Consider the following 57,671-nt stretch of genomic DNA (forward strand, 5'->3'; position numbering starts at 1 on the left):
TTTAGGTTCCTTTGCTTCACACAGACGTTTCCCTAGCTCTAGTGCTGCTTTCATCTCAATCGCTTTGACTTGTCCAATTCCTTTTATTTGTTGCAACTCCTCAATATTAGCTCGCTTAAGCTCATACAACGATGAAAAAGATTGTAATACATCTTGCGCCAATGCCATGACATCTTTTTCCTTATAACCCGTTCTTAATAAAATCGCCAATAATTCTTGTGTCGATAAATGCTGCTCGCCAGTTGCTAATAATCGTTCTCGTGGCCGATCAGCTTCAAACGTTGTAGCGCTTTGCTTTTTTTGTATCAAAAAAAACACCTCCTATATCTATATACGAAAAGGAGGTGTTTCAACTTGTATTTATTTTTTAAACGCTGCTAATATTTCTGCTAATGTCTCCGTTACTGCTACTGTTTTTGCTTTCATCTCATCATCTGGCGACATCAAGTCTGGAACCATCACAACAGGCACACCTGCCGCATGGGCTGCTCGTACGCCACTAAATGAATCCTCCAACATTAAACATTCTTCTGGTTTTAATCCTAAAGCCTCAACAGCTTTCAAAACTATCTCTGGATCTGGCTTAGGATGTGTCACATCTTCAGCTGAAAAAACGGCTTTAAAATAGTGTGTTAAATTAGCTTCTCTTAATAAAATATCAATAAAACGTCGTAGATTACTTGAAGCAACGACACAAGGTATGTCTTGTCGCTTTAGCTCCTCTAACAATTCTCTAACAGAAGGTTTTAACGGTGTCGTACCATCTGAAAAGCGCTCATGAACGACTTGATGTCCTTCCTTAACAAAAGCGGTCAACTTTTCTTCCGTCATATGCGGATAATCACGTAAATACTTTTGAAAAGAAAGCGCATCGGATAAGCCAACGTGTTCCAACATATACGCTTCATCTAAATCATGCATGCCATACTTAGGTGCTAACGCGACATTGACCTCTATATAGACTTTTTCTGTATCAAATAACAAACCATCCATATCAAAAATGACACCTTTTACTTTTTCCAATTATATGCCTCCTCTAGAATAAATTCTCTAACTTGGGAAATAAAATAGAGTGAACCTGTTACTAATAAATAATCGTCCTCGCTTGACGTATAAGACGAAATGAACGTTTGCCAACTAGAGACCCATTGTTCTTCACGTAAGCCAGCTTCTACGTAACCGACTTTTTTAACCGCACGTGGATAGTCAAATGTTGTCACTTTTAGCGTGACGTTTGGAATCGTTTGAAATAATGCCATCATATGTTGGATATCTTTTGTCGCAATAGCCGCAAAAAGAATCGTGACGTGTTTATCTTGCCATTGTTGCGTCAATACTTCTTTCAAACGCATGACTGCTGGCTCATTATGAGCCCCATCTAAATAGATTGGGGGGTGGTCGATGATTTTCTCCAAGCGTCCCGGCCATCGTACAGCTCGAAGACTCGCTTGCATTTTTTCCATAGAAAACGAGTGAGCTAACTGTGGCATCACTAATTGACACGTCATTATCGCCACAGCTGCGTTTTCAAGCTGATGATTCCCTTCTAATGCCACTTCAAAGTCAAAAGACTCGTTTTTAGAGTGAAATTTTCCGCCATTGTCAGTAGCTTTCTGAAATACTGAAACATTAAAATCCTGTCCAAATTCAAAAACTTGACTGTGTTGCTTCATCGCCACTGAACGAATTACTCGTGTCGCATCTATTGGGAGATTACCTAACACAACCGGTGTTTCGGATTTTATAATCCCGGCTTTTTGATACGCGATTTTTTCTATGCTATCTCCTAAGATATCCATATGATCTAAACCAATAGTCGTAATCACTGACACTAAGGGATGAATCACATTAGTACAATCGAGTAAACCACCTAAGCCAACCTCAACCAGTGCTACATCGACTTGTTGCTCATAAAAATAGAGAAACATCATCGCCGTAATAATCTCGAACTCTGTCATATGCATGACGGATGCCTCTTGGTCCATCTCTTCGACAATTGGGCGGATACGGTGTACTAAGTCCGTCAAATCATCATCTGCGATAGGGACGCCATTTAAGCTAATACGCTCATTAAATGTGACTAAATACGGTGAGGTGAAACTTCCTACATGGAATCCTTCACGAATCAGATAGTCTCGGACCATGGATAAGGTCGAGCCTTTACCATTCGTCCCACCGATATGCACGGTTTTTATCTTTTTTTCAGGAGAGCCAAGTTTCTTTAACAATGTTTCAATTCGGATGAGGCCCGGACGCGAGCCAAAAGCAACACGTCCGTGAATCCAATCCAATGCTTCTTGATAATTCATTTTTCTCCCCCTTATATTAAGAAGGTTAGTTTAACTGAGAAAGTGAGGCAATGCGTTCTTTAACAGAGGCTTGTTTCGCTAAATAATCTTGCTCTTTTTCTCGTTCAGCTTGAACCACTTTTTCAGGTGCATTGGCTACAAAGCGTTTATTCGCTAACTTCCCTTGTACTAACTGCACTTCTTTTGTCCATTTCTCTAGTTCTTTTTCTAAACGCTTGATTTCTTCTTCAATATTGATTAAATCAGCAAGTGGTAAATAAATTTCGGCTCCTTTAATGACCGCACTCATAGCTGTTTCTGGTGCGACAATGTCAGTTGAAATTTCAAGTGTTTCCGGGTTACAAAAACGCTCAATATAAGACGTATTCGTTTCAAGAAAAGCTTGTGTCACATCATCTTTCGTTTTAATTAATAGCGTAATTGGTTTTGACATAGGGGTATTAACTTCTGCACGAATATTACGAACAGCGCGTATCAAGTCTTTTAATACTTCCATGCCTTCAGTTGCTTTTTCATCTAAGTAAGAAACGTCCGCTACTGGATAATCAGCGACGACAATTGACTCACCTTGATGAGGTATGCTGTCCCAAATTTCTTCTGTTACAAATGGCATGATTGGATGTAATAAGCGTAAAATATTATCTAAGACATGAACAAGAACGCTACGTGTCATAGCTTTTTGTTGCTCATCTTCGCCGTATAATACTTCTTTACTCATTTCGATATACCAATCACAAAAATCATCCCAGATAAAGTTATAGAGATGACGACCGGCCTCACCAAATTCAAATCGTTCAAATAAATCTGACACTTCTACAATCGTCGCATTTAAGCGTGCTAAAATCCATTTATCCGCAACCGTCTTATGTCCGTCTAATTGAATGTCTTCATATGTCATATCGTCAATATTCATCAGTACGAAACGACTAGCATTCCAAATCTTATTAATAAAATTCCATGCAGCATCCATTTTATCGTAACTAAAGCGCATGTCCTGTCCTGGCGTAGAGCCTGTCGATAAGAACCAACGTAACGCGTCCACTCCGTATTGGTCGATAACATCCATTGGATCGATACCATTGCCAAGAGATTTACTCATTTTACGTCCGTCTTCCGCTCGGATTAATCCGTGCATTAAAACATTTTCAAATGGACGCTCTCCTGTAAACTCTAAACTTTGGAAAATCATTCGACTCACCCAGAAGAAGATGATGTCATAACCTGTGACTAAAGTCGACGTTGGGAAATAACGCTGATAGTCCGCATTGTCTTCATCCGGCCAGCCTAATGTTGAAAACGGCCACAAGGCAGAGCTAAACCATGTATCTAAAACATCCTCATCACGACGCCAATTTTCGCTGTCGGCTGGAGCTTCTTCTCCAACATACATCTCACCTGTTTCACGATGATACCATGCAGGAATCTGGTGTCCCCACCATAGCTGACGTGAGATAACCCAGTCGTGAACATTTTCCATCCAACGCATGAATGTTTGATTAAAACGAGGTGGATAGAAGTTCACATCATCATCTGTCGCTTGATTGTCCATTGCTTTTTGGGCTAATGGCGCCATCTTAACGAACCACTGAGTCGACAGACGTGGTTCAACGACGACACCCGTACGTTCAGAATGTCCCACACTGTGAGTCATTTTTTCTATTTTGACTAAATAACCAGCTGACTCTAAATCTTTAATAATTTGTTTACGCGCATCAAAGCGGTCCATCCCTGCATACGCTGCGACAGTATCATTCATTGTACCATCATCATTCATCACGTTAACACGTGGTAAATCATGACGATTTCCTACCTCAAAGTCATTAGGGTCATGAGCTGGGGTAATTTTTACGACCCCTGTTCCAAATTCCATATCGACATATTCATCTGCAATAATCGGAATCTCTTTTTCTACGATGGGTAATATTACCGTCTTGCCGATAAGCGCTTGATAACGCTCATCATCTGGATGAACTGCAACCGCTGTATCTCCGAGCATTGTTTCAGGGCGTGTCGTCGCAATTTCTAATGTTTGACCACTGCCATCAGCTAACGGATAAGCCATGTGATAAAAAGCACCCTCTACATCTTTATGAATCACTTCGATGTCAGATAAAGCCGTTTTCGCTTTCGGATCCCAGTTGATAATATATTCTCCACGATAGATTAAGCCTTTTTTATATAATTGAACGAAAACGCGATTAACTGCTTGTGACAAGCCTTCATCTAGTGTAAAACGCTCGCGACTGTAATCCACAGAAATACCTAACTTTGCCCACTGTTCGCGAATGTGGTCGGCATATTCTTCTTTCCACTCCCACGTTTTTTCTAAGAACGCTTCACGACCTAAATCGTAACGACTCACTCCTTCGGTTGCAAGCTTTTCTTCTACCTTCGCTTGCGTTGCAATTCCAGCGTGATCCATACCTGGTAGCCATAAAGTATCATAGCCTTGCATACGTTTATGACGAATAATAATATCTTGTAGCGTTGTATCCCACGCGTGACCTAAATGTAATTTTCCAGTAACGTTTGGTGGAGGCAATACAATCGAATATGGTTTGGCATCGGGATTACCGCTTGGTTTAAAATAGCCACCTGCTAACCATTTTTCGTAGCGTCCTGTTTCTACTTCTTTTGGCATATACTTTGTCGATAAATTTTTGTCAGTCATTTTAGCCATCCTTTCTTTCATAAAAAAAAGCCCTAAACATACGGATGTATGTTTAGGGCGAATTCATCACGGTACCACCTAAATTTCAGTAAATGCATGTATTTACTGCTCATTCTGTATGTAACGAATACAACTCGTCGTGAGAAACTAATAGTCACACGAAACTCCCAAGCTACCTTCATAAGTCTCTTTTAAAAATCTTCCACCAATGATTTTCTCTCTATAAAAAGGGGGACTTACTACTCCTCTTGTTCATCGTCTTTCTATTAGTTTACAAGATAGTTTTGACAAAATCAACTACGAGTTAATCAATTCTTTTAGAGCTGTTAACGCTTCGTCATAATCTGGTTCTTGTTTGATTTCAGGAACAATTTGCACGTACGCAATTTTTCCATCTGTATCAATAATGAAAATCGAGCGAGCAAAAATACCCAATTTTTCAATAAGAATGCCGTATTCACGTCCAAAGAATAACTCAGGATCATGTAACATTTCCATATCGATGCCTTCACCTGCACACCAATTTTGTTGCTCTTCTCGTGAATTTTTTGAAATTGTCACAAGTTTTGCATCAGTTATTTTATTTGCTTCTTGATTAAAACGTTTCGTTTGTAACTGACAAACGCCTGTTTCGATATCTGGTACAACATTTAATAAAACGGGTTGTGTTAATAAGTTTGCTAATTGAACAGGTTCGTTGTTCAAATTATTTAAACTAAAATCTGGTGCTTTGTCGCCTACTTTTAAATCATTTCCAACTAATGTTACAGCTTCGCCACCTAAAGTTACTTTCATAAACTTATTCCCCTTTCTTGTGTTACTTTCTATTATAAAGGAATCGTCAAGAAATTAACATTAGAACGACTTGTTGTCTTATTCACCAAAGTTAAATTGTTTCGTTGAGGTGAAATTCTCATCGAAATAAATCAACGTTTGTAACTCAGTTGTTAAATCGATATATTGAACTTTAACATTATCAGGGACACGCAAACGATTAGGTGAGAAGGTTAAAATCGCGGTCACACCATTTTCAATCGCTAAATCTACGACATCCTGTGTATGCTTACTCGGAACGGTCGAGACTAAAGTTGTAACGCCTTCTTTTTTTAACGTTTCTGGCATCTCAGATAGGTCTTGTACGACAATATCACGAACCGTTTGGCCCACAATCTCTGGATTCGTATCAAACGCGCAAACAATGTTTAAATTATGATTACGTCTAAAGTTATAACGAGCTAACGCTTTACCAAGATTTCCTACTCCGACTAACGCTATCGGTTTTTCCACTTGCGTATTTAAGACATGCCCAAAAACTTCAATCAAATAGCTCACATCATAACCGTAACCACTCCGACCTAGTTCGCCAAAGTGAGAAAAATCACGACGTATGGTCGCAGATGGGATTTGAATCATTCGGCTAAATTCTTTAGATTTGATACGTTCAACATGAGATTCTTCTAATTTTTTTAAATAACGATAATATAACGGGATTCTTTTCGCTGTCGCGTTGGGAATTTTATACTCCTTCATTTTCATCATCCACCTCTTGTTAATCTTTTCACACTAAAGTGTATCATTCATTGTGAAAGAATACAACTAAAGTTTGTGATTTTACATACTTATTGTAAAAAAGACAAGAAAAAACCACTTAATCATTGCACATTCAATGACAAGTGGCTTGTTAAATTATAATAAATCTGTGAAGTCTTCTTCTTTTGCTTGTAAAAATTGGTCGCGACTATTAATTTCTTCAATCGTAATACCTGCTAAGGCACGTTCTATTAATCCTTCAACATCTAGTCGTTGCTCGTATTGTATACACTTTTCTAATTTAGGTTTTGTTTTCGGTTGAGGTGGCGCAAATATAGTACAACAATCTTCAAATGGTTGAATCGCTAAATCAAATGTGTCGATTTCTTCTGCCAGTTTGATGATTTCAGTCTTATCGGTTGAAATAAGAGGACGTAAAATAGGTGTGTTCGTTACATCGTTGATTGCGACCATGCTTTCCAACGTTTGAGAAGCAACCTGTCCTAATGATTCCCCATTAAAAATAGCCAATGCTTTACGCTGTACACGAATAGCATCTGTCAAACGCAACATGAAACGACGTGTAATCGTCATGAGATACCCAGGTGGAACCTCTTTTTTAATCGCTTCTTGAATTTCTGTGAAAGGGACTGTGATAAATTGAATACTCCCTACATACGGCGTTAACTTGACCGTTAAATCTTTTGCTTTGTTTAAAGCAGCTTCACTCGTATAAGGCGGACTATAAAAATGAACCATTTCTAATTCAACTCCGCGCTTCATAGCTAAGTAACCGGCTACTGGTGAATCAATCCCCCCTGAAAGCATTAACACCGACTTACCACTCGAACCAACAGGTAAGCCGCCTGCACCATGAAACATTTCTGAAGATAAAAAAGCCCCGTTATGACGTATATCTACTCGCACGTCGATATCTGGTTGTTTCATCTGAGCTTGAATACCAGGTATTGCTTCGATAACGGCATGACCAATTTCACGATTTAATTCCCGCGTATCAAGTGGAAATTCTCTGTCAGCTCGTTTCGTCGTGATTTTAAATGTCTGACCTTCTTCATAACGCTCTTTTACCATCTCAATCGCCGTTTGATAAATCACTGATAATTCTTTTTCTACTTGAATGGCTGGTGAAAAAGTCTGAATACCAAAGACTGGTTTCAAGGCTGCTATGATAGGCTGGCTTGGCTCTCCATTGAGTTTTAAATGCATACGGTCACGATGCGCTTGAACTTTCACATTAGGAAAAGCATGCAAGGTGTTTCTAACATTTCGTCCTAATTGATTAATAAATGCTTTACGATTACGGCCTTTTGTTGATAACTCACCGTATCGCACCATAATTTCTGTATATTCCATAATAAATCCTTTCCCTATTTAACTTTTAGAAGGCTTGTGTAAACTTTTTATAAAGATGATCAAAAACGATTAAAAATTGTTCGACCTCTGGCAAGGTAGACGTTTCTGAAAAACTCACGCGTACAGCTGTCGTTGCTTGTTTTTCAGGAACATGCATTGCTTTTAACGTCCCATGTGTACTTGCTTTTTTACTTGAACACGCACTGGTTGTAGAGATGTAGATATCTTTTTCTTCAAAAGCGTGAACGAGTACTTCTCCTCGAATGTTTTTTAAACCAAAACAGACAATATGTGGCGCGAACGCTTCTGTTGATTCTGAAAACAACGTCACATTGTCATATTCTGACAAAGAAGCAATCAGATAATCACGCAAACGTGTCATATGTATTTCTTTTAACGACACATCTGTCAGCTGTAAACGTAAAGCACGTGACATTGCAACAATCCCTGCTAAGTTTTCCGTCCCACTTCTTTTACCATGTTCTTGCCCACCACCGGTAACAAGAGAAGCAAGCTTACGACCTTTACGCCAATACAACAAGCCCACTCCCTTAGGACCATGAAACTTATGTGCCGATAAACTCGCAAAATCAACACGCTCCGTCAACCACGCGGTAAGCGGAACTTTCCCTATTGCTTGCACGGCATCCACATGAAAATGAATCGCTGGATAATCTTTTAACAGGTCACTAATTTCGGAAATAGGTTGAATCGTCCCAATTTCATTATTTACCGCCATACACGAAACAAGTATTGTGTCTTTGCGAATTAGTTTTTCAAGCTCTGAAACAATGACTTTACCTTGAGTATCCACAGGCGCATAACTTATTTCAAAACCCGCTTTAGCTAACTGTTCACATGAGCGATAAACAGAAGCATGCTCTACACTTGAAACAATAATGTGCTTACCAAAAGCCGCCTTTTCTAACGCAGTTCCTTTTAATACCCAATTATTACTTTCGGTTCCACCACTAGTAAAATAAATTTCTTCTGGTGCTACTTCTAATAATTCAGCCGTTTGTTTGCGAGACTGTTCTAGCAAACGTGTGCTTTGACTCCCCAATCGATGTAAGCTAGAAGGGTTACCTATCATCCGCTCTGTTGTCTGAATATATGTTTGCAAAACACTCGGTAATACCGGGGTTGTCGCACTATTATCAAAATAAATCATTCTATCGTCTCCTTGTAAAATTCTTTCCTATTATAGACCTTCTCTTTCATGAGCGCAACTTTCACACAAGCAAAAAAGCTAAAACAGACGGGCTGCTTTAGCTTTCCTGATTAATACATCATTTCTTTATTTTGGAAATAAATGGATTCAATTCGTTTAAAAGCTCCAGGTTCTACCGCTTCTAATGCGACACCAATTTCATCCAACGCTGTTTGATAACGATATTCTTCTGTGAAGAAATGCAAGCTCTTATTAATCGCTTGTTCAATTTGTGGATGACTGTGACGGTAACGATTAGCGTACTGTAACATTTGTTCCGTTAATGCCGCACTGTCGACTAACTCATTCGTTTTTTCATCTAACAGCAACATATCTTCGTCACAAAAAGCCACTAACTGATTAATCTCATCCATGTCAATTCGAATCTTACTTAATTCACGTGAAAGCTCTTCAACACGGTCGGTTGCCACAAAGAAGAATTCTAAATACTCTTGTGGAACACCAGGTAGACGTTGTTGATCAACGTAACGCTTCATGCGACGCAACTTAAATTCATACGTTTCAATTTTTTCTGCTGCGACTTCTTCGTCTTTACGCAGATTTTTCAAGCTGTCGCTAATTTCTACTTGTTGATTTTCCGTATCTTCCATCATGTTTAAACTTGCTTCAATGGCTTCAGCACTTTCGCTGTAAATAACCGTTTCATCTTTTAAGTGTTCTTGAATTTGTAATAATTGACGTTCAATTCCGTCAAGCTGTGTTTGGAATGAGCGTGTCATGCCTAGCTCATTATTATTTAATGTATAGCTTTGAGACGTGTGGTCTAGCTCTATCATTAAATTACGATTATTTTTCATCACATGAGCCACAAATTTTAAGGCCACATCAAGATTTTTTTCGACATATTGACGAGCTTCAATTTCTTTTTCTAAACGCTCATATAACTGATCAATTCGTGTTGTCACTATACTACTAATATTTTGGACTTCTGTTAACTCCATTTTCTTCAATGCTGATAACGCATCATCAATCTGCCCACGAGTTTGACGAACTTCTTCAGGTAAATCTTTCGTAGGGAATTGATAGTGTTGCTCTAACAGTTTATTATAGCCCGCTTCAATTTCGTCCAATTGACCCGGGAAAGTATCTGTTAACTCTGATACTAATGGTGGTATATCATCCACTAAGTCAGCTAAAGCGTATGTATCTTCTTCTGCTTGAACTAAAACCGTACGAGCTTCCATAGGATCGCCAGAAGAGTTTAAATTAACAAATTGTTTAAAACTCTTTTCAATTTCTTCTGCTTTTTCTTGAACTACTGGTAAAGCAGGGCCAAATGAGTCTGATTCATTTTTAATCTGCTCATTAAGTTCACCAAACTGGTCGAGAGCTTCTTGTACAGCTAAAGAATTGCGCTCTTCACTGTCTTTCAACTCTTTCAAACCTTGACGAATTTCAGCGACTTCCGTTTCCATTTCGGTCATGGTTTCATCTACGGCAGCAATGGCGTCTTTTACATTGAAAAAACGAAACGTTTCATTTAAATTTTCAACTTCAAATATGCGACTTTCTAATTCTGCGAAAGAAGACGTCGAAATATCTTCCCACTTTTGACTCCATTCACGAAACGTATTTTGACTTTGACCTACCAAGTGCATTTTTTTAATCTCATCGACTTCATCAAATACAGGCAAATCAAACAAATCTAGTTTACGCTGTTCTAATTTTTTTAATTTTTCTTCATTTCGCCGCTTCATCAGAACTCCTATAACATAGGAAATTGCCGCTATGACAATGATGATAACGAAAACCAGTAAAATGGTATTGGATTTCATTGACGTTCCTCCATTATGCTTTTTTATAGGCAACATTTCTTTATTTTATCTATGGATAGTTATAATTTTGCATTATCCCAGTATTTTTCAACTATTTTTCATTATATCATAACTTTGTATGTGATTCACTAGAAATCTTATTTTTATCTTCCTTTTATCTGATGCTAAGAACTTCTATTACTTCCTATATTGTTGAACAACTTTCCATTCATCTTCATTAAGTACTCCAGCGAGATACAAACCTCTCGCAATACCATCTTCGTTATGGCTAGTCGTGATAATATCCGCTTGTTTTTTAATTTCCTCTGCGGCATTCCCCATAGCCACACCGATTCCAACCCCATTTAACATCTCAGAATCATTCCAACTATCACCAAATGCAGCCGCCTCTTCGACTTGCAAGCCATAATAATCTAAAACTGCCTCAATCCCCTTCATTTTAGAGCCCTCTTCAGAAATTATATCTGCACTATACGGATTTGAACGGGTAATTTTACACGGCGGTAAGTCTTTTTCAATCGCTACTTGCTCCGCTTTACTCAGCATCATAATAATTTGATAGACAGGTCTTTTTGTCCGTTTCACACGATTTTTGCCGCGACACCGGCTCTTTATCCAACTTTTCAGTTGCTGCATTTTTTGAAGCACGGCATCACTTTTAGGTAGATAGCGCTTGAGTCGTTTAGCATATGGTTTTTGCGCAAATAACATAAAACGACTTCCTCTTAGTTGATTCGCCTCTCCTAATAACAATGAATACTGTTGTTCTTTCGCTATCCTAATGATTGTTTCAACCGTCTCTAGCGCTAGTGGTTCTTCACGCAGTATTTCTTTCTGGCTCGCTGTATAGGTAAACTGTCCATTATACGTCACATAGACGTCCATCTCCATGCCATCAACTTGGCGGTCAAGTTGATACGGGCCTCGTCCTGTCGCAATCGCACAGATAACACCTTTGTTCTTTAGTAAATCGATTGCCATACGCGTGCTAGGTAAAACTTTAGCACTGTCATTAACAAGGGTGCCGTCGATATCAAAAAATACAATTTTTATCATGTTACACATCCTAAAAAAGTGTTGTCTGTTTTGGATGCAAATCGTGATACTCAAGCTTCATGCTTTCTATCACGTTCAGGGCATTGACCCCTGCATCTCCGCCAGAATTATTATTAAAAATAACATAAAGTGATTCAACTTCCTGTGCCATTTTAATAAAATCTTTTTGTAAACTCGCAAGCTCTCGTTCATTATAGCGATAAAGCGTTCGAAATTTACGCCAGTCCTCGCCCTTCTTTTGCCAGCCCTCTAACGAGCGACCATGAAGACGAACGACGCCAGTAGTCTTCGTTGTAGTGACAGGCATATAAGGCACCGACTCGTCTGGAACCTGCGGCTCATCAACCGTGACCAACGTTAACTGGTGATAGGTTAAAAAAGCTATCGTCTTATCTTTGTACTCAGGGCTTAGCCAACTCTGATGACGAAACTCAACAACTACGGGCAGCTTCCCACAGATTCGTTTTAAGCGTTTAAGATAGACTAACGACGCTGTCTCACAGCGAAATGTCGGCGGAAACTGAAATAAAATGGCTGCTAATTTTCCAGAATCTTTTAATGGCGAAATGGCTGCTTGATAGCGAACATACATCTCTTTTTCACTTTCAAAAAAGTCGCTCCATGACCGATGGAGTGTCATAGCTTGATGTGCTTTAACGATAAATTTAAATGAGTCTGGTGTTTGCTCCACCCACTTTTTAACCGTATCAGGATGAGGTATCGCATAAAAAAAGGTATCGACTTCTACAACAGGGAAAGTTGAAGCATACTCTGCCAAAGTTAATTGATTTTTTTGAAAAAGATGACCATGCTCTGACCACGTTGTTAATCCGATTTTTATCACTTTTTTCACCTTTCCCTCTTTATTTGCTTAAATTTTAGCCGATATAAGGTAAAATAGCAATGAAGGTGTTATCAACACTATTGATTCAACGCTTAAAAGATGAAAAAAGGAGTCCATCATGAAAAAAATATTAGTATTACACACAGGCGGGACGATTGCGATGAGTGAAGATCATCAAACAGGGGCAGTCACGACGACGGGCTTGAACCCTCTCTTACACCAACAACTACAATTTGATGAAGATACACAATTAATTATCGAAGACTTTTTACAGCTACCTTCTCCATATATGACACCTAGCTACATGCTCTTAATAAAAGAACGTATTCTAACTGGAATCGATGAAGGTATCACGGGCGTGGTGATTACGCATGGGACAGATACATTAGAAGAAACGGCTTATTTTTTAGATGTGACGATTGGTGACCGTATTCCCATTGTACTAACAGGCGCGATGCGTTCTAGCAATGAAATCGGAGCAGACGGCTTATATAATTATCAAACGGCTATTAGAGTGGCAAGCTGCGATGAGTCCATTGGTAAAGGCACGCTAGTCGTAATGAACGACGAAATTCACACGGCTCGTTATGTCACAAAAACACATACGACAAACGTCGCGACTTTCCGAACACCGACTTTCGGCCCCATTGGTCTAGTTACAAAGCAGCATATTACCTTTTATCAACAGTTAATTGAACATCATTGTTTAAATATTGAGTCAGTCAATGGGACGATTCCTATTATTAAAGCTTATGCCGGTTTAGGCGACAGCTTATTTCCGATGATTTTAGGTAGTAATATCGATGGGCTCGTCATAGAAGCCTTAGGCGCAGGAAACTTACCTCCCGAAACACTCCCTGCTCTTGACCATTTGCTAGAAAAAAACATCCCAGTCGTTTTAGTATCTCGTTGTTTTAACGGTGTCGTAGAAGGCGTTTATGATTATGACGGTGGCGGTCGTCAGTTAGAAAAAAAAGGGGTTATCTTTTGTAATGGCCTCAACAGTCAAAAAGCGCGCCTTAAACTATTAGTCGGCTTAAATGCTGGTCTGGACGACAAGCAGCTCTATGATTTTTTAGTGGAACATGTGTAAATAAAAAAAGCTTTGACGCATGCGTCAAAGCTTTTTATGGTCCCGACTGGTCTCGAACCAGCGACCCCTACCTTGTCGAGGTAGTGCTCTCCCAACTGAGCTACGGAACCGAACTAATTACGATTATAAGCGAAGAACGAAAATATGTCAAAGCCTTTTCAAAAAGAAAAAGACTTACCTTTAAAGGTAAGTCTTTTTGGCAATTATAAACGTTCGTTTAATTCTTTCGCTAAGTCTTCAAAACCAGGTTTGCCTAATAAAGCAAACATATTTTTCTTGTATGCTTCAACTCCCGGTTGGTCAAATGGATTGACACCATTTAAGTAGCCAGAAACGCCGACTGCTTTTTCAAAGAAGTACATTAAATAACCTAATGTATAAGCATTTTGTTCAGGAATTGTGACGACAAAGTTTGGTACGTCCCCATCTGTATGGGCTAACAATGTTCCTTGGAAAGCTTTTGTATTAACAAAGTCAATATCTTTTCCTTGTAAATAACCTAAGCCATCTAAATCTTTTTCTGCCATAGGAATATCTAGGTTTAAACGAGGGTTGTCAACTTTAATAACTGTCTCAAAGATGTTACGACGTCCTTCTTGAATGTATTGTCCAAGTGAGTGTAAGTCTGTTGAGAAGTTGGCACTTGAAGGATAAATTCCTTTTTGGTCTTTCCCTTCAGATTCGCCAAATAATTGTTTCCACCATTCAGAGAAGTATTGCAAGCTTGGCTCGTAATTAATTAGTAATTCAGTCACTTTTCCTTTACGGTATAAAACATTACGTAACGCAGCATATTGATAAGCAATGTTGTCTTCTAACTTATCTGTAGCAAAATCTTTGCTTGCTTGAGCAGCACCAGACATTAATTCATCAATATCAGCACCACTGGCTGCAATTGGCAATAAACCAACCGCTGTTAAGACTGAGAAACGACCTCCAACATCATCTGGAATCACAAACGTTTGCCATCCTTCAACGTCAGCTTCTTCTTTTACTGCTCCACGTGCTTTATCTGTTGTCGCATAAATACGTTTGTTTGCTTCTTCTTTTCCGTATTTTTTGATTAATAATTCTTTAAAGACACGGAATGCAATGGCAGGTTCTGTTGTTGTTCCAGATTTTGAAATAACGTTAACAGAAAAATCACGATCTCCAATAATATGAATTAAATCTGCTAAATAAGATGAGCTAATGCTATTTCCAGCAAAAAAGACTTGGGGTGCTTTACGTTCATCTTTGTCTAATAAGTTGTAGAATGAGTGGTGTAAGAAATCAACCGCTGCTTTTGCCCCTAAATATGAACCACCAATTCCAATCACGACTAAAACTTCAGAGTCTGATTGAATTTTTTCAGCTGCTTTTTTAATACGAGCAAACTCTTCTTTATCATAATTAGTTGGTAAATCAATCCAACCTAGGTAGTCGCTCCCTGCACCTGTTCCTTCATGAAGTGCTTGATGTGCTGCTGTTACTTGTGTTTGCATGTATCCCAACTCGTGTTCTCCAATAAAACGATCCACTACGTTAGAATAATCAAATTGAATGTGTGCCATTCTTGTTCCTCCTTCAAAGGTTTCGAATTTCCTTACTTCCTATACTTTACGTTTTTTTCAGTTTTTTTTCAAGCTTTCGAGCTGATTATTACAAGGTAGAAACATTACGCTTTGTTCAATAACGATACCTATACCAATCCTTGTGAAAGCATTCCTTGCGCAACTTTAGCAAAACCTGCTATATTAGCACCGGCAACTAAGTTGTTTTTTTCAGCATATTCACAAGCCGTTTGTTGACAAGTTTCGTAAATGTTCAACATTATTTCATCAAGTTTTTGATCGACTTCTGAAAAACTCCAAGCAAGTCGTTGCGAATTCTGTGCCATTTCCAAAGCTGATACAGCAACCCCTCCAGCATTTGCTGCTTTTCCTGGACAATAGATAACATTGTTTTGTTGGTATGCTTGAATCGCTTCTAAATCTGATGGCATGTTTGCGCCTTCTGCCACAATTTTTACCCCTGCTTTTATCATGTCTTGCGCCAAGTGTTGCGTAATTTCATTTTGAGTAGCGCATGGTAAAGCAATTTCGTATGGAGCAGATAACGACCATACCGATTCATTTGCAACATAGGTCGCTTCAGGATGAACTTCTAAATAAGCTGAAATCCGTCCGCGTTGTTCTTCTTTGATTTTTTTAACTGTCTCTAAATCAATTCCTTTTTCATCATAAATATAACCAGAAGAATCACTACATGTTAGGACAAGTGCTCCTAATGCTTGAGCCTTTTCTATAGCATAGATAGCTACATTTCCACTACCAGAAACAACCACTCGTTTGTTTTCCAAGACCTCTTCTTGATCGGCTAATAAATGTTTAACAAAATAAACGAGACCATAGCCTGTTGCCTCTTTTCGCGCTAAGCTCCCCCAAAAATCGACAGGTTTTCCTGTTAAAACGCCTGCTTGAAACGAGTTTAGACGTTTGTACTGTCCAAATAAATAGCCAATCTCGCGATGTCCTACTCCTATGTCTCCAGCAGGTACATCTGTATCCGGTCCTATATATTTTTGTAACTCTGTCATAAAGCTTTGGCAAAAACGCATAATTTCTGCGTCAGACTTTCCTTTAGGATCAAAATCGCTACCTCCTTTACCACCACCAATAGGTAAAGACGTCAACGCATTTTTAAAAATCTGTTCAAAAGCTAAAAATTTCATAATACTTTCATTAACACTTGGATGAAAACGAATCCCACCTTTATAAGGTCCAAGTGTAGAATTATATTGAACACGATAACCATGATTAGCATGCCATTTTCCTTCATCGTCTTGCCATGGCACACGAAATTGTATTAAACGCTCTGGAATAATTAAAAGGGATAACAGGTCATGCTCGATAATTTCTGGATGTTCTGCCAAATAAGGTGCAATCGTTGGTAAAAACTCTGCTGTCGCTTGAATGAACTCCGTTTGTCCTTGATATTTTTGCTCAATTTGGTGTTGTAGCGTCGTTAAATATTGATTCACTGTCATAAAATCCCTTCTTTCTTGTTTCTTTTCTCATTATATCTTAACTTTTCTGAAAAAAACAGAAAAAATATCCTATCACATCACTAGTTGTGCGTCTTTGGCTATGATAAACTAAAGACGAATGGAGGTTTTACACAATGTATGATGTAATTGTGGTAGGGGCTGGTACAAGTGGCATGATGGCAGCGATTAGTGCAGCTGAACACGGTGCCAAAGTCCTACTCATTGAAAAAAATAAACGCGTAGGAAAAAAACTTCTATTAACAGGAGGCGGACGATGTAACGTGACTAATGCCCACGCGCCAGAAGATGTTATTGCCCATATACCCGGTAACGGAAAATTTTTATACAGCGCTTTTTCTCAATTTAATAATGAAGATATTCGCAAGTTCTTTGAATCACGAGGCGTTCAACTAAAAGAAGAAGACCATGGTCGTCTATTCCCAGTAACTGACAGATCACGCACGATTGTCGAAGCACTGCATAAGGCTCTCGTCGATAACGATGTTAAGCTCTTGACGAATGCTCCCATAAAAAAACTCTTAATCGAGGACGGACGTATCCAAGGCGTCCACTTAGAAAACGGAGAACGATTTGTCGCTCCTTGCGTGATTGTAGCGACAGGAGGGATGACCTATCAATATACCGGCTCCACTGGTATCGGTTATCGTTTGGCCAAAAAAGCAGGACATACGGTAACCCCCCTCTATCCAACTGAATCACCCATAAGACTGAACAATCCTTTTGTTGCCAAAAAAACGTTACAAGGGTTATCATTACAAGATGTTGCACTATCTGTTTTGAATACAAAAGGAAAAGCCCAAGTCACGCATCGTATGGATATGCTGTTTACTCACTTTGGCATTTCAGGTCCAGCTGCCTTACGTTGCAGTATGTTTGTGAACCAAGGTTTAGAAAAACATGGAGCGCCAGTCCAGTTAAGGCTCGACGCTTTACCTGACCGCTCTAAACACGATTTAGTCGCGTGGATTCAATCGAAACAACAAGAAGTCGGAGGCAAAACCTTGCGTAATGGCTTAAAAGGTCTTGTTCCTGAACGTTTATTACAATTTGCTATTGATGAAACGCAAACAAACGACCAAACTCCTATGAAACAATTACAACCAAAAGAAATTGACCGTCTTGTGACCTTTTTAAAAGAAATGCCTTTAAATGCTGTTGGTACCTATCCTTTAGACAAATCGTTCGTTACAGGTGGCGGTGTTTCATTAAAGGAAATTGAGCCACGATCATTTCAAAGTAAAAAAGTAGATGGACTATTCTTTGTTGGAGAATTATTAGATATTAACGGCTACACGGGAGGTTATAATATCACTTCTGCTTTTGTTACAGGTTATGTTGCTGGGAAACATGCTGCAGAAACTGCTAGCTATTTCCACTATTAATAGCTTTATATAAGGAATTACTATATAATAAAGGGACAATATACAGTGAAAATCATAAGGGGGAGTACGTATGTTTCAACAAAAAAAAGTTTATCAAACACTTGAAAATCGACAATTCACACCTGAAAGTCTTGCTTCAGAATTGGAGCAAATGAAACAACTACAATTTGATGATGTCTCTTATACTGGACTTAACCTAAATATGAATATGTTAATGACGCAACATATTCGTAACGATCGCTTTGAATTAATTGAAGTACAAAATGGTTTAGCGAAAAAAACCTTTGAAAATTGGCATCAAGACTTAGTTCTTGCGATTAAGATTTTCAATCACTTCGCTGATGAAACAAAAGCACACTTTCAATACTTTGTTGAAGAATCTAAAAAATTCCAAGAAGAAACAGGTTATAGCAACACTAGTCGCGAATTTAAAGATTATTTCGAACAAGGTAACAGCATGTATTTCCACGATGTCTTACACAGTGTTTTTGACCTGTCACGTCGCTTAGATTTATCTATCGAAGATTTTGAACAAGCATTAAAAATCGAAGGAGAGTCTTTAGAAGATTATCCACTTCCAGAAAAAAAAGTATTTGAACGAAACGTTTCAAAATAAGCTAAAAAGATACAAAAGCCTAGCGAAAAATCGCTAGGCTTTTTATAATTCAAAAAATATCGGTGTTAATTCTAATAGCATAACGGCATTCACATCTAGTAGGGTCGAATAATGAAATCCCTCGTCGATATAGCTATCAAAAACACTGATTTTAGGTCGTGTCATGGTCGCAATATAGCGTTGTGTTTCATAATCTAAAGAATGAACACTTTGAAAATCATAATACGAAGTAAACAGCGCCCCACTTTTTCGTGAAAAATCGATTTGCTTTACTTGATAATGGTGGGGAGGAATTTCAGGTATCATCCATTCATATTCAATTGATTGACTCTTTAAAAAGGTTTCCTCTGTGGATAAATCCGGATTAAAGTAACAAGAATGCCAAAGTAACAATTGATAAACTCCCCCATTTTTCGTTAGGATGTAATCTTTCCCTTCAGCTAAGAGTTCTCCTTCCATACGCTGTGCCAGTAATAAACAAAAATAAGCTGGGCGACGGCTTTGATAATAGTGAAATAGTTCTAAACTATCATTCGTAATAGGGCGTGTCTTTCTATGATGTTCATAAAGATCAATATTCAGCCAAAAGCCATACCCAGTTACCAATTTATCTAGTCGTATAATCTCCTTTAAAATAATCGCTCCTCTAAAAAAAGTGCCATTCATATTCCGAGTGTCTCCCGTTATTGTATTCCACTCCGTTAAATAAAGTGGCAGTGATACACCCCAATGATGCAACAACTGACGCAGCGCTTTGGTCTTATGATAAATATAATCATGAGCTGTTTCCGTTCCTTCTAACCTATTTTGAGCCATTCGAATGGCTTCATTTGGGTCTGCTCGAAAACTTAAAAACTGACAGTGAGGAACGATATTTCGCACAAAGAAACTGCGTTTTGACAATGACTGTCTTTCCATAAATGGATCAGGTAATGGAATTTCTGCGCCGATTTCTAGCATCGGATTTATCGAGCGACAAATAGCTAACACTTCGCAAAATGACGATTCGTAGCATGATGGCTCATCGGTATCAAATATTACATTGATTTTCCATTTTCCGAGTACTTTTTGACCGTATTGATTTTGTAAATGACGTAAAAAATTAATCCGTGCATGTTTTGCTTCAAGATTGAGTGACTGATAATCAGGTAAGTAAATATCATAAAATACAGAAAGCTGTTGTTTTTCTAAAAAATCCATGACATGGTCGAGTCTTTCAAATGCGGGAAAAGCACTCATCTTTTCCTGGCGATGAATATTATACGATAAAGGCACTTCGTAAAACAATGACTGTACTCCTATATAGTCAACCGTCATATCTTGTTGAATTTGACGAATCTCATTTTGAATACGCTCGTTGCTAACATTTTCTAAACAACCTAAATGTAAAATAACTTTTCCATGTTGTCGTTGTACGGATAATCCTTTAGAAAAAATCGTCCGTTGCTTGTGAGTATTAGCCGTTTCCATTGTCAGACGATCTTCTGTCTCATTCAGTGTATAGCGGTACATGGTTTGGGCAAGCGAATATGTCCATTCTTTCACTTCTTTTTTATTGTCTTTTGACAGCGACTGTTCCTTCTGATAAGACAAGCGATATTCACTTGGAGACACGTGGAAAAACTCGCGAAATTGTTTGCGATACGTCTTACTGTTAGCAAAGCCACTTTTAGAGGCTACTTCTTCAATTGTCTGGCTGGAATAACATAAGTCCATTAAACTATGTTTCACACGAATCATCGCAAGGTAACGCGAAAAATACATGCCCGTTTCCTTCTTAAAATGTTTTGAAAGCGACGCTGGCGACATATAAAATAACTCAGCCATTTTTTCCATTGTCACTTCTTCATGTAAATGCTGTGACAAATAGCTCAAAACTTCTGCTATTTTTTGACTAACCTCAGATTGACGGATACTGTCATGCTGTTCTCGTTGAAAATGCTGAACCAGGGTAAATAACAGTTGATTGACAAGTAAAGCAGATTTTAACTTTCCATATTGAGCATTCCCAAACTCGATTAAACATAGTTCTGCCACATATTTTCTCATAAGTAAAATAGCCTCACGTTTACCCGTCCGTAATTGCTTAGGTCCACATTCAAATGTCGCTTGAAAATACTCTGGAAATAACGAAGCAAAATACAAGGGGTTAATTCGCAACTCAATATATGTTCCTACTTGCTTTCCAGGTAAAAACTCAACATATTCCATAGGGTTAACAATAAGCATCATCCCTGATTGTAAGGTGATTTCTTCTTCATATACAAGATGCACTTCCCCTTCAATAGCTAATAATAACGTGACTTCTTGATAGATATGAAAATGGTAATGTGCGGTCGTAAACAAATTTAATTCAATATTGTGTTCCACTTCTTTCCCCTCCTTTAGAATGAATATTCCTATTTTACAGTCATTTGTTTCTATCGAGACACTTACATGATAATTCGTTCGTGTTTTTGAAATTAAAAGCATTGTGATAAGACATATTCTCTTTAAACTATAAGTTAATAATAAATGTACATTTATTTTAGCCATTTTTCAATTTATTTTTAAGGAGATGAAAGTGTGGAATCAACAATACAACCTTCAACAGGTCATTCGCGTTATCGCGGAACGAACAAATTATTAACTGGAATTGTCTTTAGTGTTTTAACATTTTGGTTATTCGCTCAATCATTTGTCAATATCGCACCACAAGTGCAAGCCGACTTAGGTATTAGCGACGGAATACTAGGAATAGGAATCTCTGTCACTGCTCTGATGAGTGGTATTTTCATTGTAGTAGCCGGTAGTCTTGCCGATCGATTAGGTCGCGTTAGACTTACTTATGTTGGACTACTGCTCAATATCATCGGGTCATTAGCTTTAGTCGTGACAACTGGAGCGCCTTTGTTTTTAATCGGTCGCGTCTTACAAGGTTTATCAGCTGCTTGTATCATGCCTGCCACAATGGCTTTAGTGAAAACATATTATGATGGCAAAGAACGTCAACGCGCCTTAAGTTTTTGGTCAATTGGATCATGGGGTGGTTCAGGTTTCTGCTCGTTCTTCGGTGGTGCTATCGCAAGTTCTTTAGGATGGCGTTGGATTTTTATTTTTTCAATCATAATTTCTGTATTAAGTGGTCTTTTTATTAAAGGTGTGCCAGAGAGCAAAGTAACGACTACCAACAAACAAGCATTTGATTTTGCGGGATTGATTCTTTTTGTCATTGCCATGATGTCTTTAAATATTGGAGTTTCTCAAGGTGCCACTCTTGGTTGGACAAGCCCTACTATCATTGTTTTATTTGTTACTTTCATTATTGGTATTTTTCTTTTTTACAAAGTAGAGATTTCTAAAGAAAATAGTTTCGTAGATTTCTCATTATTTGACAATCGCGAGTTTACTGGAGCGACTATTTCAAACTTCTTGCTAAATGCCGTAGCCGGAACATTATTCGTTATCAATACTTACGTTCAACAAGGTCGCGGTTTAACGTCGATGCAAACAGGGTTCTTATCCATTGGTTATTTAGCTCTTATCTTAATCACCATCCGTGTCGGTGAAAAACTTCTTCAAACAGTTGGCGCACGTAAACCAATGTTATGGGGAACTCTTTCCACAGGAATTGGGGTTAGTTTAATGGCTTTAACGATGGTACAAGGTACTGCCTATTTTATTTTGGTCTTTATTGGTTATTCTTTATTTGGTATTGGATTAGGTATTTACGCAACACCTTCAACCGATACTGCTATGTCTAGCATCTCTGATGAAAAAGCAGGAGTCGCTTCTGGTATTTATAAAATGGCGAGTTCACTAGGGGGCGCATTAGGAATGGCTATATCGGCTGCCGTCTATAATGGTGTCAGTCAAGGGGAATTCTTTACAAAAGGTGCTACCTATGGTTTAATCACAAACATTCTATTCTGTGTTTTAGCTATCTTATCGATTGTTTTTGTTATCCCTAAGAAAACAAAAGAAACATCTTTATCATAAAAATAAAAAAAGAAAGAGGCGTTTAATATGAAAAATCAAGAAGCTTTAGCCCTACTAAAAAAAGTGGTGCAAATGGAAACGGTACTTGGAAAAGAAAAAATGGTCGCCGATACGTTAGAAGAACTACTTACTTCTTATGGTATTCCTTGTGAACAAGTCGAATACAGCCCTGGACGTAATTCGTTAATCGCAACGTTAAAAGGAGCAGAAGAAGGCCCCGTTTTAGGCTTATCTGGTCATATGGATGTTGTCCCCGTTGGTGAAGTCGCTTGGGATGAAGAACCTTTTGCGGCTGTTGAGAAAGATGGCTTATTATACGGTCGAGGTACATGTGATATGAAAGCCGGTTTAATCGCCTGTGTCGTCGCCATGATTCGCTTAAAAGAAGCCAACGTACCATTCAAAGGCACGCTCAAATTACTTGCAACCATCGGCGAAGAAACAAGCGCAATTGGTGCCGGTCAATTAGTCGATTTAGGCTATGCAGATGATTTGGATGCCCTAGTTATCGGTGAACCTACGAATCTTGATATCGGTGTAGCTCATAAAGGCGCATTGTGGCCACAAATTACCACTTACGGTAAGACAGCTCACGGCTCCATGCCCGACCAAGGTGTCAATGCGATTGAGCATATGTTGTTAGTTATCAATGAAATCAAAAAGACATTTGATTTTGGCTCTTACGTAGATGATTTAGTCGGTGCCTCTACTTCTAGCTTAAATGTTATTAGCGGCGGCAACGGTACCAATGTCGTTCCTGACAAATGCACGATTAGTTTAGATATTCGTACTATCAAAAAACAAAACCATGAAACATTAAAAGCACAATTTCACGATATTCTAGAGCAATTAGAGAAAAGTGTGCCAGACTTTAAAGCGGATATTGAGTTTATCAATGATTTACCTTCCATCCGAACAGAATTAGATGATCCTTTCACTGTTCTAACTAAAAAAGTTGTTTCAGATGTTCGCGGTGAAGAACCTGGTACGTTTGGTATGACAGGCTATACTGATGGTTCACAATTTGGAAGAGCTAAAAAAGACTTCCCTATCTTAATCGTTGGACCTGGTGAAACCAAAAATGCGCACCAACCAAATGAACATGTCAAAATCGAAGACTTCTATAAAATGATTACTGTCAATGAAACGATTGCTCGTGAATTTTTAAGTCTATAAAAAATAAGCGTGCCGAATCTTTGAAACATTCGGCACGCTTATTCTATTCACAAATATCTACGACTTCCGCTCGCGTCGCCGCTTGTAAATCTTTAGGAGCTAAACGCATTTGATAACCACGTTTGCCAGCTGAAACGTAGATTTCTTCACATTGCATTGCTTCACTGGCTAAATATGTAGGAAAGTGCTTTTTCATCCCTATCGGCGAACAGCCACCTCGAATGTATCCCGTCACTTTTTCTAAATCATTTAAAGATAATAATTCGACTTTTTTATTGCCACTGACTTTGGCTACTTTTTTTAAATCTAGCGAATGATGACTAGGGATGACAGTGACAAGCGGGCCAGTTTGTTTTCCCACTAAAACAATCGTCTTATATAATTTTTCAGGCGCAATGCCTAATGTTATCGCAATTTCCTTCGCCGAAGCGTGTGTTTCTCCCACTTCAAATTCGCGCGTTTCGTGAGGGATTTTATTTTTTTCTAAAAAACGAACGGCATTCGTCTTGACATGATGTTTTTTCTTTTTCATCGAGAATCATCTCCTTTTCGCCAAAGTTCTTGCAGCTCTCTTACCGTCAACTGTCCCGGCGCTGAAGCTTCATGATTGGACAAAGATGCAAAGGTCCAAGGATTTCCCCACCGGTGTCCGCTAATACGTAGATTTCTTCCCCATTCGCCCATGCCAATTAGTAATAAGGCGGAAGAGCTCGTCTTGTTAGGAAACACATAGGCCTTTCGCATGCGTTCCAACTCTTCTCCTTCATTGACGTCTTTTGGCGTAACGGCTACTTTTATAATAGCAGGTTGGATTCTTTGCATCGCTTGTATCGTTTTTTGTATTGGTCGCTCCTCTACTCCTACCGTCCAGTCGTGCTTAGATAAAATAATTTTTCCCAAATGGTTATAAATAGATGAATGCTTACCGACCGTCTTCCATTTCGTCCATTCTACATCTAAATAAGTCACTGTTGGATGTGACACGACCCTGTCACAAAAATAACAATAATCATCTAAACAAGCAGTACCTTTGCCACCTTCAGCCACAGAGCGATAGGTAACAATCAGTGGAACAGTGCCAATTTTCATTTGTATCAACGTCAGTAGTCGGTCAATTTCCTCTAATGCTTGAAAAGGATAGTAATCAACACGCCACTCTAATATATCCGCGCCACTCATTATAGCCTCATCTATCATAGAAAAAAGAGCAGACTCATCACTGGCAATAAGAGGCACACAGATTTTTCCTACTAACTCATGATTTTCCATTTGCATGACCTCTAATCTAATTCATACAATAACACTTTCAAATAATTACCTTCTTCAAAATGTGGATGTACAGCAAAATCTTCAGGCAAACGATGCGTGGCAACCAATCGATAAGCACGATGACTAGTCGCTAACCCTGTTTCAACCATTTCTTTAAATCGCTCGTATGATAGACTAGCTACATTGGTAGACGCAATCAAATAACCTTTTTTCTCTATAAGTGGTACGATGTCTGCGACAAGTTGGTCGTAATCTTGTTGAACAGAAAACGTTCGCTTCTTATTTCTCGCGAAGCCTGGCGGGTCAAGTATCACCATATCAAACGTTAAGGCATGACGTTTGGCATAGCGAATGTAGTCGAAAATATCCATCACCACAATATTATGAGTAGTCAAAGCTAATTGATTGACTTCAAACATCTCGGTAGTTTTTTCACGACTTCTTTTGGCCAAATCCACACTCGTCGTTTCGATAGCGCCTCCCATTGCCGCAGCGACTGAAAAAGCCCCCGTGTAACTAAACGTATTAAGAACACGACCACCTGCCATCAGCCCATTAACTAGCCGCCCTCTGACTTCTTTTTGATCTAAAAAGATGCCCGTCATCATGCCGTCATCTAAATACGTCGCAAATGAGACACCGTTTTCTTTAACAATTAAAGGTTCTGGTGCTTTTGCACCGGCAATATGTTGTGATTCCGGTAGTCCTTGTAAATCAAAACGATTCTTCTCATAAATCCCTTGTATATCCTTCAACACTGCTTGGCATGCTTCTAAAAGGAGCGGCTTCGTTTGATACAAGCTATCGTTATACCACGTCAATAAAAGATAACCATCATACCAATCTATAGTTAAACCACCTAAACCGTCGCCCTCCCCATTAAAAATACGAAAAGCTGTCGTCAAATCATCTGCGAAAAAGGCTTGTCGCTTATCAAAAGCTTGTTGAAACAATCGCTCAAAAAAAGCACGATTAAGTCGAGCCGTCTGGTCGCGACTTATAATCCATCCCATCCCTTTGTTCTGCTTTCCTAAATAACCTGTCCCTACGTACTGCTGACTAGCATCATAAAAGGTCACCCATTCACCCGTTTGCCACTTAGTTGGCGACGACTGAATATCTTCTGCTTGAATAAGTGGATAGCCACTTCGTGCGCGCTTTGCCGCTCTTTTCTTTAATTGAATATTTATCATGATTCACTCACATTTCCTTCACATTTTTATGTCATGCTATGATTAGCTATTTATCTTAAGCTATGCCATCATTTTTCAGTTTAACACACTTTGAAACCAAAATAAAAAATGATTTCCTTTGAAAATGAACATAGTGAAAATTGACATTCATTTTCAAAAACTGTAATATAGTTATGATAGAGATATTGTGGCTTAAATAGCCATTTACACAAGCCGCACCTTATTTTGAAAGGAAGTATCAAATTGAACAAAAAATTAAATTTAAATAAACTACAAACCCGTATCGGTTACTTTGTCCTACTGATTGTTCTTCTTTGGGCAAAAACGATGTTTGCCTACTTAGTAGACTTTCATTTAGGGATTGAAAGCCTGTTCCAGTATTTCATCCTATTTATCAATCCATTTGCGACAGCGACATTACTCCTGTCAATTGGCTTATATGTTAAAAATCCGAAACGCGCTTACTGGACGACGACCTTGATTTATATCGCAATGTCGATTTTACTATTTTCAAATGTCGTTTATTATCGAGAGTTTACGGACTTCATTACAATCAACACCATGCTTGGTGCGGGTAAAGTCGCATCAGGTCTAGGCGAAAGTGCTTTACGTCTATTCCGACCATATGATTTATTGTATTTAATTGATTTCCCTATTCTTGGCGTTTTATTTTGGAAAAAGAAAATCAATGTCGATGAACAACCGATTCGTTTCCGTTTAGCGTTTGCGATTACGTCCCTGTCCGTTTTGATGTTTTCTATTAACTTATCATTAGCGGAAGCAGACCGTCCACAACTACTCAAACGGACGTTTTCAAAAGACTATATTGTCAAATATCTAGGTATTAACGCATTTACTGCTTATGACGGCTTGCAAACATACCAAGCTAACCAAAACCGCGCTCAAGCAAGTGAGAACGACTTAGTTTCGATTGAAGAATACGTCAGCCATCACCAAACACCACCAAACGAAAAAATGTTTGGCGTTGCTAAAGGGAAAAACGTCATCTACGTTCACTTAGAAAGTTTACAACAATTCATGATTGGCTATCACTTAGTAGATGAAAATGGTGTTTCTCATGAAGTGACACCTTTCCTAAACAGTCTATTTAATGACCAAGCAACCTATAGTTTTGACAACGTCTTCCACCAAGTAAAATCTGGTAAGACGAGTGATGCTGAAACACTATTAGAAAATTCATTCTTTGGTTTAGACCAAGGTCCTTTATTTACACAACTGGGTAATAAAAATACCTTCCAAGCAGCTCCAGCCATTTTAGGTCAGGAAGCGGGTTACACTAGTGCCGTCTTCCACGGTAACGCAGGGACATTTTGGAATCGTAACGAAACATACAAACATTTAGGTTATGATTATTTCTTTGACGGAAGCTACTATGACGTCAATGAAGATAATTCATTCCAATATGGCTTACATGATAAACCATTTTTCCAACAATCTACACAATATTTAGAACATCTACAACAACCGTTTTACACGAAGTTTATTGCGGTATCTAACCACTATCCTTATTCAGAATTTAAAGATGGCGATGCTGGTTTCCCAATGGCAAACACTAAAGATACAACGATTAATGGTTATTTTGCAACAGCCAACTATCTTGATAAAGCGGTCGAAGAGTTCTTTAACTACTTAAAAGCTTCAGGCTTATACGAAAATAGTATGATTGTGCTTTACGGTGACCACTATGGTATTTCCGATTCACGCAACGTCGAATTAGCAGAGTTACTAGATAAATCTCCGTCTTTATGGGGACCGTACGATAACGCGCAATTACAACGTGTACCATTAATGTTCCATATCCCTGGTCAAACAGAAGGATTTGTCAATCATACATTTGGTGGACAAGTGGACGTTCTACCTACCTTATTACACTTATTAGGCATTGATAGTAATAAATACTTGATGTTAGGTCAAGATTTATTCTCTCCAGAAAACAGTCAGATTGTTACATTCCGTAACGGTGATATTATGACGCCTGAATACACGATTATTGGCGACAATGCTTATCTGAACAAAACAGGACAAATGATCTTAGAACCGACTGAAGAGCAAACTGCTCAAATCGAACAAATTCGCGAAGCTGGACAGCAGCAATTGCAAACGTCTGATGCTTTAACAAATGGCGATTTACTCCGTTACTATACAAACAGTAACTTGGAGCCAGTCAAACCTGATTCTTATAACTATAAAAATCAAGTCGAACGCCTTGAAAAGATTGAAAAAGAAAAAGGTAAAAATTCAACTAGCGTTTACAGTCAGCATAATAATCAATCAACTGTAGACTTATATGAATCAAAAACATACCAAGAATATTTTGGTAAACCCGATGTAGCAAGCAAAGAAACTGCTGCTGATAGCGAATAACATTAAGAACACTGTCATTATTGACAGTGTTCTTTCTTTAATTAACAAAGCTTTTATCATAATTTATTCATATCTTTTTTTTATAGTAGAGATATGAGGTGAATGGTGAATGAAATCGATACTGCGACATGCGACTTTTTTGATTATCATTATGATTTTACAAGCTCTTTTAATGGGATTATTTACGATAGGTGCCTTTCTTTATCGCGCCAACTTAGAAATTTTTCACTCTTTAGAACAACGTTGGCAACAATTGCAACCGATAACTGGAACTTGGCATATCAAAAACGATGCTTTACAACAAGTTAAACAAGAGTGGTGGGGACATCAACAACAGTGGGGCTTACTTTTCACTCTGATTATCACACTTTTATCTTATTTAGTTATTTGGTACTTTTTCAAGCAAGCGAAAAAAAATCTTACTCAACCTTTTTTTATTATAGTGCGTTTACTTGTAAGCTCATTCCTTGCCGTTTTTATCCTTTTTTATATCGTAAAATCAACTCTTTGGCAGTATTTACTAACTTATTGTAGCAATTATTACCATATAAAATTAAGTTCTCTGACACAATCTGCGACTGACTACTTACACATACAACAACCTCGTCTCTTCCCTTTTAGTATTGACAGTTTAACTCATGTTTATATTTCCAATCCTCTGACATCTAAAACGCTGCTACTCGTGATTTTAATAGGAAGCTTATACTATCTCTTACTAATTCTCTTACCTATCTTTTTACTTACAAAATTTAATCGTCGACGAAAAAAGGTGCCCTTTTAACAGGACACCTTTTTCTTATTGATAAACGGCATAACGACGTTCCATATAGTATTGAATCTTTCCAACTACCCAACACATTAACCAATATAAAATAGCGACTAAAATATATAAACTCATATAGTCAAATTCACGCCCGCCAATAATCTTCGCTTTTTGGAAGATTTCAGGTACGGTAATCATTGCAGCTAACGACGTTCCCTTCACCAAATCCATGGCTACGTTACCTAATGACGGGATGGCAATACGAAATGCTTGGGGAATAATAATTTGATACATCGTTTTCGTATAGGGTAACCCCAACGCTTTAGCTGCATCCCACTGACCACTATCGACTCCGCTAATTGCACCTCGATATATTTCACTTAAAAAGGCACTGCTCGTCATTGTGAAACAAATAATCACGGCTTGTAAGGCCGTTAATTGATACGGCAAGCCAAAATATAGAATAAATAACAGCACTAGCCCTGGTACACCACGCATAAAAGAGGTATAGCCTTTGACAAAGAGTTGAATTATCTTTCTTTCACTAAACATCAACATGGTTAAAAAAAGCCCAAAAATATTTCCCAATAAGAAGGTCACGACACTAATACCGACTGTGTAAGGCAAACCTTGTAAAATAAATGGTAGCGACTCCCACATTAAAACTGGATTGATTTTTGGGATGTAGACAGCTCCTATCATCTTAATCAATCGTCACAGTCTTATCGACTTTAACATCAGGCTCTACCGACACATCTGCATTGAAAAATGTTTCAGACAGTTTTTTAAGCGAACCGTCAGCTTGCATTTCTTCTAACACTGTATCAATCTTTTCGCGTAACGCAACATTTTGTTTTGGATAGAAAAAGCCTGAACTAGACGGATTAAAATAAACATCCTCTAATATTTTAACAGGAATATCCGGCAATGCTGCCACAGACATTTTTTGTAAGTAGTAGTCATTTAAAATAACATCGGTACGACCATTGGCAACATCTGTTAAGTATTGATCGTTTGTCGCATTATCATAACTCACTAATTCTGCACCCATTTTTTCAGCCAGTTTCATATAACCAGTCGTCGCTTCCCCGGCTGCTTTTTTACCTTTTAAATCTTCTAATGACGCTATACCTGAATTATCTTCTTTACGGACTATCATGCTATCGAATGAATATTTAATTGGAATAGATAAAGCAAATTTCTTCGACCGCTCCTCACTCATCCCAAAATCATTGGCAACTAAGTCTGTCATGCCTTTTTCTACAGACGCTAACATACCATCTACATTATACTCTTGAAATTCAATATCTAATTTTAAACGATTCGCTACTTCTTTTGCGACTTCGACATCGTAGCCGGTCAGTTCATTCTTATCATTATAATAAGAGGCCGGGAAAAGAGTTCCTGACGTTGCGACGATTAAGCGACCACGCTCTTCCACTTTTTCCCAACTTGCATCTTGTTTTGCCACTGTACTATCTTTTTCGTTCGTTTGACATGCCGCAAGTCCTACGACTGCCGCTACTAAACCTAGTGTCATCCACCATTTCTTTTTCATCCTCTATTGCTCCTCATCTTAAACATTATAGTAACTTGGTAAATAGAATTTTTGTTCATTTTCAAATAATTGTCCCACACGGAATAAGATATCTTCTCGTCCTTTTGATGCCATTAATTGAATCCCGATAGGTAGTCCTGTTGACGTCACATACGTCGGTAAGCTAATGGCTGGTTGACCAGTTAAATTAGCTAATTGTGTGTATGGCGTAATCGCTAAACTCTTTTCAAACATCTCATATACGAGCTTTTTCAAAGCAGGTTTATCGAGATAACAAGAATTTTCTAAGCCCGCACGTATCCCATCACTCTGTAAATCGGTATCAATTCTTGGCGCTACATCGGTCGCAGTCGGCGATAAAAAGGCATCGTAAGATTCGAATAACTGCTCCATCGTCGCAGTCGCTTCGTCCCATAATTGTAAGGCCTGTACATACTCCCCTGCTGGAATGTGTTGCCCGTATTGATACAAGCCCCACGTCATAGCTTCCATATCTTGTTCTGTTAAATCACGTTTCAATGCAGCCGTCATTGGACTAAACATCGCGACCGTTTCCGCACCGTTCATCGCATAGTAACTCTCAATTAGCGCACGTCCGTCTACTGGATACGCTATTTCTTCTAACTCATGTCCCTGACTGGCTAGAAAGTCTACGGCTTGTTTTAACGCATTTTTAGCATCTTGAGATACAGGTGTTCCAACCGGAGAATCCACGCAATAAGCTATTCTTAATGGGCGTGTTTGTGTCGCTAACTGATAATCACTGAAAGGAGCTTGATAAGGTGCGGCTTTTGACGTTCCTCTCATATGTTCAAAGAGCGTCATCGTATCACGCATGGAAAGAGTCAAAGCAAAGTTTATCGACGCTCCTTGCCAATCACGCCAACTCCCCGGACCGACAGGCATACTCCCACGTGTCGGTTTCAAGCCTATTAATCCAGAAAATGAAGCGGGGATACGAATCGAACCACCACCATCACTAGCACCTGCAATAGGAAACATCCCACTCGCCACAGCTGACGCCGCTCCACCACTTGAACCACCTGCGTGATGTTCTGGATTCCATACATTACGCGTCACGCCATATAATGAAGCATCTGAAATATTTTTAAAGCCAAACTCAGGGACATTCGTCTTAGCAAACGGAATAAAGCCCGTTCGTTCTATTTTTGAAACAAAATAATCAGTGGACTCTGCTCGATAGTCTGCTAATAAGCGTGACCCTGCCGTCGCACCCATTCCTTTTTTATTTTGACCTAACATTTTCAAGGCAAATGGTACCCCTGTAAAAGGCGCATCTAAGTCCAATGTCAGTGTTTCTAATTCTTTCAGAGCCTGTTCTAAATCACTTTCAACAACAGCATGATATAAAGGGTTTTTCTGTTCGATTTGACGAGCTGTTTCCTCCAGTAACTCACTTGGTGAAACCTCTCGATTTTTAATTTTTTGTGCCCAATACGTTGCATCCTTCATTTTACACACTCCTTTAACATTCGCTATTTATTATAACAAGCTACTTTCACAAACACCTAGCGAACACGTCGTAATTTTGTCACCACTTAATTTCAAATTAAATAAAGCCCATCGTATCACGCTTTAGCATTTCCTTTAGCTTTTGGTAAAAACATTTTTGTACTGAATCAAATAAAAAAAAAGACCTTCTTAATGAAGATCTTGTTTCAATTCTTTAAAGAGTGTGGTATTTAGACTATACTGGTTCCCCGAAAGAATATCATATTGGAGCATCTGATAATCCGCAAATAATTTTTTTGCTTTTGGCGGGATTTTCATCCCTGATTGCCATACAGTTCCATCATAACTGAGGTCCGCTTCAAACGCTGGTAACGCTTCTTGCAATTGTAGCAACAAATAGTCCCACGTACTAATAGGTAATTGCGCTTGTTGACGTAATAACGGATAGAAATAAATGGGACTAAGTACTGACGAGGTCTGATTAGAAAAAGACAAGTGATAGTCACTATCATAGAAGAAAAATTCCGTTTGACGCCATTCCTCTTCTGGTAGGCTTTTCTTAAATGCCTCACTATAAATACCAGGTAAATGATCCCCAAAGAAAACCACTAACGTACGACGTCCCAAATGATGCAACTTAGGTAAAAAATCAGCTAATGCTTGACTCGTATATTCGATATCTGTCATATAGTTCGCTAAAGTAATCGTCTGACTATCACCATCTGCTGTTAATGTCGTATTCGGGTACTTTTCTTTATACGGCATATGTGTTTGCATCGTAACTAAATGAATAAACTGAGGAGCATTTTTTTCTTTTAAAATCTGATACACTTCATCTAACGCAGCTTCATCCGAAATGTAAGGATTTTGCTCGATTTTTTTTGTCGCCGTCATTTCTTTTTCCGTGATAAATTGCTGAAAACCTAATCGACGATAGACATCTTGGCGCTTATACATCGAACTATTATAAGGATGTATCGCACTTGTATAATAACCCTTATCGTTTAATTGCGAGACAACAGAAGGCAAGCGTTTCATCTTGGGTACTAACATCGTATAGGGTGTTGTCATTTGACTATTCATCGTCCCCATTGAAAAACCCGTTAATGCTTCAAATTCAATATTTGCCGTGCCACCACCATAGCTTTGTGATAACATCTGACCGTGATAAGTATCAGCAACCAGTTCGCGATACACTGCTAACGGATCACGGCTCGCACGAATCCCCTCCAGTCGCAGTGGATCTGAAAAACTTTCCGACATGATAAAGACAATATTCGGTTGGTCTTGCAACGTATGGCGTGCTTCCTCTTCCGCCAAGTGCTGATAGTTTTCCACAATACGCTCGACTTCTTGCTGTGAATAGTTCGCTGGTTTTTCCATGGCTTCCACTTTCAAATTATACATAAAGCCGGCAACAAACCCGGTATTATAATAATTCATCTTTTGACTATAAGGAATCCATAACGCTGTTTTGCTATACTGCTTTTTTAACCAATGATTATCTTGATTAAAGTGACCGATTGAAACGAGCAAACCCGTCATCAATCCAAAGCACAGTAGACGCACGAGCTGTTGATAACTTGAGAGTTTTCGACTTTTCCACAAAGCATATAGCAACCAAATGCTTAACACACTTAAACTAATCGCTATCACGATAAATAACGGCTTGCCCAGTATATCTTGAAATAATCGCCACTCGGTAATCATGCGTAAATCATCTGGGTATAGCGGTTCTTCTCGATAACGCATTTTAAAATAGGTTGCTAACCCGATACTTACTATCGTTATAAGATACAAGCTAATCCCTCTAGTAAAAGACCCAAGTAAGGCAATCATCCACATTAAGACAATGAATAGCACGGCTGTGGATAACCAGAATTTCGCAACATGCCATTGAAAGGCAAACTTATACACTAACGTCACAGACAACTGATTTTGCATCCACTGTAAATATAAATGACTGATAAACGTGATTGCGATAAGTAATACACTCTGTTTGATGACACGTTTGATTATAGCTTTTTGACTACGCATCTCTTTAACTCTTTAGCTCTTTTTTCCAAAAGGTATCAAACGGCGTAATCGGCAAATGACGTTTATGTTCACTCTTTAAATAATGGCGTTCAATTTGTTCTGCAGCAGCCTCACTCACACTTTTACCTTCTAAATAGTCATCAATCTCATCATACGTCACCCCTAAAGCGACTTCATCTGGTAACATCGGTTGATTTTCTTCCAAATCAGCTGTGGGCACTTTTAAGTATAACGATTCAGGTGCGGCTAACATTTTTAAAAGCGAGCGACCTTGACGTTTATTTAACCCAGCTAATGGAAAAATATCGGATGCCCCATCACCAAACTTAGTATAGAAACCAGTGACGCTCTCTGCCGCATGGTCAGTCCCAATGACTGCCCCTTGTCGTTCTCCGGCAATTGCATATTGGACAATCATACGTTGACGCGCTTTGATATTCCCTTTATTAAAATCGCCTATTGGTAAATTTTGTTCTGCAAATGTGGCGACCATTGCCGAAACAGCCGGTTCAATATTAATCGCATATGATTCATCTGGTTGAATGAACGAAAGAGCAGCCTGTGCATCACTTTCATCCGCTTGCACGCCATGAGGCAGACGCACCGCTATAAAACGATAACTGTCATCACCCGTTTCTTCTCGCAATTCAGCAATCGCAATTTGCGCTAGTTTGCCAGCCAACGTCGAATCTTGTCCCCCACTAATCCCTAGTACATAGGTCTTTAGAAACGGATGTTGTTTTAAATACTCTTTCAAAAAAGAAACGCGCATGTCGATTTCTTTTTGAGGGTCAATAGTTTCTTTCACCGCTAACACTTTTTTTATTTCAGCTTGCAAAGGTCTCATGTCATTCTCTCCTTTTATCATTTAAAAAGAGTCTACGGAAACTGACTATTCCGTAGACTGCCTAGCATCATTTCGACAATTTTTTAACATCTTCACGTACTTGGTCAATAATCGCTAATTTATGATTGTACGCCGCCTGTGATAAATCAACGGGGTATATTTGTGGGTTTAAGTCGCGTTTGTATTCTTCCCATAAACTTTCATGATTGACATCAGCAAAACGCTTCACGTCTTTTAAGTCTGGTAGTTGATATACGCGCTCCCCTTCCACGTAAATGTCTTGTAAAATCGGACGTGCCTCAAAATCTGTGACTGTTTTATTGATAAACGTGTGCACGGGGTGGAACATGTACAACTCATCTAGTAAATCAGGGCGTTCATGGGCTAATGCCACATAATCCCCTTCGGAACGTTGGTCTTTTTTACTTGTAATGCGCCATACTTGTTTTTTACCCGGTGTGGATACTTTCTCCACATTGCTTGAAAGTTTAATAGTATCTACCATCTCACCCTCATTATTTTCAATCGAAACAATTTTATAAACAGCACCCAAAGCTGGTTGGTCATAGGCGGTAATCAGCTTGGTCCCTACACCCCAAACATCAATCTTCGCTTTTTGCATTTTCAAACTCAAAATTTTCGCTTCATCTAAGTCATTAGACGCGTAAATTTTTGCTTCAGGGAAACCAGCTTCATCTAGCTGTTTGCGTACTTTTTTAGAAATATACGCCATATCACCACTGTCTATACGCACGCCTAAAAAGTTAATCTTATCACCAAATTCACGTGCGACACGAATCGCATTGGGAACACCCGATTTTAACGTATCGTAAGTATCCACTAAAAAGACGCAATCGCGGTGCGTTTGCGCGTAGGCTTTAAACGCTTCATAATCATTACAGTAAGACTGTACGAGCGAATGAGCATGTGTGCCGCTCGTTGGAATACCAAACATTTTACCAGCGCGGACGTTACTGGTTGCATCACAACCACCAATATAAGCAGCACGCGTTCCCCAAATCGCAGCGTCCATCTCTTGAGCGCGACGGGAACCAAATTCCATTAATAAATCGTCCCCTACAACCGACTTAATTCGAGCAGCTTTCGTCGCAATTAGCGTTTGATAGTTCACGATATTTAAGAGCGCTGTTTCAACCAACTGGCACTGCGCGAGTGGTCCTTCTACTTGAACAATCGGTTCATTGCTGTAGACTAACTCTCCTTCCACAGCGGAACGTACGGTACAGCGGAATTTAAATTCACGTAAATAATCTAAAAAGGCTTCTGGATACTCTTCTACTTCTCGTAAATAATCAATGTCCGATTCAGAAAAAGTCAAACGATCGAAATAATGAACCAATCGCTCCAAACCAGCAAAAACAGCATAACCATTTTTGAACGGCATCTCTCTAAAATAACATTCAAAGACAGCGTGTTGATCCGCTCGCCCTAACTCCCAGTACGTTTTCATCATATTAATTTGATACAAGTCAGTGTGCAAAGTAAAACTATCATCTGGATATTTATACGGCATGTCGATTCTCCTAATCTATATTTACCTTCTATTATAACACGAGAGACGCACTGTGTCTTAGACGACGGTATGACTTTTCAAAAAACAAACGACCTATTAAAAAAACTCACGAAAAATCATTTTCGTGAGTCAACTCGGCTTATTTTAATTTATCATGTTCATACACATGGGTTAATTCCAACTCTGGAAATGATTGTTGACGTAATGCTTCATAAAGAACTAAGGCCACTGTATTCGATAAATTAAGTGAGCGAACATGCTCGTCATTCATCGGGATTCTTAAACATTGACGCTCATACTTTTTCATAAAGGGTTCAGGTAATCCCGTCGTTTCTTTTCCAAAAATAAAAAAGTGAGATTGGTCGTCAGCGTAATTAACGTCCACATAGGTTTGATTCGCAAACTTTGTGATGAGATGAAGAGGTTGCTCTCCCACATACTCTAAAAAGGCCTCTAAAGAAGCATGATACGTAATATCCACATCGTGCCAGTAATCTAACCCCGCACGCTTCAACATTTTGTCATCAGTTGAAAATCCTAATGGCTCAATTAAATGCAATGGAGTATTGGTCGCCGCACAAGTTCGGGCAATATTGCCAGTATTGGCAGGTATACATGGTTCAAATAAAACAATATGGTTCGTCATATCTTTCCCTCCATTTTTTCATAAAAAAAAAACGTATCGGCTCGGTGTCAATCACGGCGAGTCCGTTACGTTAGCAAAGTTTTCTTCACTAACTTTTATCAGAACAGGAATCTGATAAAAACTAATGAAAAACAACTAAACTTACTATATCAGAAGGTCTACACCTTTGCAACAAGATTATGAAAAATTATTGACTTTTCTGTGCTTTTTTTCCAATTAGAATATCAACCGATACGGTTAGCGTCTCTGGTAATTGCTTTAACGCACGCTCTCTTGCAGTTTCAGAAGCACTCCAATGCAGGGGCGACATATAAACCGCATCTTCTCGTAATGCTTGCGGAATTGAAAAAGAATAAGTTATCGCAGTATCAGAAATCACTTGCAAACTGTCGTAAAACTTAGCTTTGACAGGAGCATTTTGATAGGTTTGTTTATCAACATCGTCTTCAAAAAATAAAGCGCGCAACTCTTTTAAATAGTCTTCGCGTGGTACGACTTTAATCACTTGGCCTTCGTCATGCAGCACACGTTGAAATTCTTCATAATGACTAGGCGAAAAAATATTCACAATATGACTGATTGAATGGTCTTGAAACGGCAACCGCGTAATATCTGCTATCAACCATGAAACATCTCCCTGATGTTGCGTCGCTAATTCAACCCCTTCTTTTGAAAGGTCACATCCGAAATAAGCCGCTTCAGACTGTTCAGGCAAAAGTTTCGCTAAAAAACTACCCTCGCCACAGCCCGCATCTAGTAATACACGCACCTCTTGTGTCGCTAACACCTCTTGAATCGAAGAGATTAAAGGCGCATAGAGACCTGCTTGAATCATCTTCATGCGATGCGTTAACATAACTTTATCATAACTATTTTTTATCGCTTTATCAGGAAAATATACTGTTCCTTTATTGGATAGATTGTATGTATGCCCTTCTTGACAAATTAGTTGACGGTCTTCCACCATAGTCAATGTCGCATGGCATTTTGGGCAAGCCAAAATCGATTCACTTGCTTTCAATAAGCGAGCTGCTCGCGTTTTTTTCTTTTCTAGCAATCCAATTCCTTCTTTCAAAAACATTTTTCACTTGTCATCATACCATATTTTTTATCATAATATGCTACAATAAAGAAAATGAAGAAGAAGGAAGTGCCTAATTTGATTAAAGAATTTTGTGCAGAAAACTTTACAGATATTCCTAAAGCTATCGCAGCCGGTGCCACACGAATAGAATTATGTGATAACCTAGCAGCAGGCGGAACAACCGTCAGTACAGGCGTCATGGAGGAAACCATTCACTACTGCCACGAAAAAGATATTCCTGTTATGGCTATCATACGCCCACGTGGTGGCAATTTTGTCTACCACGATACCGAATTAAAAATCATGGAAACCGACCTTTTAGAAGCTAAAGCACTAGGTGTTGACGGTATCGTTATCGGCGTATTAAATAACGACAATAGTTTAGATAAAGAAAGCATGGCTCGCTTTATCGCTCTAGCTGAAGGACTACAAATAACTTTCCACATGGCATTTGATCAAATGAGTCATGAGCAACAGCTTGACGCAATTGACTGGCTTGCCGAACAAGAAGTAACACGTATTTTAACACATGGCGGACTGGCTGGAACTCCAATTTCTGATCACTACGAGCATTTAAAGTCGCTGATTGTTTATGCTAACAATCGCATTATTATCTTACCCGGCGGAGGTGTCACATATGAAAACTGTGATGAGGTCATGGAAACACTAAATGTTAATGAAGTACATGGAACTCGTATTGTTAACTATTAAAAAAAACCAGATTATCGATTAAGATAATCTGGTTTTTCTATTGTTATGAGCCAATAAAATAACTCATAAATAAACTTGCGATATTAAAGTAAATGAGTACACTCGTTAAGTCACTTAAAGTGGTGATAAAAGGACCACTAGCGACTGCCGGGTCAAACCCTAATTTATCCATAACCATTGGAATTAAACTACCCGCTAAGTTAGCAACGGTAATCGCACAGAGCATGGCCATCCCAATAACAAATCCTAGCATAAAGTTTTGTTTCCAAATTCCGACAATTAAGAAAATAGTGACTCCCGTAACAAATCCGGTAATGAGTCCTGTTAAGACTTCACCAATAATCAGACTCATAAAACCACGCTCATCATCTTGAACGGCTAAACGACGGACGGCAACGGCTAACGATTGCGTTCCAGCGTTCCCGGCCGTTCCGGTAATAAGTGAAATAAACACTGCTAAAATACTTGCTTCACTGACCAATTCTTCATAGCGCCCAATCAACGTCGCTGTTGACATTCCTAAAAAGAGTAACGTTATCAGCCAAGGTAAACGCTTAGCTGCTGCTTTAAACGGATTTTCCGTTACTTCATCCACGTCAACCCCAGCCAAACCAGAATAATCACTGGTTGCTTCTTCGTCCATTACGTCGATAATATCATCAACGGTTACAATTCCTAACAACCGTCCATCATAATCCGTAACAGGAATCGCTAAGAAGTCATAATCACGCATAGTTCGCGCGACATCTTGTTGGTCATCTCCAACTTTCACCGAAATAACACGCTCGTTCATAATATCAGAAATCAACATATCATCGTCATTTACTATTAAATCCCGCAACGAAATAACGCCAACTAAAAAATCATTGACGTCTTTTACAAAGACATAATAAATCGTTTCAGCTTTACTTGCCTCTTCTTTTAATAAACGCATGGCAGAACCCACGGTCTGTTGCGACTCAATCGCAACATACTCCGTTGTCATAATCGCTCCAGCTGTTTCATCTTCATAGTGCAATAAGTTTTTAATTTCAGCTGCACTTTCTTTTGACATAATACTTAAATACTTGGCAACATCTTGACGATCAAGTTGCTTCAACGTGTCGACAGCATTGTCGGTATACATCTCTGCCAACATCTCTGCCACATAACTCGGTTTCATTTCTTTTAAAAGACCTTCAACATCTTCTTGTTCTTCTTCCAAAACATCGAACATGTCCGCCATCTCTTTTGGCGAGAGATAGGCATATAATAATTGTCGTTCATCTTCTTCTAATTTCAAATAAAATTGACCTTGGTCATAAATATGTAAATCTAAAAACTCACTACGAAATGCTTGAATATGATTGGCTCTCAAGTGTTCACGCAGTTGTGAAAAGTCTTCGGCTATCGTTTCACTCATGGCTTTTCCTCCTGTGTTATTTTATAAGTGGACATTTTGCATGTCATCAGGCATCTCCTGAAAGATATTTAAGCATTCCTTCGTGAAAGGATGATAAAAACTTAAATGATGGCAATGCAAGGCTTGACGCTCCAAGCCACAATCCATGCGTCCACCATATAACTCATCTCCAATGAGTGGACAGCCGATTGCGGCAAAATGAACGCGAATTTGATGTGTGCGTCCTGTATGCAATTGGACTTCTACCAACGCCTTATCTTTTGTACGTTTCTTTAACCAATATTCTGTTAATGACGGCAAGCCGCCTTCTCCCACTGTTCGCTCAATAATCGACGTTTCAACACGCTTGATAGGAAAGTCAATCTTCCCAGTTGGTAACAACTTATCTTTATCATCTCCGACCAATGCTAGATACTTTTTCGTTACCCGACCAGCGCGCAACTCTTTATCCATCATCGCATGTGCATAACCATGTTTAGCAAACAACATTAGCCCCGTTGTATCACGATCCAATCGCGTCACGACATGAATGACTTGATTAGGGTAATTCTGAGACTGGTAATAATGTTTTACCCGGTTCGCCATAGTCCCATTAGGATGATATTGAGCGGGAATAGAGGCAACCCCCACCGGTTTATTGACAATTAAATAATGTTCATCTTCAAAAATAATATCAATTGGTGTTACGTCTGGTAGCAGCGTTTCATGCTCCCCTTCATCAGGTATGATCACAGTGACCTCATCTAAATAGGATAACACATATCGCACTGTTTTTTCTACCCCATTTACACCAATCCAACCACCTTGATACTTGATTTTAGCTAATAAACTTCTGGAAATCCCTTGCTCATTCAAAAACGTCTTTAGCAAACGTGGTTCTTCTTTTTCATAACGCCAACTAAATTTCATCGTCGCCTCCGTTATGCGTATCTTCTTCCTCTATAAAGGCATCTTTTACACGACGCCAAAAATGGGTATGACGGTATGAAGCAAAATGAATCCGCTCATCCGCAATTTTATAACGAATGGAGGCGATAGCTGATTGTGGAAAACTCAATTGATCGATGGTTAATAAATAATCATTGTCAGCGCACAGTCTTACCTCAATCCATTCATCCCCTGCAATCACTAATGGCGACCCTAACGTGCGGTACACGCGATTATTTAGCGAAGCAATCTCTGTTAATTGTAACGCATTAATACGTGGATGTAAGACAGCACCTCCGACACTCTTATTGTACGCTGTCGAACCCGTCGGAGTCGAAACCGATACGCCATCACCACGAAACCGTTCAAAATGCTCCTCTTTGATAAATATATCAGCAACCATTGTCGTATTTACTTTTTTGATAATACATTCATTTAACGCTAAAAAATGTTTTTTCTCCTGTGTTTCATCAGCCAAAGTCACTTCTACATCTAGTAAGGGATAGCTCACACTTTTCTGCTCTTCATGAAGCAAACTATCAACTAACTCTTCTAATTCAAAGTCACGCCAGTCAGTATAGAAGCCTAGATGTCCCGTATGGATACCAATAAATTTTATCGTAGCAAGTTGATGAGCATAACGATGAAACCCTGAAAGAAGTGTTCCGTCACCGCCAATCGTTAAGACGATATCTGGCCGCTCATTGACCATTTCAAATGGCGGTTTATTCAAAAGTGTTTTTAATCGAGTTAGTACTACCTGTGATTGTGGTGAAGGACTTGCTATCATGGCAATCCGCATTTCATTCTCCCTTTCTCTTCCTACTCATCTTTATTCCATTGCTCACGCATAGCTAAGAAATCTTGATAGTAGCGATCATTCATTTTCCCGCGACCGTGTGAAAATAAGTGCTGGGCTTCTTGAATTTCTTCTCTAATTTTTGACATTTCTTCATCTAGTAAGTTAGCGGCTTCCGACGCATTTTTCAAGCGCTCATTAATCTCAGCCGGAAACTCACCTTGATACTTATAGTTCAATGAATGTTCAATGGTCGCCCAAAAATTCATCGCAAGTGTTCGAATTTGAATTTCTGCGTATAACTTCTTTTCACCAGTGACTAATTGAACCGGATATTCAATAATCAAATGATACGAACGGTAACCACTTTCCTTATTATGCGAAATATAATCACGTTCCTGTACGACAGTCATATCTTTACGGTTCTTAATAATATGAACGACTTCATAAATATCATCTACAAACTGGCACATGATACGCAACCCCGCGATATCTTGCATCTCTTCTTCTAAATTTTCCATCGAAATGCCGCGAACTTTGGCTTTCGTCTTAATGCTGTCAACGGGTTTTACACGACCAGTGACAAACTCAATCGGCGCGTGTTGATTTTGCTCGCGAAATTGTTTTCGAATCCCTTTTAATTTAATTTTCATTTCTGAAACAGCTTGTTCATATGGTGCTAAAAGCTCGTCCCAATTTGTCATACGACTTCCCTCATTTATACAAAAAATAAAAATCCTGCATCTTCTATTTTATCATAAAAACGACAGAACCGTTAGTCGTCGCCATTATCGATTAAGATGTTTACAGTTGACCTTTTGCTTTGTCTTAGCGAAAATAAAGAAAAGACCTTTAGAGGAGCGACCTTATGGAAACTTTAGAAATTGAATTTAAAAACCTACTGACCCAAGCAGAATTTCAAGCGCTATACAATACTTACCAGTTAGACACGCAACCATCTTGGGAACAAACGAATGTGTACTATGACACACCACAGCACCATTTAGCTGAAAAAAAAGCGGCATTACGCTTGCGACTATTGCCTCACCATGCCGAAGTCACTTTAAAGACCCCTGTTAATCATGGTTTATTAGAAACTACTTTTCCTCTCTCAAAAGAGGAGGGGGACCACTGGATACAAGCAAAACGTTTACCAAGCGCCCCTAATATTATTGAAAAGTTAGAAAGTTTAGATATCGACTATCTCACGCTTCAACCTTTCGCTCAACTTACAACTAGACGCGTTGAATATCCTTTAACAGAAGGCGCCCTGCTCGTCCTAGATGAAAGTTGGTATACCCACGGCCATGACTACGAACTTGAGTTAGAAGTCGAAGATTTCGAAAAGGGACAGGTTTTGTTTAACTCATTGCTCGCCAAGCATGCTATTCCTAAGCGCCCTACTCCAAATAAAATCCAACGAGCATTTACAAAACTGTTATAAGACACTTTATTTCTCATTTTTCTATTTTTCTGTTACATTTAGGGTACTTAATTAATATTTATTGGAGCGATGGTCATGTTAGAAATTTATGTCTTTGTGCACCCGCTTTGTTCCGACTGTCTTAAAACAGAAAAACAGATTTTACAACTTGTCCAACAGGTTTCAAAAAAAGTAAAGTGCCATTTTATTCCGATGCTTAGTTTGCCAAGTTTTGAACAGCAAATTCAGCAAAAAGAGGATGAACTATCCTTAGGCGAACGCAATCAACTCTTTCAAGACTTATATCAATTTACTTTAGATTATAAAACGATTCAGTTGCAAGGTAATCGACTAAGCCGACGCTTTATGTTAGCTGTCCAAGAGCAGTTTTGTCATCAAAAATATCCTTATACAAGCGATTTAATCAAAAAAACCGTACACGAAATAGGTGCAGATTGGGAAACGTATCGCCTCGACAGAAAATCACCTATCATCCAACACTTTTATGAACTCGATCAACAAATTGCCAAAGATATGGGACTGACACATCACGTTGGTGCTGTTATTTTCCACTATGATAAACATATGGACTTTGGTATTTATACGGATGAACATCCTTCATATGAAGTACTTTCTGAGTTGATTTTAGGGGACTTAACCGATAAGGAACGTTATTCTTTCTCTACATTGATTGATAAAGCAACGCATTGGCAAACTACTCACTGTCATCTGATTGAACAGAAAAAGTAACACATGACGGTTCTAAGCGAATAATGTGCAAGTATGACAACAACCAAAAAGAGTCACCAATCCTAAAATGGATTGGTGACTCTTTTGTTATTGGCTTTTAAAGCAACGTTTTCAACTCAACTTCTGGATATTTGTCCGCAAACCAACGCATAGCAAACTGGTTCTCAAATAAGAATAACGGTTGGTCATAACGGTCTTTCACTAAAATATTACGACTAGAGCCCATATTTTCATCCAATTGTTCTGGGTCAATCCAACGAGCGGTTTTATTTCCCATAGGTGTCATAATTACTTCGGTATTATACTCATTAAGCATTCGGTGTTGGAATACTTCAAACTGCAATTGTCCAACTGCACCGATGATATAGTCTTCTGTGACATACGTTTTGTATAACTGAATAGCACCTTCTTGGACTAACTGTTGCATCCCTTTATGGAATGATTTTTGTTTCATGACATTTTTCGCCGTAACTTTCATAAACATCTCTGGCGTAAATTGTGGCAATTCTTCATAAGCAACATCCAGCTTACCGCTATAAATGGTATCGCCTATTTGATAATTACCCGTATCATACAACCCAATAATATCCCCCGCTACCGCATTTTCGACAGTTTCTCGACTATCCGCCATAAATTGTGTCGAGTTATTTAATTTAATCTTCTTACCCGTGCGTTCTAACGTGACGTCCATACCACGTTCAAACACGCCCGAACAAACACGCACGAAAGCAATTCGGTCTCGATGAGCAGGGTTCATGTTAGCTTGAATTTTAAAAATAAAGCCAGAGAAATCCTCATTGTCTGGTTCGACAATCGTTTCATCTTGAGTCTTATGAGCAGAAGGTTTTGGCGCAAATTGTAAAAATGTCTCTAAGAATGTTTGTACACCAAAATTCGTTAACGCAGAACCAAAGAATACAGGCGTCAACTCACCCGCTGCGACTAAGTCGGCATCAAACTCATTACCCGCTTCGACGAGCAACTCAACTTCCTCTAAGACTTGGCGATAAATACTATCTTGAGCGAGTTTATGTTCACTTGGCAACTCGCCTTCTTCATTTAACATAGCAAAGCGTTCGTTATCATATTTTTCAGGGTGATAAAATTCAATTCGTTTATGATAAATATCATAAATTCCTTCTAACCCTTTCCCCATGCCAATCGGCCAATTCATCGGATAGGAATCAATCTCTAAAACTTCTTCTAACTCTTCTAATAAATCGAGTGGGTCACGACCGTCCCGATCTAGTTTATTCATAAATGTAAAAATAGGAATCCCACGCATGCGACAAACTTGGAAAAGTTTTTTCGTTTGAGCTTCAATCCCTTTAGCTGTATCTACTACCATGACAGCTGCGTCCACAGCCATTAATGTCCGATAGGTATCTTCAGAGAAATCCTCATGTCCCGGGGTGTCTAAGATATTCACACGTTTTCCATCATAGTCAAATTGCATAACCGAGCTGGTAACAGAAATCCCACGTTGCTTTTCAATTTCCATCCAGTCTGATTTAGCAAAATTCCCCGTCTTTTTCCCTTTTACTGTTCCTGCAGAGCGTATCGCGCCACCAAATAATAATAATTTTTCTGTAATCGTTGTTTTCCCCGCATCCGGATGCGAAATAATCGCAAACGTGCGACGCTTATCGACCGCTTCTTGTATCGTTTCTTTCATTTATATAGACTCCTTTAATCTTGACTTGTGCTCACTTATTTTCACAATAACAAGCGCTAGTATATCATGAAAAAGATGTGAAATAAAGTCAGGCTATGACGGTTCTTGACTATCTTCTACCGCATGAGAGACGTGTTCAAACGTATCCGCCAAGATTGCCATAACGTGATCATCATCTAATGAGTAGTAAACCGTCTTCCCTTCTTTGCGTGACTTCACAAGATGATTAGTTCTTAAAACACGTAATTGATGCGAAACAGCGGATTGTTCCAACCCTATCTTTTCACTAATGGCTCCAACATTTAACTCTGAAACAGTCAATGCCGTTAATATTTTCAAGCGTGTAGGATCTCCCAACGCTTTATATAGCTGACTTACCGACTGGATTAGTGTCTCACTTGGTTCTAAACGAATCTTTTCGCTCATGTTTTCTCCTCATCCTTTTCCTTTATACATATAGTAAAAAACTGTTAATGACCAGCTCAGCTGTGATTAACAGTTTTACTTTTACTTTTAATGTTTCTCGACTAAGCGTTGAATATCCGCTTTAATGTCATCTAATTTTGCTTGAGCTACATCTCTTTCTTCCCCTTGTACGCCAATGTAAAATTTAATCTTTGGCTCCGTTCCGGAAGGGCGAATCGCTACCCAACTACCATCTTCGAGTAAATATTTTAACACATTCGCTTGTGGTAACGTAATGTCGCTAACCTGACCTTCATTCGTCGTAGCTTTTTGTGTTTGGAAGTCTTGTGTGACGACGACGTTCTTACCTCCAAATGATTGGATTCCCTCAGCACGTGTGTCACGCATTAACGCTTTGATTTTCTCAGAGCCTTCCGCACCGTCCATTGTAACAGAAATCGTTTCTTCGATGAAATAACCATATGTTTCAAATAACTCTTGTAAAGCGTCATACATGGTTTTGTTTTCCGCTTTATAATAAGCAGCAATCTCTGCTAGTAATACGAGTGCTTGAATCGCATCTTTATCTCGAGCAAAATCTTGAATCAAATAGCCATAACTTTCTTCAAATCCAAATAAGAAAGTCTTCTCACCGGTTGCTTCATATTCTTTAATTTTTTCCGCAATAAACTTAAATCCAGTCAAAACATCAACCATTTCAATATCAAAATCTTTTGCAATCGCAGTAGCCATCTCACTTGATACAATAGATTTTAACGCCACACCATTTTGAGGAAGTGTTTGTGCATCGCGGTGAGCTGTCAAAATATAATGAAGCATGATAGCCGCAATTTGATTACCTGTTAAGATAGTATATTCCCCATCAGGCATTCTCACCGCCGCACCTAAACGGTCAGCATCAGGGTCTGTGGCTAATAGCAAATCTGCTTCTTCTTCTTTCCCTAGACGAATCGCATACTCAAATGCGGAATATTCTTCTGGGTTGGGCGATTTCACGGTTGAAAAATCCGGATCTCCTTCTGCTTGTTCTGGTACAATCACAAAGCTATCAAAACCTGCTTGTTTCAAAGCACGCTCTCCTAGCATTTTACCCGTACCGTGTAGAGGTGTATAGACCAGTTTTAAATCTTTCCCCACTGATGCTACTAATTCGTGATTAATAGTCACGCGTGACATCTCTTCTAAATAGCGGGCATCTAATTTTTCACCGATTGTTTCAATCAATTCATGCTGTTCATCCGCCACTTCTAATTCCAATGGGTTTTCAACCGCACGCACGAAACGTGTCACCGCATCGGCATCTTGTGGGGGCATTTGTCCGCCATCTTCACCATATATTTTATAGCCATTATAAGCTGCTGGATTATGACTAGCTGTAATCATAACACCCGCAATACAGTTTAATTCGCGTACAGCAAAGGATAACGTCGGTGTTGGACGTAAGCTTTCAAAAACATACGCTTTAATTCCATGATGAGCTAAAACACGCGCTGTCTCCAAAGCGAACTCAGGCGACTGATGACGTGAATCATAAGCAATCACGACGCCACGTTCTTTAGCTGCTTCACCTTTTTCTAAGATAAGTTGACTCAGTCCCTCTGTCGCTTGACGAACCGTATAGATATTCATACGATTAATCCCCGCGCCCAGAATACCGCGCATCCCAGCCGTTCCAAATTCAAGCGGTTGGTAAAATGCATCGTATTTTTTATCGGCATCTTCTGCAAGGGCTCTCATATCTGCTTGTAAGTTTTCTGGTAAAGTCTGACAACTATTCCAAGTTTCAAATAACGTTTCAACTGTTTTCATAATTCGACTCCTCTTGTAAAAATTCATTCATGTTCATATTATATCATTAATTTGTTTTCTTTCCTATCGAATAAAAAAAAGAAAGAAAGCTAAAACCATCGCTTTCTTTCTCTCGTTTGTTACGCATAATCAACGTATATCTTTACATTTATTGATAAATGGCTTTAATCGGATCGATTTTCGCTGCATTAAAGGCTGGAATAATTCCGAATACTAAACCAATAGCCGTCGAAACAGATGCAGAGATTAATGTCATCTTAAGACTGACAATTGCTTCAATCTCAAACACAGATGACAGTCCTTGAGCTATCAACCAGCCAAGTAAGATACCAATCAATCCACCGATTAAGGTAATAAAGGCTGCCTCCATTAAAAATTGTAGCAATATGTTAGACGGGCGCGCGCCTATCGCACGTCTAATCCCGATTTCACGTTTACGTTCAGTAACAGAAACGTACATGATATTCATGACACCAATACCACCAACTAATAAGGATATAGCCGTAATCATCACTAGGCCGATAACGACTTGTTGAATCATTTTCTCGACTTCTTGACGCATTTGCTCGTTTGATTTATCTTCTTCAAACTCACCGATTAAATCTGGATGTGCTTCTTTTAATAAATCATTAGCTTGCATGATGATACTCTCACGGTCTGCACCGTCTTGAATGGTAATTTTAATCGCATTCATCGGTTTACTTTTTGTTAGTTGATTATAAGCTTTCTTTGGCACGACCGAATAAAAATCATTCTCGTCAAATGTCGTAGAAAAACCACCTTCAAAATCAATTTCCTTCTTAACGCCGATAACTAAAAATTTTTCGCCATCAACATCTATCGCACGTCCCACAATATTCGCAGGGTTCTTCGTTCCTAAACTATATTGCAACGTATCATGCGCTAAGACAATCACATTTTCATTCACATCTGCCGGTGTAATATCTCGACCATAAGCGACTTTATTGTCTCCTTGATTCGCGACAATTTCCGTGCCACCACTACTTGTAAAATATTGAATATTAGCACTGATCGTTTCAATTGAACTCATTCCATATCCGTATGAACCGGCAATACCTTTAACATTTTCAAGTTGTTGCAATTGTTTTAAATCATTACGAGTAAAGTTAAATGGCTCATAGTTTTGAGCGACTTCATCATCATCTTCTCCAACTTCTTCTCTAAAAATCAGTTTGATTACATTGGAATTAGTCGACTCCATCATTTTTAGACTGCTTTGTTTCATTCCTTCACCGATTGCTGAGACAGTTACTACGGCAGCAATCCCAATGATAATACCAACCATGGTAAGAAACACGCGTAGCTTATGTGCTCGTAAACTTAAAAACGTACTCAGGATGAGATTTTTAAACATCCGTCTCAACCTCCTCATCCATAAACAACCCGTCTTTCATGCGAATAACACGTGTTGCATATTTCTTCATATCATCATCATGGGTTACCATGACGATTGTTTTGCCTTCTTGATTAAGCTTGGTCAAAATCCCCATAATATCACGACTTGTTTCACTATCTAAAGCCCCTGTCGGTTCATCTGCCATAATTAATAGCGGGTCATTCACAAGTGAACGCGCAATAGCTACCCGTTGTTGTTGTCCACCAGACAGCTCCGTTACTTTTGACTTTTCTTTTTCAGATAAGCCCACCATATCTAAATAGTGCTTCGCAATTCGTTTGCGTTCATTATCTGACTTTTTACCTTCATATACCATAGGGAGTCCAACATTTTGACTGACATTCAACGACTGAATTAAGAAAAACTGTTGAAAAATAAACCCTAGATATTTATTACGTAAATCTGATTTTTGATTCTCTGTTAATTTTGAAACATCTTCTCCATTGAAAAAGTAATGACCGTCAGAGATTTGATCTAGAAAGCCAATAATATTCATTAGCGTGGTTTTCCCACTACCAGATTTTCCCATAATCATGACGAATTCGCCACGATAGATAGTCAAATCTAGATTTTTTAATACATGAAGTTGCTCTTTACCCACAGGATAATATTTATTAATTCCTTTCATTTCAATTAAAGGAATGGCGTGTGAGGAAATATCTGTCATTTTTATTCCTCCTCTTCTACGACTGGTGCTTCGCCACCAATAATGTCTCCATCTTTCAGAGGTGTTTTAGAACTAACAATCACACGATCCATTGCCTCTAGACCTTGAGTGACTTCAACTTCTTTCTCTTTACTTGCTTCCTCTTTTTTATCAGCTTTGGCTTTCTCGTCACCTTCTTTAACTTCCGGTGTTTCAGCTTCTGCTGCTTCTTTGATGGTAATATTTTTTCGTAACACTGTTCCAAAATCATCTACTAATACATAGGCTTGCTCGCCTTCATGTTTTACCGCTTTGCTTGGAATCTTAATCGCTTTATCACTTAAATTGACTGCTGCTTGCACATGGAAGCCATTTTTCAAGTTTTCTTTCGATTCAATAGAAAGCTTAACCGTATAGTTTGATAAGTTACTTGAGCCGCCGCCCATTTCTCCTTCACCACCGGAACCTTGTCCAGGTGTTTCAGAAATATAAGTAATCGCACCATTGACATTTTCATTATTCGCGATAATCTTAATATTCGCTTTTTGGTCAACCTTCAACTTTTCAACATCTTTCTCATTGACCGTCCCTACCACATAATAGTCTTCAGACGTTAAGTTCAAAATCGCACTGTCTCGTGTTTTTTCTTGAGGTATAGAAACTTTTCCTTTAAATGGTGCTTTAACTTGATTGACTTGACGCGCCATGACATCATTTAACTGCTCTTGTAATTGCGTCAAACGAACATCAAAACTATTAATATCATAGCGTAAAGCAATCGCTTCACGTGCTTCTGGCGTGTTTTGGCTAGGTGCTGTCTCTTCTCCTTCTTCTGTTGAAGCTGCGCTACCAGATGCCAATTGTTTTAATTCTAATTCCATTTGGCGAACCGCTTTATAACGTTCTGCCTCTGTTGATTGAATCGTCGATTTAATTTCAGCAATTTCTTTTTCACTGTTTGGGTCAACATATTGATATAATACAGTGCCTTCTTCTACTAAATCACCGTTAGCTACTTGTAAATCTCCCAGTTTTCCTAACGTATCATCCTTCACAAATTCTTGTGATCGAACAGGTGTGACAGTTCCGTTAATAAAAACTTGTTTCAAGCCAACAATATCAAAATATTCAATCCCGTTATCCTCAGGCCCCTCCATATTTTCTGGTAGGTCTTTTTTGCCGCCTAATCCAAACAATAAATAAGCTATTACCGCTACGACTAAAACGACGCCTCCAATTATAAATCCTCTTTTTTTCGTCATGTTTCTACTCCTTTTTTGCAATACCTTTACAAGTATGACAAGTTTATTTAATAGTTGTCACTATTATAATACATCGGCATAGCATCTCCCACTCTTTTTTTGAATTTTAATCTTACAATCTTGTCACAATAAAAAAAGAGCTATGGGAAATCCCATAGCTCCTACTTTAATTATTAAGCTTTAACGATGTTTGTTGCTTGAAGTCCACGTTGGCCTTCTTCAACATCAAAAGTTACTGCTTGACCTTCTTCTAATGTTTTGAATCCTTCAGATTGGATAGCTGAGAAATGTGCAAACACATCTGTACCGTCCTCTTGTGTAATAAATCCAAAACCTTTGTCTGCGTTAAACCATTTTACTGTACCGTTATTCATAAATATTTCCTCCTAATACGTACTTATGTACGCTTGTTATTGCAATAATATGACGTATAAAAGGAAATAATATTTCTTAAAATATGTATCCTAATGTGTATCAAAATCACTACATTAATAACTATAACATGTTCCCATGGGTTTGTATAGCTTTATTACTTATAATCTTATTTTGCTTCCATTAGTTCTAATGGTGAATCAATTTTTTTATCTAGTTTTTTACCAGAGAAGTGATCATAAGCAGCTTGCAGAGCAATACGTCCCATTTCTTCAGGTTGTTGCGCAATCGTTGCATTTAAACGGCCGTCTTTTACAGCTTTCACACCATCTTCGTTTCCGTCAAAACCGACAACAATCACATCTGTTTTTCCAGCTGCTTCTAACGCTTCCAATGCACCTAACGCCATTTCATCATTTTGTGCAAAAACAGCTTGAATATCTTTCGTTGATTGTAAGATGTTTTCCATAACGGTTAAGCCCTTAGCACGGTCAAACTCTGCTGATTGTTTTTCCACGACTTCTAATTTACCGTCTGCAAATTCATCAAACCCTTTTCCACGTTCACGTGTTGCTGAAGCACCTGGTACTCCTTCTAACTCGACAACACGTCCATTTTCACCAATTTTATCTAAAATAAACTGAGCCGCCATTTCGCCACCTTTTACGTTATCAGATGCAACAAGAGTTAAAACCTCGCCGCCGTCACTACTACGGTCAATGGTAATCACAGGAATATTCGCTGCATTAGCCGATTCGACAGCGGGTTGAATGGCAGAAGAATCTACAGGATTAACTAAAATCACATCGACTCCTTGTTGAATTAAATCATCCATATCGTTACTTTGCTTCGCCGAATCATTTTGTGCATCGACTACGACCGTCTTCGTACCATTCTCGTCTGCCAAATCAACAATACCTTCTTTTACAGAGACAAAGAACGGGTTGTTCAATGTGGAAATACTTGCGCCAACTTTTAATTCACTGGCCTCTTTCTTCTCCACGTCTCCACTATCTTTTGCACCGTTATCCAGTGTGGCTGCACCACATCCTGCTAACATCAAACCTGTGACTGCTAAACCTGCTAATAATTTTTTCATTGCTATTTCCCCCTTTTATTTTTTCTTACGGTCAAGTAAGACCGCAATAATAATCACAATACCTTTTACAATTTGTTGATAGAAACTTGAGACACCTAGTAAGTTAAGACCGTTATTAATCGTCCCGATAATAAGTGCCCCGACTAATGTGCCAAAGATACGTCCTTTCCCACCAGAGAGACTCGTACCACCTAAGACCACGGCAGCAATCGCATCCATTTCAAAAGCTTGACCAGCAGTTGGTTGTGCAGAATTTAAACGAGACGTTAAGATAATCCCTGAAAGAGAAGCCATTAAACCAGATAACGTATAAATCCACATTTGAACACGGTCGGTATTAACACCAGCTAGTTTTGCTGCTTTAATATTGCCACCAATCGCATAGGTTTTCTTCCCGAAAGCTGTTTTATGTAACAAAACAAAGAGTAAAGCAAAACTAACAAGCATGATAATAATTGGAAACGGAATACCAAATAAATAACCACGTCCGATAAATTGGAATAAGAAACTATCTCCAATACCGGTAATCGGATTCCCGTTTGTATAAACGAGTGTCAAGCCACGATAAATTGTCATTGTCGCTAAAGTGGCAATAAATGGCGCCATATTGCCTTTTGCAATAAGCAAGCCGTTAATCATCCCTAAAATAGCCCCAACCATTAAGCCCGCTATCATTGCAAGTAATGGCGACATGCCTGATGAAATCAGCCCTGCTACAAAAGCTCCTGATAATGCCAACGTTGAACCAACTGATAGGTCAATCCCACCTGTTAAAATAACAAAGGTCATGCCGAATGCAATCAAGGCATTGACAGATACCTGACGCAACAAGTTTAATAAGTTAACAGACGATAAAAAACTCGGATTCATAATCGTCACTAAAATCACTAGGACGACCAGTGCCACAAGGGGTCCCAATTTCGAAAGCCATTTTCCCATATCTTTTGATGATTTTTGTTTCGTCATTTCTTTATTCATTGATAATTCCTCCTGTCGCAAGTTGCATGACACGTTCCTGAGTAGCTTCTTCTTTCGCTACTTCTCCCATCAAGCGTCCTTCGCGTACTACCATAATGCGATCACTAATACTTAAAACTTCTGGTAAATCACTGGAAATCATGATAATCGCCACGCCACGTTCAGCTAACTCGTTGATTAATAAATAAATCTCACGTTTTGCACCTACATCGACTCCACGAGTCGGTTCATCTAAAATTAGTACTTTTGGCCCAATTCCTAGCCATTTGGCTAAAACGACTTTTTGCTGATTCCCTCCTGACAAGCTACTTGCAGGGTCTTCAACGCTCGCTGTCTTAACTGTTAAACGCTCGACTAACAATTCAACAAAATCATCAATGAGCTTATCATTTAATAACCCCGCCTTTGAAAATTCACCAACAGAAGGTAGTAAGACATTGTCACGAATAGAAAAATCTAGAATCAATCCTTCATCTTTTCGGTCTTCAGTTAGAAAACCAATACCTTGACGAATGGCTTCTTCTGGACTTTTAATCGTCAATTCTTTGCCTTCTAAACGAATCGTCCCACGACTCTTAGGTAGTAAACCAAAAATCGTGCGCATGATTTCCGTTCGACCAGCGCCCATTAGACCTGAAAAACCGAGTATCTCGCCACTTCGCACGTTAAAGCTAATATCTTCAAATACACCGTCTAACGCTAAGTTTTCTACCTCAAAACGAACTTCGCCAATCTCACTCGTTTTTTCTGGATAAAAGTCACCAATCTCTCGACCAACCATCTCGCGTACGACTTGTTCCATTTGCGTTTCCGCGATTTGACGAGTCGAAACAGAGATACCATCACGCATGACCGTAATCCGATCACACATCTCAAAAATTTCTTCCATACGATGCGAAATATAAACAATCGATACGCCCTGCGCCTTTAGCTTATGCATGACATCAAATAACACACGTATTTCACGATTGGTTAAGGCGGCAGTTGGCTCGTCCATGATAATCACTTGCGCATTCGTCATTAACGACTTCGCAATTTCTATCATCTGTTGTTGACCAACTGACAACTCGCCCATTTCTCGATACAAATCAATCTTAATATTTAACTGTTCAAAAACCGCTTGTGCTTCCTTCTCCATCGCTCGATAGTCCAGTAAGCCCAGTTTCGTCCGCTTTTCACGATTTAAAAACAAGTTATCAATCACTGACATTTCACCAATCGCATTAATTTCTTGATGAATGAAACTCACACCAGCTAATTCGGCTTCTTTTGTTGAATTATAATAGGTTTCCTGACCATCTATCACAATCGCGCCCGCATCTCGCTTGTGCAATCCTGTTAAAATATTCATTAACGTCGATTTCCCTGCACCATTTTCTCCCATAAGCGCGTGAATCTCGCCTGGCAGTAATTCAAAATCAACACCTTCTAATACACGATTGGCACCAAATGCTTTTTTAATGCCTGTCATCGTAATTTCCATCTTGTCACCCCATTCTTTCTAAAACAAAACACCCGCATGTAATATCACATTAGCAAAAGGGGTCGCTTCCCCCGTTCGAATGACAGCTACTGCTTGTTGACTCTGTTCTTTTAATGTTTCATGACTCACCCAATCAATCATGTCCTCTGAAAAACGCTGTTGCATGGCATACGCCATTTCAGGATTTTGTGGGACTATTTCATTGGCCAACGTGATTTTTTCAATCTCCATATCATCCATCACGCAATCTAAAACTGTTAAAAAGTCAGGGGTTCCTAGTGTCAACGCCACATCAATTTTTTTAACCCCTTTTGGCACAGGTAAACCTGCATCTGCGATAATTAATTGATCCGTATGTCCTAAATCTGCTAACACCTTACTAATTTCACTATTCAATATGCCATGTTTTTTCATATGCTTCATGCTCCTTTAAAACTGAAATCGTCGGAATCCCTGCTTGCGCACCGGCTTTTTGAATCGCCACTGATGAAGCTAAATTTCCAAATGTCACACTATCTTTTAACGCCCAGCCATTAACAATCCCAACCGCTAAGGCACCATTAAATGTATCACCAGCTCCTGTCGTATCCACCGGTCGTACGAGAAACGGTGGTACTTTTACCATCGCTTTTCCGTCATAGAAAACAGCCCCTTCTGACCCTAATGTAATAATGAGCTTATTTGGATACATCTTTAAAACGGTTTCATAATCTTGCCCTGGAAATAGCACTTCAAACTCCGTTTCATTCGGTGTTAAATAAGTCGCTTGATTCAATGTTTTTTCCGATAAGGCACGCGCGGGAGCTGGATTTAAAATAGTCGGAATATCGTGACGATCACAAAAATCTACGACCCACTCTACCACATCTGCTGCGATTTCATGTTGCAACACGACCACGTCACTAGCAAGTAAACGTTCCGTTTGGGCTTCTAAATGCGCCACTGACAAATCACCGTTACTACCCGGCACAATAATAATACGATTATCGCCATCTTTGACAATAATATGAGCAACACCAGTAGATTGATTGGCTATTGTTGCCATCCCTTGTGTGTCAATGCCGTTTTCTTCTAAATTATGTAACACATCCTGTCCAATTTGGTCATCACCTACTGCACCAATCATCGATACTTTTGCCCCTAAACGACTGGCTGCGACTGCTTGATTAGCCCCCTTACCACCAAAAAACGTTTCAAACGTCCGACCAAAAACCGTTTCACCTTCACGAGGTACCACGTCCGTATTGACCACATAATCGACTGAACAACTTCCTACTACTGTTACATGTTTCATACAATCACCTTTCTCATCGTTTGTCCTTCTACCATCTCCACGGGAATTGTAATACTCTCCGTTTCAATAGGCTCATTCTCAATCTTTTTAATTAATGTTTCTGCTGCTAAATAGCCCATGTGATAAACATTTTGCTTAACAGTCGTCAGCTGCGGAGTCGACAATTCTGCAAAATCAATCCCGTCATACCCCATAATTTGTAAATCATTAGGCACATCAAGACCTTGTTGTAAAGCAGCTTTTAAAATATACATGGCGTGCATATCATTCGTCGCCACAACCGTATCAATTTCTCCGACTCTCTCCAGAACAGTCGCAACAATCC

52 protein-coding genes, 1 tRNA gene and 1 other annotated feature (2 of these 54 cut by a window edge) are annotated in these 57,671 nt (G+C 38.9%); of the genes, 10 read left to right on the forward strand and 43 right to left on the reverse strand.

Features of this window, described 5'->3' with window-relative positions; translation table 11 throughout:
• From radC to CBF33_RS00650, 11 genes are all read right to left on the reverse strand, one after another.
• A protein-coding gene (gene radC, locus CBF33_RS00600; protein ID WP_126760697.1) for a RadC family protein crosses the window boundary here: on the reverse strand, positions 1–309 show its 5' end (the start). Its footprint begins 378 nt before the window's first position; only the first 309 of its 687 coding nucleotides appear in the window; the start codon lies at positions 307–309; its stop codon lies off the left edge, out of view.
• A 51-nt stretch (positions 310–360) separates the two neighbouring features.
• Positions 361–1,023, reverse strand: coding sequence for an HAD family hydrolase (locus CBF33_RS00605; protein WP_126760698.1), 663 nt, complete (start codon positions 1,021–1,023; stop codon positions 361–363).
• A complete protein-coding gene (locus tag CBF33_RS00610) occupies positions 1,011–2,309 on the reverse strand; it encodes a bifunctional folylpolyglutamate synthase/dihydrofolate synthase (protein WP_126760699.1) in 1,299 nt (432 codons plus the stop codon). The genes CBF33_RS00605 and CBF33_RS00610 overlap by 13 nt, the downstream gene beginning before the upstream one ends.
• Positions 2,310–2,334: 25 nt before the next feature.
• Positions 2,335–4,980 carry a valine--tRNA ligase gene (locus CBF33_RS00615; RefSeq protein WP_126760700.1) on the reverse strand — a complete coding sequence of 882 codons (2,646 nt, stop codon included), beginning with the start codon at positions 4,978–4,980 and terminating at the stop codon, positions 2,335–2,337.
• 50 nt (positions 4,981–5,030) lie between these two features.
• Positions 5,031–5,245 (reverse strand) — a binding site (T-box leader).
• A 32-nt stretch (positions 5,246–5,277) separates the two neighbouring features.
• Complete coding sequence (gene tpx / locus CBF33_RS00620) at positions 5,278–5,775, reverse strand: thiol peroxidase (RefSeq protein WP_126760701.1); 498 nt, start codon at positions 5,773–5,775, stop codon at positions 5,278–5,280.
• Positions 5,776–5,853: 78 nt separating this feature from the next.
• A complete protein-coding gene (locus CBF33_RS00625) occupies positions 5,854–6,516 on the reverse strand; it encodes a redox-sensing transcriptional repressor Rex (protein WP_126760702.1) in 663 nt (220 codons plus the stop codon).
• Positions 6,517–6,666: 150 nt separating this feature from the next.
• Positions 6,667–7,884, reverse strand: coding sequence for a tRNA uracil 4-sulfurtransferase ThiI (thiI, locus tag CBF33_RS00630; protein WP_126760703.1), 1,218 nt, complete (start codon positions 7,882–7,884; stop codon positions 6,667–6,669).
• 25 nt (positions 7,885–7,909) lie between these two features.
• Positions 7,910–9,055: a cysteine desulfurase family protein gene (locus tag CBF33_RS00635; RefSeq protein ID WP_126760704.1), complete on the reverse strand. Its 1,146-nt coding sequence runs from the start codon at positions 9,053–9,055 to the stop codon at positions 7,910–7,912.
• Positions 9,056–9,165: 110 nt separating this feature from the next.
• Positions 9,166–10,890, reverse strand: a complete 1,725-nt coding sequence (locus CBF33_RS00640) for a septation ring formation regulator EzrA (RefSeq protein WP_126760705.1) — start codon at positions 10,888–10,890, stop codon at positions 9,166–9,168.
• A gap of 177 nt (positions 10,891–11,067) precedes the next feature.
• A complete protein-coding gene (locus CBF33_RS00645) occupies positions 11,068–11,946 on the reverse strand; it encodes a Cof-type HAD-IIB family hydrolase (RefSeq protein WP_170167714.1) in 879 nt (292 codons plus the stop codon).
• 10 nt (positions 11,947–11,956) lie between these two features.
• Positions 11,957–12,799 carry a DUF72 domain-containing protein gene (locus CBF33_RS00650; RefSeq protein ID WP_211329513.1) on the reverse strand — a complete coding sequence of 281 codons (843 nt, stop codon included), beginning with the start codon at positions 12,797–12,799 and terminating at the stop codon, positions 11,957–11,959.
• Positions 12,800–12,908: 109 nt separating this feature from the next.
• Here CBF33_RS00650 and CBF33_RS00655 point away from each other — a divergent pair, with 109 nt between their 5' ends.
• Entirely contained in the window at positions 12,909–13,883 is a 975-nt protein-coding gene (locus tag CBF33_RS00655) for an asparaginase (RefSeq protein ID WP_023606409.1), read from the forward strand.
• 37 nt (positions 13,884–13,920) lie between these two features.
• On the opposite strand, the gene CBF33_RS00660 is transcribed toward CBF33_RS00655, so the two are convergent.
• The 3 genes from CBF33_RS00660 to gdhA all read right to left on the reverse strand — a co-directional run bounded on the left by CBF33_RS00660 (position 13,921) and on the right by gdhA (position 16,911).
• Positions 13,921–13,993 (reverse strand) — tRNA-Val (locus CBF33_RS00660).
• A gap of 93 nt (positions 13,994–14,086) precedes the next feature.
• Positions 14,087–15,436 (reverse strand): glucose-6-phosphate isomerase, encoded by a 1,350-nt coding sequence (locus CBF33_RS00665; RefSeq protein ID WP_126760707.1) that lies wholly within the window; start codon positions 15,434–15,436, stop codon positions 14,087–14,089.
• Between the two features lie 128 nt (positions 15,437–15,564).
• Entirely contained in the window at positions 15,565–16,911 is a 1,347-nt protein-coding gene (gene gdhA, locus CBF33_RS00670; RefSeq protein ID WP_126760708.1) for an NADP-specific glutamate dehydrogenase, read from the reverse strand.
• A gap of 134 nt (positions 16,912–17,045) precedes the next feature.
• On the opposite strand from gdhA, the gene CBF33_RS00675 reads away from it, so the two are divergent.
• Entirely contained in the window at positions 17,046–18,314 is a 1,269-nt protein-coding gene (locus CBF33_RS00675; RefSeq protein ID WP_126760709.1) for a BaiN/RdsA family NAD(P)/FAD-dependent oxidoreductase, read from the forward strand.
• Between the two features lie 70 nt (positions 18,315–18,384).
• Positions 18,385–18,930 carry a hypothetical protein gene (locus tag CBF33_RS00680; RefSeq protein WP_126760710.1) on the forward strand — a complete coding sequence of 182 codons (546 nt, stop codon included), beginning with the start codon at positions 18,385–18,387 and terminating at the stop codon, positions 18,928–18,930.
• A gap of 42 nt (positions 18,931–18,972) precedes the next feature.
• On the opposite strand, the gene CBF33_RS00685 is transcribed toward CBF33_RS00680, so the two are convergent.
• On the reverse strand, positions 18,973–21,300 hold the full coding sequence (locus CBF33_RS00685; protein WP_170167715.1) for a helix-turn-helix domain-containing protein: 2,328 nt from the start codon (positions 21,298–21,300) through the stop codon (positions 18,973–18,975).
• 195 nt (positions 21,301–21,495) lie between these two features.
• Here CBF33_RS00685 and CBF33_RS00690 point away from each other — a divergent pair, with 195 nt between their 5' ends.
• On the forward strand, positions 21,496–22,908 hold the full coding sequence (locus tag CBF33_RS00690) for an MFS transporter (RefSeq protein WP_244919665.1): 1,413 nt from the start codon (positions 21,496–21,498) through the stop codon (positions 22,906–22,908).
• A 27-nt stretch (positions 22,909–22,935) separates the two neighbouring features.
• On the forward strand, positions 22,936–24,084 hold the full coding sequence (locus CBF33_RS00695; protein ID WP_126760712.1) for an ArgE/DapE family deacylase: 1,149 nt from the start codon (positions 22,936–22,938) through the stop codon (positions 24,082–24,084).
• 43 nt (positions 24,085–24,127) lie between these two features.
• On the opposite strand, the gene ybaK is transcribed toward CBF33_RS00695, so the two are convergent.
• From ybaK to CBF33_RS00710, 3 genes are read right to left on the reverse strand one after another with little or no spacing between them, the layout of a single operon-like run.
• The gene (ybaK, locus tag CBF33_RS00700; protein WP_126760713.1) at positions 24,128–24,616 is read right to left on the reverse strand and encodes a Cys-tRNA(Pro) deacylase; all 489 of its coding nucleotides are present in this window, start codon (positions 24,614–24,616) and stop codon (positions 24,128–24,130) included.
• On the reverse strand, positions 24,613–25,353 hold the full coding sequence (locus CBF33_RS00705; protein ID WP_170167716.1) for a type I 3-dehydroquinate dehydratase: 741 nt from the start codon (positions 25,351–25,353) through the stop codon (positions 24,613–24,615). Before CBF33_RS00705 ends, ybaK begins: the two co-directional genes overlap by 4 nt.
• 11 nt (positions 25,354–25,364) lie before the next feature.
• Entirely contained in the window at positions 25,365–26,543 is a 1,179-nt protein-coding gene (locus tag CBF33_RS00710; RefSeq protein ID WP_126760985.1) for a class I SAM-dependent rRNA methyltransferase, read from the reverse strand.
• A gap of 246 nt (positions 26,544–26,789) precedes the next feature.
• Here CBF33_RS00710 and CBF33_RS00715 point away from each other — a divergent pair, with 246 nt between their 5' ends.
• A complete protein-coding gene (locus tag CBF33_RS00715; protein WP_425330193.1) occupies positions 26,790–28,931 on the forward strand; it encodes an LTA synthase family protein in 2,142 nt (713 codons plus the stop codon).
• Between the two features lie 109 nt (positions 28,932–29,040).
• On the forward strand, positions 29,041–29,712 hold the full coding sequence (locus CBF33_RS00720; RefSeq protein WP_126760715.1) for a hypothetical protein: 672 nt from the start codon (positions 29,041–29,043) through the stop codon (positions 29,710–29,712).
• A 15-nt stretch (positions 29,713–29,727) separates the two neighbouring features.
• Here CBF33_RS00720 and CBF33_RS00725 read toward each other — a convergent pair whose 3' ends face one another.
• The 8 genes from CBF33_RS00725 to CBF33_RS00760 form a co-directional block, all read right to left on the reverse strand.
• On the reverse strand, positions 29,728–30,396 hold the full coding sequence (locus CBF33_RS00725; protein ID WP_126760989.1) for an amino acid ABC transporter permease: 669 nt from the start codon (positions 30,394–30,396) through the stop codon (positions 29,728–29,730).
• Between the two features lies 1 nt (position 30,397).
• Entirely contained in the window at positions 30,398–31,252 is an 855-nt protein-coding gene (locus CBF33_RS00730) for a transporter substrate-binding domain-containing protein (protein ID WP_126760716.1), read from the reverse strand.
• Positions 31,253–31,270: 18 nt separating this feature from the next.
• Positions 31,271–32,725: an amidase gene (locus tag CBF33_RS00735; RefSeq protein ID WP_126760717.1), complete on the reverse strand. Its 1,455-nt coding sequence runs from the start codon at positions 32,723–32,725 to the stop codon at positions 31,271–31,273.
• Positions 32,726–32,914: 189 nt separating this feature from the next.
• Entirely contained in the window at positions 32,915–34,762 is a 1,848-nt protein-coding gene (locus CBF33_RS00740) for an LTA synthase family protein (protein WP_126760718.1), read from the reverse strand.
• A 4-nt stretch (positions 34,763–34,766) separates the two neighbouring features.
• Entirely contained in the window at positions 34,767–35,609 is an 843-nt protein-coding gene (gene nadE, locus CBF33_RS00745) for an ammonia-dependent NAD(+) synthetase (protein ID WP_126760719.1), read from the reverse strand.
• 67 nt (positions 35,610–35,676) lie between these two features.
• The gene (locus tag CBF33_RS00750; protein WP_126760720.1) at positions 35,677–37,143 is read right to left on the reverse strand and encodes a nicotinate phosphoribosyltransferase; all 1,467 of its coding nucleotides are present in this window, start codon (positions 37,141–37,143) and stop codon (positions 35,677–35,679) included.
• Positions 37,144–37,282: 139 nt separating this feature from the next.
• The gene (trmL, locus tag CBF33_RS00755) at positions 37,283–37,789 is read right to left on the reverse strand and encodes a tRNA (uridine(34)/cytosine(34)/5-carboxymethylaminomethyluridine(34)-2'-O)-methyltransferase TrmL (RefSeq protein WP_023605908.1); all 507 of its coding nucleotides are present in this window, start codon (positions 37,787–37,789) and stop codon (positions 37,283–37,285) included.
• A 187-nt stretch (positions 37,790–37,976) separates the two neighbouring features.
• Positions 37,977–38,846: a methyltransferase domain-containing protein gene (locus CBF33_RS00760; RefSeq protein ID WP_170167717.1), complete on the reverse strand. Its 870-nt coding sequence runs from the start codon at positions 38,844–38,846 to the stop codon at positions 37,977–37,979.
• A 102-nt stretch (positions 38,847–38,948) separates the two neighbouring features.
• Here CBF33_RS00760 and CBF33_RS00765 point away from each other — a divergent pair, with 102 nt between their 5' ends.
• Positions 38,949–39,584 (forward strand): copper homeostasis protein CutC, encoded by a 636-nt coding sequence (locus CBF33_RS00765; RefSeq protein WP_126760722.1) that lies wholly within the window; start codon positions 38,949–38,951, stop codon positions 39,582–39,584.
• A gap of 43 nt (positions 39,585–39,627) precedes the next feature.
• On the opposite strand, the gene mgtE is transcribed toward CBF33_RS00765, so the two are convergent.
• From mgtE to yjbM, 4 genes are read right to left on the reverse strand one after another with little or no spacing between them, the layout of a single operon-like run.
• Complete coding sequence (gene mgtE, locus CBF33_RS00770; protein ID WP_126760723.1) at positions 39,628–40,986, reverse strand: magnesium transporter; 1,359 nt, start codon at positions 40,984–40,986, stop codon at positions 39,628–39,630.
• Positions 40,987–41,007: 21 nt separating this feature from the next.
• A complete protein-coding gene (locus tag CBF33_RS00775; RefSeq protein ID WP_126760724.1) occupies positions 41,008–41,895 on the reverse strand; it encodes an RluA family pseudouridine synthase in 888 nt (295 codons plus the stop codon).
• On the reverse strand, positions 41,885–42,715 hold the full coding sequence (locus CBF33_RS00780; protein WP_023605913.1) for an NAD kinase: 831 nt from the start codon (positions 42,713–42,715) through the stop codon (positions 41,885–41,887). The genes CBF33_RS00775 and CBF33_RS00780 overlap by 11 nt, the downstream gene beginning before the upstream one ends.
• Positions 42,716–42,735: 20 nt before the next feature.
• A complete protein-coding gene (gene yjbM / locus CBF33_RS00785) occupies positions 42,736–43,416 on the reverse strand; it encodes a GTP diphosphokinase (RefSeq protein WP_023605914.1) in 681 nt (226 codons plus the stop codon).
• A gap of 164 nt (positions 43,417–43,580) precedes the next feature.
• Between yjbM and CBF33_RS00790 the strand changes: the two genes are divergently transcribed.
• Positions 43,581–44,156 (forward strand): CYTH domain-containing protein, encoded by a 576-nt coding sequence (locus tag CBF33_RS00790; RefSeq protein ID WP_126760725.1) that lies wholly within the window; start codon positions 43,581–43,583, stop codon positions 44,154–44,156.
• 75 nt (positions 44,157–44,231) lie between these two features.
• The gene (locus CBF33_RS00795) at positions 44,232–44,885 is read left to right on the forward strand and encodes a DsbA family protein (protein ID WP_170167718.1); all 654 of its coding nucleotides are present in this window, start codon (positions 44,232–44,234) and stop codon (positions 44,883–44,885) included.
• 97 nt (positions 44,886–44,982) lie between these two features.
• Here CBF33_RS00795 and CBF33_RS00800 read toward each other — a convergent pair whose 3' ends face one another.
• The 13 genes from CBF33_RS00800 to CBF33_RS00860 all read right to left on the reverse strand — a co-directional run.
• Positions 44,983–46,560 (reverse strand): peptide chain release factor 3, encoded by a 1,578-nt coding sequence (locus tag CBF33_RS00800; protein WP_126760727.1) that lies wholly within the window; start codon positions 46,558–46,560, stop codon positions 44,983–44,985.
• Positions 46,561–46,653: 93 nt separating this feature from the next.
• Complete coding sequence (locus tag CBF33_RS00805; protein ID WP_126760728.1) at positions 46,654–46,986, reverse strand: ArsR/SmtB family transcription factor; 333 nt, start codon at positions 46,984–46,986, stop codon at positions 46,654–46,656.
• A gap of 87 nt (positions 46,987–47,073) precedes the next feature.
• Positions 47,074–48,795, reverse strand: coding sequence for a phospho-sugar mutase (locus CBF33_RS00810; protein WP_126760729.1), 1,722 nt, complete (start codon positions 48,793–48,795; stop codon positions 47,074–47,076).
• A 148-nt stretch (positions 48,796–48,943) separates the two neighbouring features.
• Positions 48,944–50,170, reverse strand: a complete 1,227-nt coding sequence (locus tag CBF33_RS00815) for an ABC transporter permease (RefSeq protein ID WP_170167719.1) — start codon at positions 50,168–50,170, stop codon at positions 48,944–48,946.
• A complete protein-coding gene (locus tag CBF33_RS00820) occupies positions 50,163–50,879 on the reverse strand; it encodes an ABC transporter ATP-binding protein (protein WP_023605921.1) in 717 nt (238 codons plus the stop codon). Before CBF33_RS00820 ends, CBF33_RS00815 begins: the two co-directional genes overlap by 8 nt.
• A 2-nt stretch (positions 50,880–50,881) precedes the next feature.
• A complete protein-coding gene (locus CBF33_RS00825) occupies positions 50,882–52,120 on the reverse strand; it encodes an efflux RND transporter periplasmic adaptor subunit (RefSeq protein ID WP_126760731.1) in 1,239 nt (412 codons plus the stop codon).
• 173 nt (positions 52,121–52,293) lie between these two features.
• Entirely contained in the window at positions 52,294–52,494 is a 201-nt protein-coding gene (locus tag CBF33_RS00830) for a cold-shock protein (RefSeq protein WP_023605923.1), read from the reverse strand.
• A gap of 167 nt (positions 52,495–52,661) precedes the next feature.
• On the reverse strand, positions 52,662–53,591 hold the full coding sequence (locus tag CBF33_RS00835) for a D-ribose ABC transporter substrate-binding protein (RefSeq protein WP_126760732.1): 930 nt from the start codon (positions 53,589–53,591) through the stop codon (positions 52,662–52,664).
• Positions 53,592–53,606: 15 nt separating this feature from the next.
• A complete protein-coding gene (locus CBF33_RS00840; protein ID WP_023605925.1) occupies positions 53,607–54,569 on the reverse strand; it encodes an ABC transporter permease in 963 nt (320 codons plus the stop codon).
• Positions 54,562–56,052: a sugar ABC transporter ATP-binding protein gene (locus CBF33_RS00845; protein WP_126760733.1), complete on the reverse strand. Its 1,491-nt coding sequence runs from the start codon at positions 56,050–56,052 to the stop codon at positions 54,562–54,564. The genes CBF33_RS00840 and CBF33_RS00845 overlap by 8 nt, the downstream gene beginning before the upstream one ends.
• Before the next feature lie 18 nt (positions 56,053–56,070).
• Positions 56,071–56,466, reverse strand: coding sequence for a D-ribose pyranase (gene rbsD / locus CBF33_RS00850; RefSeq protein ID WP_126760734.1), 396 nt, complete (start codon positions 56,464–56,466; stop codon positions 56,071–56,073).
• Positions 56,441–57,346: a ribokinase gene (gene rbsK, locus CBF33_RS00855; protein ID WP_126760735.1), complete on the reverse strand. Its 906-nt coding sequence runs from the start codon at positions 57,344–57,346 to the stop codon at positions 56,441–56,443. Before rbsK ends, rbsD begins: the two co-directional genes overlap by 26 nt.
• A protein-coding gene (locus CBF33_RS00860) for a LacI family DNA-binding transcriptional regulator (RefSeq protein ID WP_126760736.1) crosses the window boundary here: on the reverse strand, positions 57,343–57,671 show its 3' portion. It continues 649 nt past the right edge of the window; the window shows 329 of its 978 coding nt (coding positions 650–978); its start codon lies beyond the right edge, outside the window; the stop codon is at positions 57,343–57,345. The genes rbsK and CBF33_RS00860 overlap by 4 nt, the downstream gene beginning before the upstream one ends.

The organism is Vagococcus lutrae (assembly GCF_003987555.1).
GTDB lineage: Bacteria > Bacillota > Bacilli > Lactobacillales > Vagococcaceae > Vagococcus_A > Vagococcus_A lutrae.

What these genes read in the sequence shown, in the direction of transcription:
- CBF33_RS00845 (WP_126760733.1), bottom strand. Translation starts at nt 56,052, where the DNA reads ATGGAAATTACGATGACAGGCATTAAAAAAGCATTTGGTGCCAATCGT.
- trmL (WP_023605908.1), bottom strand. Translation starts at nt 37,789, where the DNA reads ATGACGAACCATATTGTTTTATTTGAACCATGTATACCTGCCAATACT.
- thiI (WP_126760703.1), bottom strand. Translation starts at nt 7,884, where the DNA reads ATGGAATATACAGAAATTATGGTGCGATACGGTGAGTTATCAACAAAA.
- CBF33_RS00825 (WP_126760731.1), bottom strand. Translation starts at nt 52,120, where the DNA reads ATGACGAAAAAAAGAGGATTTATAATTGGAGGCGTCGTTTTAGTCGTA.
- CBF33_RS00805 (WP_126760728.1), bottom strand. Translation starts at nt 46,986, where the DNA reads ATGAGCGAAAAGATTCGTTTAGAACCAAGTGAGACACTAATCCAGTCG.
- CBF33_RS00780 (WP_023605913.1), bottom strand. Translation starts at nt 42,715, where the DNA reads ATGCGGATTGCCATGATAGCAAGTCCTTCACCACAATCACAGGTAGTA.
- CBF33_RS00705 (WP_170167716.1), bottom strand. Translation starts at nt 25,353, where the DNA reads ATGGAAAATCATGAGTTAGTAGGAAAAATCTGTGTGCCTCTTATTGCC.
- nadE (WP_126760719.1), bottom strand. Translation starts at nt 35,609, where the DNA reads ATGAGACCTTTGCAAGCTGAAATAAAAAAAGTGTTAGCGGTGAAAGAA.
- CBF33_RS00790 (WP_126760725.1), top strand. Translation starts at nt 43,581, where the DNA reads ATGGAAACTTTAGAAATTGAATTTAAAAACCTACTGACCCAAGCAGAA.
- CBF33_RS00615 (WP_126760700.1), bottom strand. Translation starts at nt 4,980, where the DNA reads ATGACTGACAAAAATTTATCGACAAAGTATATGCCAAAAGAAGTAGAA.
- rbsD (WP_126760734.1), bottom strand. Translation starts at nt 56,466, where the DNA reads ATGAAAAAACATGGCATATTGAATAGTGAAATTAGTAAGGTGTTAGCA.
- CBF33_RS00640 (WP_126760705.1), bottom strand. Translation starts at nt 10,890, where the DNA reads ATGAAATCCAATACCATTTTACTGGTTTTCGTTATCATCATTGTCATA.
- CBF33_RS00725 (WP_126760989.1), bottom strand. Translation starts at nt 30,396, where the DNA reads ATGATAGGAGCTGTCTACATCCCAAAAATCAATCCAGTTTTAATGTGG.
- CBF33_RS00645 (WP_170167714.1), bottom strand. Translation starts at nt 11,946, where the DNA reads ATGATAAAAATTGTATTTTTTGATATCGACGGCACCCTTGTTAATGAC.
- CBF33_RS00610 (WP_126760699.1), bottom strand. Translation starts at nt 2,309, where the DNA reads ATGAATTATCAAGAAGCATTGGATTGGATTCACGGACGTGTTGCTTTT.
- CBF33_RS00625 (WP_126760702.1), bottom strand. Translation starts at nt 6,516, where the DNA reads ATGAAAATGAAGGAGTATAAAATTCCCAACGCGACAGCGAAAAGAATC.
- gdhA (WP_126760708.1), bottom strand. Translation starts at nt 16,911, where the DNA reads ATGACAGTGAATCAATATTTAACGACGCTACAACACCAAATTGAGCAA.
- mgtE (WP_126760723.1), bottom strand. Translation starts at nt 40,986, where the DNA reads ATGAGTGAAACGATAGCCGAAGACTTTTCACAACTGCGTGAACACTTG.
- yjbM (WP_023605914.1), bottom strand. Translation starts at nt 43,416, where the DNA reads ATGACAAATTGGGACGAGCTTTTAGCACCATATGAACAAGCTGTTTCA.
- CBF33_RS00635 (WP_126760704.1), bottom strand. Translation starts at nt 9,055, where the DNA reads ATGATTTATTTTGATAATAGTGCGACAACCCCGGTATTACCGAGTGTT.
- CBF33_RS00720 (WP_126760715.1), top strand. Translation starts at nt 29,041, where the DNA reads ATGAAATCGATACTGCGACATGCGACTTTTTTGATTATCATTATGATT.
- CBF33_RS00750 (WP_126760720.1), bottom strand. Translation starts at nt 37,143, where the DNA reads ATGCCGTATAAATATCCAGATGATAGTTTTACTTTGCACACTGACTTG.
- CBF33_RS00665 (WP_126760707.1), bottom strand. Translation starts at nt 15,436, where the DNA reads ATGGCACACATTCAATTTGATTATTCTAACGTAGTGGATCGTTTTATT.
- CBF33_RS00835 (WP_126760732.1), bottom strand. Translation starts at nt 53,591, where the DNA reads ATGAAAAAATTATTAGCAGGTTTAGCAGTCACAGGTTTGATGTTAGCA.
- CBF33_RS00830 (WP_023605923.1), bottom strand. Translation starts at nt 52,494, where the DNA reads ATGAATAACGGTACAGTAAAATGGTTTAACGCAGACAAAGGTTTTGGA.
- CBF33_RS00680 (WP_126760710.1), top strand. Translation starts at nt 18,385, where the DNA reads ATGTTTCAACAAAAAAAAGTTTATCAAACACTTGAAAATCGACAATTC.
- CBF33_RS00810 (WP_126760729.1), bottom strand. Translation starts at nt 48,795, where the DNA reads ATGAAAACAGTTGAAACGTTATTTGAAACTTGGAATAGTTGTCAGACT.
- CBF33_RS00740 (WP_126760718.1), bottom strand. Translation starts at nt 34,762, where the DNA reads ATGCGTAGTCAAAAAGCTATAATCAAACGTGTCATCAAACAGAGTGTA.
- CBF33_RS00815 (WP_170167719.1), bottom strand. Translation starts at nt 50,170, where the DNA reads ATGTTTAAAAATCTCATCCTGAGTACGTTTTTAAGTTTACGAGCACAT.
- CBF33_RS00730 (WP_126760716.1), bottom strand. Translation starts at nt 31,252, where the DNA reads ATGAAAAAGAAATGGTGGATGACACTAGGTTTAGTAGCGGCAGTCGTA.
- CBF33_RS00840 (WP_023605925.1), bottom strand. Translation starts at nt 54,569, where the DNA reads ATGAATAAAGAAATGACGAAACAAAAATCATCAAAAGATATGGGAAAA.
- CBF33_RS00655 (WP_023606409.1), top strand. Translation starts at nt 12,909, where the DNA reads ATGAAAAAAATATTAGTATTACACACAGGCGGGACGATTGCGATGAGT.
- CBF33_RS00775 (WP_126760724.1), bottom strand. Translation starts at nt 41,895, where the DNA reads ATGAAATTTAGTTGGCGTTATGAAAAAGAAGAACCACGTTTGCTAAAG.
- ybaK (WP_126760713.1), bottom strand. Translation starts at nt 24,616, where the DNA reads ATGAAAAAGAAAAAACATCATGTCAAGACGAATGCCGTTCGTTTTTTA.
- tpx (WP_126760701.1), bottom strand. Translation starts at nt 5,775, where the DNA reads ATGAAAGTAACTTTAGGTGGCGAAGCTGTAACATTAGTTGGAAATGAT.
- CBF33_RS00795 (WP_170167718.1), top strand. Translation starts at nt 44,232, where the DNA reads ATGTTAGAAATTTATGTCTTTGTGCACCCGCTTTGTTCCGACTGTCTT.
- CBF33_RS00800 (WP_126760727.1), bottom strand. Translation starts at nt 46,560, where the DNA reads ATGAAAGAAACGATACAAGAAGCGGTCGATAAGCGTCGCACGTTTGCG.
- CBF33_RS00695 (WP_126760712.1), top strand. Translation starts at nt 22,936, where the DNA reads ATGAAAAATCAAGAAGCTTTAGCCCTACTAAAAAAAGTGGTGCAAATG.
- CBF33_RS00820 (WP_023605921.1), bottom strand. Translation starts at nt 50,879, where the DNA reads ATGACAGATATTTCCTCACACGCCATTCCTTTAATTGAAATGAAAGGA.
- CBF33_RS00675 (WP_126760709.1), top strand. Translation starts at nt 17,046, where the DNA reads ATGTATGATGTAATTGTGGTAGGGGCTGGTACAAGTGGCATGATGGCA.
- CBF33_RS00735 (WP_126760717.1), bottom strand. Translation starts at nt 32,725, where the DNA reads ATGAAGGATGCAACGTATTGGGCACAAAAAATTAAAAATCGAGAGGTT.
- rbsK (WP_126760735.1), bottom strand. Translation starts at nt 57,346, where the DNA reads ATGAAACATGTAACAGTAGTAGGAAGTTGTTCAGTCGATTATGTGGTC.